Raw genomic sequence first — 56272 nt, 5'->3', positions numbered from 1 at the left:
GCACCGAGCGGTAGAGCTTGAGCTGCTCGTTGGTGCGCGGGAAGGCCGAGGCGATCATGAACTGCAATTCGGTGCGGAACAGGCCGATGCCGGTCGCGCCGGTCTCGGCGATGTGCGGCAGGTCGACCAGCAGGCCGGCGTTCAGGTGCAGCTCGATCTCGGTGCCGTCCTTGGTGACGGTCGGCACGTCGCGCAAAGCGGCGTAGCGCTCCAGCCGCTTCGCCCGGAAGCGCACCTTCTCGACATAGGCGGCCTCGACGTCGGCCGGCGGGCGCACATGCACCTCGCCCGAGACGCCGTCGACGATGATCGCGTCGCCCGCATCGCATTGGCCGACGATGTTCTCGACATGGCCGACCGCGGCGATGCCGAGCGCGCGGGCGACGATGGTGAGGTGGCTCGTCGCCGCGCCTTCCTCCAGCACCAGGCCGCGGATGCGCGAGCGGTCATAGTCGAGCAGCGCCGCCGGGCTCATGTTGCGGGCGACGATGATGGCGTTGTCGGGCAGGCCGCCCTTCTCCGGGCCGCCGGCGCGGCCGGTGAGCTGGCGCAGCAGGCGGTTCGCCAGATCGTCGAGGTCGTGCATGCGCTCGCGCAGATAAGGGTCGGTCATGCGCAGCATGCGGGCGCGGGTGTCCGACTGCACGCGCTCGACCGCGCCCTCGGCGGTGAGGCCGGTCATCACCGCCTCGCGCATGCGGCCGATCCAGCCGCGGTCGTGGGCGAACATGCGGTAGGCTTCGAGGATGTCGCGATGCTCGCCGACGCGCGCGACCCCTTCGTCCTCCAGCATGATGTCGATGGAGGCGCGCAGCGTCTCGACCGCCTCGTCGAGGCGCTTCAATTCGCCGGGCAGGTCGTCGGCGATGACCTTGGTGACCTCGATGCGCGGCTCGTGCAGCACGACATGGCCGAGGCCGATGCCTTCGGAGAGAGCGAGGCCCTTGAGGTGCAGCGGCCGGCGGGCGGCCGGCTCGGCGCCGGGCAGCGCCATGGCGGTGAGTTCGCCCGAGGCGATGATCTCCGCCAGCACCATGGCGGTGGTCTGCAGCGCCTCGATCTCCTCCTCGGTGTAGGAGCGGTGGGCGCGGTTCTGCACCACCAGCACGCCGAGCGTGTTGCCGGCGCGCAGGATCGGCACGCCGAGGAAGGAGTGGTAGATCTCCTCGCCCGTCTCCGGCCGGTAGGAGTAGGCCGGGTGCGCCTGCGCGTTGGACAGGCTGATCGGCTCGGCCTCGCGGGCGACGGTGCCGACGAGGCCTTCGTCGATGCGCATCACCGTCAAGTGGACGGCGGTGGGGTTGAGGCCTTCGGTGGCGTAGAGCTCGAGGGTGCCGTCGACGCGCAGCACATAGACCGAGCACACCTCGGCCACCATGTTGGCCGCGATGAGAACCACGATCTTGTCCAGGCGGTCCTGCGCGCTGACCGGCTCCGCCATGACCTCGCGGAGTCGCCTCAGAAGCACGCGCGGGCCGCCGAGCGCGCCACGCATTGGCCGTCCTCGGTTTCCGGGAGCCGCGTTCCCGGAGCGTCGATGTCAGGGCGCGACTCGCATCGCGCCCTTGCCTGAGTTCAGGCGTCGAGCCCGTATACCGAATGCAGCGTTCGCACGGCAAGTTCGGTATAGGCCGCGTCGATCAGCACCGAGATCTTGATCTCGGACGTCGAGATGGCGCGGATGTTGATGCCGCGCTCCGACAGGGCCTTGAAGGCGCGGGCCGCGACGCCGGCGTGCGAGCGCATGCCGATGCCGATGATCGAGATCTTCACCACGTCGGTGGCGCCCTCGACGGCCTGGAAGCCGATCTCCTCGCGCGCGCCGGCGAGCGCGGCCTTGGCGCGCTCGAAATCGGCGGTCGGGACGGTGAAGGTGATGTCGGTGAAGCCCTCGGCCGAGATGTTCTGCACGATCATGTCGACGTTGATGTGCGCATCGGCCAGCGGCACGAACACGCCCGCCGCGATGCCCGGCTTGTCCGGGACGTGACGGATGCTGATCTGGGCTTCGTCCCGGGCGAAGGCGATGCCGGTGACGACTTCACTCTCCACGATTTCCTCCTCGTCGCAAATCAGGGTGCCCGGCGGGTCGCCGGCGGTCTTGAGCTCCGGGGCGTCCGGATCGGTGAAGCTGGAGCGTACGAAGGTGCGCACATTATGCACCATGGCGAGCTCGACCGAGCGCACCTGCAGCACCTTGGCCCCGAGCGAGGCCATCTCCAGCATCTCCTCGAAGGCGATCTTCTCCAGCCGGCGCGCCTTCGGCACGATGCGCGGGTCGGTGGTGTAGACGCCGTCGACGTCGGTGTAGATGTCGCAGCGGTCGGCCTTGATGCCGGCGGCGACCGCCACCGCGCTGGTGTCCGAGCCGCCGCGGCCGAGCGTGGTGATACGCCCGCTCGGGACATGCATGCCCTGGAAGCCGGCGATCACCGCCACCTCGCCCTCGGCGAAGCGCTCGACGATCTGGTCGCCGTTGACCGAGAGGATGCGGGCCGAGCCGTGCGCGTCGTCGGTGGAGATCGGCAGCTGCCAGCCCTGCCAGGAGCGGGCGGGGATGCCCATGTCCTGCAGCGCGATGGCGAGGAGCCCCGACGTCACCTGCTCGCCGGAGGCGACGATGGCGTCATATTCGCGGGCGTCGTGCAGCACCGCCGTTTCGCGGCACCAGGCGACCAACTCGTTGGTCTTGCCCGACATGGCCGAGACCACGACGGCGACCTCGTGGCCGGCCTCGATCTCCCGTTTCACATGGCGTGCGACATTGCGAATGCGCTCGATGTTGGCGACCGATGTGCCGCCGAACTTCATCACCAGACGTGCCATTGCGGGAAACCGTAACCGTGTTCTTCTGTGGGGCCGGGTGGATGGGAGAGGCTCCCGGCCCGAAAGGCGCGTATACATATCCACCTCGCGCCCGCCCCGCAACGGCACCGCGCGAAGCTGGAATCGCTATTGGAAAGCTGCCCTTCCGTGAGTGCGCCGATGACCGAGACCGCCACAACCGTCGATCCCCGCGAGGTCGAGCGCTTCGCCGCGCTGGCCGCCGAATGGTGGAACCCGCGCGGCAAGATGAAGGTGCTGCACAAGTTCAACCCGGTGCGGCTCGCCTATCTGCGCGAGCGAATCGTCGCCCATTTCGGCCTCGACCCGAAGGCGATCCGGCCGCTGGAAGGGCTCTCGCTGCTGGATATCGGTTGCGGCGGCGGCCTTCTCAGCGAGCCGCTGGCGCGCATGGGCGCCTCGGTGACGGGTATCGACCCGGCGGAGAGGAACGTGCGCATCGCCTCGCTGCACGCCGAGGAGAGCAGCATCCCCGTTACCTACCGCGCGACCACGGCGGAGGCGCTGGCGAATGAGGGCGCGCGCTTCGACGTGGTGATGGCGATGGAGGTGGTGGAGCACGTCGCCGATGTCGGGTTGTTCCTCGCCCGCGCGAGCGAGATGGTGAAGCCGGGCGGGCTGCTCGTCGCGGCGACGCTGAACCGCACCAAGCGCTCCTTCGCCCTCGCCATCGTCGGGGCGGAATATGTGCTCGGCTGGCTGCCGCGCGGCACGCATGACTGGAACAGGTTCATCACGCCGGACGAGCTCCAGCTCGCGCTGGAAGCCGGCGGGCTGAAGGTGACCGACCGCGAGGGCGTGGTGTTCAACCCGCTCACTGACGAGTGGCGGCGCTCCAGCGACCTGTCGGTGAACTACATGATGGTGGCGGAGAAGGGGGCGTAAGCGTCTCCTCGCACGACGTCATGGCCGGACTTGTTCCGGCCATCCACGTCTTCCCGCCTTCGCTACCGTCCAAGTCGTGGATGCCCGGGCCAGGCCCGGGCATGACGGTGTTTCGGGTGGGGCCGGCGCGGCCGAGAAGAAATCCCGCCTTGACCCTCCTCAAGGCCCTTCCGTTGCCGATGGGCAACACTACATGAGGCTGAGCGGGTCGCCATGACGGGGCCTGCCGCGGCGGCCGGGATACGGGCGCCGCAATCCCGATAACCGCTCGTGCCTCTGAAGAGGGCGAGGGGAGGGGTCTGGAGGGACGACATGAATTTCGAAATCTATACCGAACGCGCGCGTGGATTCGTGCAGTCGGCGCAGTCGCTTGCGCTGCGCGAGGGCAACCAGCAGTTCACCCCCGAGCACCTGCTGAAGGTACTGCTCGACGACCCGGAAGGGCTTTGCGCCGGGCTGATCCAGCGCTCCGGCGGCGACCCGCGCATGGTGCTCGCCGACACCGAGGCGGCGCTGAAGAAGCTGCCCAAGGTGCAGGGTTCCGGCGCCGGGCAGGTCTATCTCGCGCCCGCCACCGCGCGCGTCTTCGACGCCGCCGAGCAGGCGGCCAAGAAGGCCGGCGACGGCTATGTCACGGTCGAGCGGCTGCTGCTCGCGCTGGCGCTGGAGAAGGACAGCGAGGCGGGCAAGATCCTCGCCAAGGCGGACGCGACTCCGCAGAAGATCAACGCCGCCATCGAGGCGCTGCGCAAGGGTCGTACCGCGGACAGCGCTACCGCCGAGAATGCCTATGACGCGCTCAAGAAGTACGCCCGCGACCTGACGAGCGCGGCGCGCGAGGGCAAGCTCGACCCGGTGATCGGCCGCGACGAAGAAATCCGCCGCACCATCCAGGTGCTGTCGCGGCGCACCAAGAACAATCCCGTCCTCATTGGCGAGCCCGGCGTCGGCAAGACCGCCATCGTCGAGGGCCTTGCCCTGCGCATCGTCGACGGCGACGTGCCCGAGAGCCTGAAGGACAAGAGCCTTCTCGCGCTCGACATGGGTTCGCTGATCGCCGGCGCGAAATATCGCGGCGAGTTCGAGGAGCGGCTGAAGAGCGTGCTCTCCGAGGTCGAGGCGGCCGAGGGCGGCATCATCCTGTTCATCGACGAGATGCACACCCTCGTCGGCGCAGGCAAGACCGACGGCGCGATGGACGCGTCCAACCTCTTGAAGCCCGCGCTGGCGCGCGGCGAGCTGCACTGCGTCGGCGCGACCACGCTCGACGAGTACCGCAAGCATGTCGAGAAGGACGCCGCGCTCGCCCGCCGCTTCCAGCCCGTCTTCGTCTCCGAGCCGACGGTGGAGGACACCATCTCCATCCTGCGCGGCATCAAGGAGAAGTACGAGCTGCACCACGGCGTGCGCATCACCGATTCGGCGCTGGTGGCGGCGGCCACCTTGTCGAACCGCTACATCACCGACCGCTTCCTGCCCGACAAGGCGATCGACCTCGTCGACGAGGCGGCCTCGCGGCTGCGCATGCAGGTCGATTCCAAGCCCGAGGAGCTGGATTCGATCGACCGCGAGATCGTGCGCCTGCGCATCGAGCAGGAGGCGCTGAAGAAGGAGAGCGACGCCGGCTCGAGGGACCGGCTGAAGCGGCTGGAGAAGGAGCTGGCCGATCTCGAGGAGCAGTCCGCCTCGCTGACCTCCCGCTGGAAGGCGGAGAAGGAGAAGCTGGGCGACGCCCAGAAGATCAAGAGCGACCTGGAGAAGGCGCGTGCCGAGCTCGCCAACGCCCAGCGCGCCGGCGAGTACCAGAAGGCGGGCGAGCTCGCCTATGGCACCATCCCCGCGCTGGAGAAGAAGCTCGCCGCCATCGAGACGCAGGAGCTCGCCGCCGAGGTGAAGGCCGGCGCCATGGTGGAAGAGGCGGTTACCCCGGACCATGTGGCGCAGGTTGTCTCGCGCTGGACCGGCGTGCCCGTCGACAAGATGCTGGAAGGCGAGAAGGAGAAGCTGCTGCGCATGGAGGACGTGCTGTCGAAGCGCGTCATCGGCCAGAAGGAGGCCGTGGAAGCTGTTTCCACGGCGGTCCGTCGTGCCCGCGCGGGTCTTCAGGACCCCAACCGGCCCATCGGCTCCTTCATGTTCCTCGGCCCGACGGGCGTGGGCAAGACCGAGCTGACCAAGGCGCTGGCCTCGTTCCTGTTCGACGACGACACCGCCCTCGTGCGCATCGACATGTCCGAGTACATGGAGAAGCACGCGGTGGCGCGGCTGATCGGCGCTCCTCCCGGCTATGTCGGCTATGAGGAGGGCGGCGCGCTGACCGAGGCCGTGCGGCGCCGGCCCTATCAGGTCGTGCTGTTCGACGAGGTCGAGAAGGCGCATCCGGACGTGTTCAACGTGCTCCTTCAGGTGCTCGACGACGGGCGCCTGACGGACGGGCAGGGCCGCACGGTCGACTTCCGCAACACGCTGATCATCATGACCTCGAACCTCGGTTCGGAGTATCTGGTGAACCAGCCGGATGGCGAGGACACCGAGGCCGTGCGCGACGAGGTGATGGGCGTGGTGCGTGCGCATTTCCGCCCGGAGTTCCTCAACCGCGTCGACGAGATCGTGCTGTTCCACCGGCTGCGGCGCGAGCAGATGGGCGCCATCGTCGATATCCAGGCCAAGCGGCTCGACAAGCTGCTGGAGGAGCGCAAGATCCGGCTGGAGATCACCTCCGAGGCGCGGGACTTCCTCGCCGAGAAGGGCTACGACCCGGCCTATGGCGCGCGTCCGCTCAAGCGGGTGATGCAGAAGCTGCTGCAGGACCCACTGGCTGGCCGCATCCTCGCCGGCACGGTGAAGGATGGCGACGTGGTCAAGGTCGAGCGCGGGGCGGGCGAACTCCTGTTCGACACCCGCGCCGGTGCGGTGGAGGAGGCGGCCTGACGGCTTGCTTCGCGAGAAGGATCGATGAAGGCCCGGCCCCGCGCCGGGCCTTTTTCATGACCGGCAGGTGTCCGGCTTTCGCCTTGCCGGGGCATCCGCGCCGGGCCACACTCCGCCGGCGTCACGCGGGGGAATGCCATGGTGCTCGGACTGAATGTCTTCGTTCTGGTATTCCTGGCGCTGGTGATCCTCACCATCGTCGCCGGGGTGAAGACGGTGCCGCAGGGCTATCAGGTCACCGTCGAGCGCTTCGGCCGCTATACGCGCAGCCTGTCGCCGGGCCTCAACCTCATCGTTCCCTTTCTCGACCGGATCGGGAAGCGGGTGAACGTGATGGAGCAGGTGCTGGACGTGCCGACGCAGGAGGTGATCACCCGCGACAACGCCACCGTCTCGGTGGACGGCATCGCCTTCTTCCAGGTGTTCGACGCGGCCCGCGCCAGCTACGAGGTCGCCCAGCTCGACCTCGCCATCCTCGCGCTGACCACCACCAATATCCGCACCGTGATGGGCGCGATGGACCTTGACCAACTCCTGTCGCATCGCGACGAGATCAATGAGCGGCTACTCAAGGTGGTCGACGCCGCGGCCGCGCCCTGGGGCGTGAAGATCACCCGCATCGAGATCAAGGACATCGTGCCGCCGGCCGACCTCGTCTCCGCCATGGCGCGGCAGATGAAGGCCGAGCGCGAGAAGCGCGCCGTGGTGCTGGAGGCCGAGGGCCAGCGCCAGTCGGAGATCCTGCGCGCGGAAGGCCAGAAGCAGTCGCAGATCCTGGAGGCCGAAGGACGGCGCGAGGCCGCCTTCCGCGACGCCGAGGCGCGCGAGCGTCTGGCGCAGGCGGACGCCAAGGCGACCGAGATGCTGTCCGGCGCGCTCGCCTCGGGCGATCCCGCTGCACTCAACTACTACATCGCCGAGAAATACATGAAGGCGCTGGAGGCCATGGCGAGCGCGCCGAACCAGAAGCTGATGGTGCTGCCCTATGAGGCGAGCGCCGTGCTGGGCTCGCTCGCCGGCGTCGCCGAGATCGCCCGCGGCGCCTTTGGGCCAGAGGCGGTGGCGGCGCGGCGGCCGGGCCCGACCGGGCCGCGCACGACGCCGGTCGAGAACCCCTTCGGTCCGGGTGCCTGAGGACGCATTATGGAGCAGATGGCCGCCCTGGCGGAGGCGCTGGCGGAATTCTGGCTCTGGCTGATCGCGGCCGGGCTCCTGATGATCGCCGAGCTGGTGGTGCCCGGCGCCTATCTGATCTGGTTCGGGGTCGCGGCGCTGGCCACAAGCATCGCCGTGGCTCTCGTGCCGATGGGCTGGCAGGCGCAGCTCGTGCTGTTCGCGGTCGCGGCGCTGTTCGCGGTCGTGATCGGGCGGATGCTGGCGCGCTCGAAGCATGCGGAGAGCGACCGGCCCTTCCTCAACCGCCGCACCGACGCGCTGGTCGGGCGGGACTTCGTGCTGCACGAGGCCATCAAGGACGGGGTGGGGCAGATCAGGGTCGACGACACGATCTGGCGGGTGACCGGCCCGGACTGCCCGGCCGGCACGCGCGTCGTCGTCGCCGGCGCGGAAGGCGCGACGCTGCGGGTGACGCCGGCGGGGACGCCTTAGCGCTCAGTGAGCAATCCCTGCACGGCCAGCTCCACCCGGCTGCGTTCCGCCGGGGGCAGGGGAAGCAGGGGCCGGGGCGGAATGGCCCCGCCCAGGTCCAGCACCTCGGCGATCGCATACATCACGCGAAGGCTGCCGAATGTCCTAAACTGTTCCCACAAGGGTTCGAAGCGCGCATTCCAGTGCTTGGCCGCAGCCGCGTCGCCGGACTGCGCGGCGCGGGTGAGCTTCAATGCCTCGCCGGGCAGAAGGCCGGCGACGACGCTGTACCAGGCGTTGCATCCCGCCAGCAGCGCGTCAGTGGCTCCCCAGTCGCCGCTATAGCCCACGGCAAAACCGGCCGGGGTCCGCGCGCGTATCCGCTCGATCTCGTCAGTGAAATCGCCCTTGGCGGGAAGCGGCATCTTGATGGCCGCGACATGCGGCAGTGCCGCCAGCCGCTCGATCAGCTCCAGGCTGAAGGTGAAGTGCGTCGTGGTCGGGTTGTTGTAGATGCAGAGCGGCAGCCCGCCCGCCTCGGCCACAGTGGCGAAGTGCTGGAAGACCTCCTCCTCCGTCAGCGGCGTATAGGACATGGGCGCCAGAAGCAGGCCGTCCGCGCCGGCGGCCCTCGCATCCTGCGCCAGCGCGACCGCCTCGTCGGTGCGCAGGGCGCCGACCCCGGCGATCAGCGGCACCCGGCCGCGGACATGGCCAACGGCGACGCGAAGAGCATGTTGCCGCTCGTCGCGCGAGAGATAGGCATAGGTGCCGGTGCTGCCGAGCAGCCCGATGCTGTCGACGCCCGCGGCGACTATGCGGTCGAGGAAGCGGGCGAGCAGCGCTTCCTGCACCTTGCCCGCCGCATCCGTCGGGGTGAGCGGAAAGGCCGACAATCCGTGGAACAGGGGCATGCTGGTGTCTCTTCCGACCACGGCGTCAGCGTGCGGGCTGAAGTCGGGCGCCGTGGCGGCGCCCGGCAGTTATGCGATCAGTTCTTTGCCAGCAGCGCGTCGAGCTCGGGCCGGAAGGTGTCGGCGATCTCCGGATTGTCGAGCGCATAGGCGACGTTCGCCATCAGGAAGCCGAGCTTCGAGCCGCAATCGTAGATCGCGCCGTCGAAGGTCACGCTGTAGAAATCCTGCTCCCGCGCCAGCTTGAGCATGGAATCGGTGAGCTGGATCTCGTTGCCGGCGCCGCGCTCCTGCGTGGCCAGCAATTCGAAGATCTCCGGCTGCAGGATGTAGCGGCCGGAAATGGCGAGGTTGGAGGGGGCGACGTCCTTCTTCGGCTTCTCCACCATGCCGGCGATCCTGTGCACGCCCTCGGCCACCTCGTCGCCGAGCCCGACGATGCCGTACTGGTCGGTCTGCTCCGGCGGCACCTCGTAGACCGCGATGTGGTTGCCGCCGCCGGTCTTGGCATAGGCCTCGGCCATCTGGGCGAGGCAGCCCTTGCCGTTGGTCGGCTTGTGCAGCATGTCCGGCAGCAGCAGCGCGAAGGGCTCGTTGCCGATGATGTCGCGCGCGCACCACACCGCATGGCCGAGGCCGAGGGGCAATTGCTGGCGGGTGAAGCTGGTGGCGCCCGGACCCATGGTCTCGTGGCGCAGCATTTCCAGCATCTGCGTCTTGCCGCGCTCGTTCAGCGTGTCCTCGAGCTCGTACTGCCGGTCGAAATGGTCTTCGATGACGCCCTTGTTGCGGCCGGTCACGAAGACGATGTGCTCGATGCCGGCGGCGCGCGCCTCGTCGACCACATGCTGCACGACGGGCCGGTCTACGACGGTGAGCATTTCCTTCGGCACGGCCTTGGTGGCCGGCAGGAAGCGCGTGCCGAGGCCGGCCACGGGAAGGATCGCCTTGCGAATGGGTTTTACCATGGGGGAGTTATGCCGCTCTTCTGGTCGCTGGGGTGGGCAAGCAAAACGAAAATCCGATGAAAGTCAGCTTAACGTCTCGCGTGCCGCAATGCACCGCCGGGATAACGCCGACGTGACGGATTCGGTCCCGGCAGTGGACGCGGAGCCGCCCTGCGCCTGGAAACGGCGCGCGGCGCCGCGCCGCATGTGACGTAACGGAAAACGAACGCTGCGTTAAGTCCGTGGAAACCATGTCGCCTGCCTAATCATGGCCCGGAATTGCGTTAGGGTAAGCGTCATGAGTTCTCGTCCGGTCCCCGGCCGGCACCCGGCCGGCCTCGCCGGCCTGGTGCTGGTCTGCCTCGGTCTTGCCGGCTGCGCCGGCGCCGACGACATCACCGGAGCGCTCGCGACGCCCGCGAGCGGACAGAGCGCCTATGCCGCGCCGCCGGCTCGCGCTGCGGCCGCCCGGCCCGCGGCCTCGGCGCCGTCGACCCATCCCGACATGACGCCGTCCGCGCTCGCCCGCGACGAGGCGAATTTCAGCCGCTGCGTCGCGAGCCTTGAGCCGAAGGCGCGCCAGGCCGGCGTCTCGGCCGCCGGCTTCCGCCGCTACACGGCGGGTCTGAAGCCCGACATGGGCATCATGGCGAAGCTGGAGACGCAGCCCGAGTTCAGCCGCACGGCGGGGGACTATGTGACGATGCTGGTCTCCGAGACCCGCATCCGCAAGGGCCGCGAGGCGATGGCCCAGAACGCCCAGGTGTTCGAGGCGGTGGGGCGCAGCTACAGCGTCGATCCCTATGTCGTCGCCGCCATCTGGGGCATCGAGACCAATTACGGCAGCGCCCGCGGCTCCTATCCGGTGCTGGAGGCGACCGCGACGCTCGCCTGCGTCGGCCGCCGGAAGGCCTATTTCCGCGACGAGTTCGTCGCCGCGCTGCGCATCGTCGACAAGGGCGACATCCCCGAGACTCATCTGCGCGGCTCCTGGGCCGGCGCCTTCGGCCTCACCCAGTTCATGCCGACCGCCTTCCAGCGCGACGCGGTGGACTTCGACGGCGACGGCCATCGCAACGTGGTGGATTCGGTCGCCGACGCCATGGGCTCGACCGCCAACAAGCTCAAGCGCGGTGGCTGGGTCGCCGGCCGGAGCTGGGGCTACGAGGTCGTCTTGCCGCGCAATTTCAACTACCTGCTCGCCGACAAGCATGTGCGCAAGCCGATGCGCGAATGGGCGGCGCTGGGCGTGCGCCGGCCCGAGGGCCGGCCGATGCCGGCGGCGGGCGAGACCGCCTATCTCCTGCTGCCGGCCGGCGCCAAGGGACCGGCCTTCCTGATGACCGACAATTTCAAGGCCATCCTCAGCTACAACCCGGCCGACGCCTATGCGCTCGCCATCGGCCATCTCGCCGACCGCATCCGCGGCGGCGGGCCGTTCGTGCAGCCCTGGCCGGAAGACCAGCGCGCCCTGTCGCGGCTGGAGCGCTCGGAACTGCAGAAGCGGCTGGCCTCGCGCGGCTACGACGTCGGCCCGCATGACGGCGCCATCGGCTCGAAGACCCGCGTCGCGGTGCGCGAATATCAGGTCAGCGCCGGCCTGCTGCCCGACGGCATGGCGAGCGGCGAGGTGCTGGAGAGCCTGCGCGCCCGCGACGGCTCGTGACCCGGCTCTTGACGCCCGGCCGACAGGGGTCTTGAAACAGCCGCGATAATGGTTCACCGCTCTGGTGAGATGTCGCCATCGGGGAACGGCTCATGCGCGTCACGCGGGCACGCGGATACCGGCTCGGACTGAAGGCGCTGGCGGTTGCCGGCGTGCTCGTCGCCGGCTGCTCGCTGGCGCAGGCGCAGAGCGACTGGTTCCGCCCGCCGGCCGATGTCGGCCAGCCGAGCTCGCGCCAGGCGCCGCAGCCGCGCTATCAGAGCCAGACCCGCCAGCAACGTCCGGCCGCGCGCCAGCAGCAGGCCCGCCCCTCGACGCAGGCGCGCCAGCCCCAGCAGCAGCCGCGCCGCGCCTGGTCGCCGTTCCAGCCCTTCATCGATCTGTTCAGCGGCGGAGGCGGCGGCGAACGCCGCGCGCCGCGGCTGAGGCAATATCCCGGCGATGGCACCGGGCCGGCCGCGGCGCCTCCCGTCGTCGTCCAGCAGGCGCCTGCGGTGCCGCGCGGCAAGGTCTACGCCACGGCAGCCGAGGCGCGCGGCGAGGTCGAGGACGTCAAGGACGTCGTGCTGGTGATCGGCGACGAGCAGGCGGCGACGCTGGCGCAGGGGCTGGCGGACGCCTTCGCCGCCGACCGCGAGGGCGCGGTCGTCGTCGGCAAGACGCAGGACGGCTCGGGGATCGCCCCGGCGAGCCCGTTCGACTGGATCGCCACCGCGCGGCAGCTGCCGTCCGGCGAGGAACAGCCCAACGTCATCGTGGTGCTGGCCGGCGCCAACGACCTCAAGCCGATCGACGACCCTGCCGGGCGCGCCGAGGTGCTCGACGAACGCTGGCGCGAGCTCTATGGCCGCCGCTTGGAGGAGTTCCTGCTGGCGCTCAAGCTGCACGGCCGCCCGGTGGTGGTGGCCGGCCTGCCGCCGGTGGAGGACGAGGCCCGCAACGAGCAGATCGCCCAGCTCAACGCGCTGCTGAAGGAGCAGGTCGAGCGCGCCGGCTTCATCTTCGTCGATGTCACCGACGGCTTCGTCGACGAGAACGGCAAGTTCATGACCTCGGGCCCCGCGGTCGATGGCCAGCGCCGGCGCCTGCGCAACGCCGACGGCGTCGGCTTCACCCGCGCCGGCGCGCGCAAGCTCGCCTTCTTCGTGGACCAGCAGCTCGACGACCTGATGCACCGCGAGGACGCGCCCACGGCGGCGACCGATCCCGCCGACACGCGGCCCTCGATCATCCAGCTGACCGGCGGCGCGGCGGGCAGCGCCCGCACGCTTGCCGGCGCGCCCACGGCTCCGGCCGGCCCGGCGGCGAAGGAAGCGCCGAAGGACATCGTGCAGGCCGCCCCCGCAACCCCGAAGCCCGAGCCGGCGAACGTGTTGGTCAGCGGCGCGACGCTGCCCGCGGTGCTGGGGCGCACGGACGATTTCCGCTGGCCGGCCGGGCAGCCGGCCGCCGCGACCGAGCCGCTCGTCCCGCCCATGCCGCAGACCGAGCTGCCGGCGGCGACCCCAGCCGCCGCGCAGGGCGTGTCGGCCGTTCCCGCGGATTCCGCGGCGGGCGCCGGCACCGGCACGGCGGCGACGCCCGCGGAACCGGCGGCGCCGTAGTCCGATTCACTCCAGATGAACGTCATCCTGAGGTGCTCGGCGAAGCCGAGCCTCGAAGGATGGATCTGACGTGTTACGACGAGCATCCTTCGAGGCCCGGCGAAACGCCGGGCACCTCAGGATGACGGTGTATTGGTGGAGGCGGGAATCCCCCCCGCCTCACCGCGGCAGGGCGGAAGCACCCATCAGGAAGGTGTCGATCGACTGCGCCGCCTGGCGGCCCTCGCGGATCGCCCAGACCACCAGCGACTGGCCGCGGCGCATGTCGCCGGCGGCGAACAGCTTCGGCACGCTGGTGGCGTAGTCGAGGTCGTTCGCCTGCACGTTGCCGCGCTTGTCGATCGACAGGCCCTGCTGCTCCAGCATGCCCTCGTGCACCGGATGCACGAAGCCGAGCGCGATGAAGACGAGGTCGGCCTTGATGTGGAACTCGGTGCCGGGGATCGGCTGGCGCTTGGGATCGACGCGGGCGCACTTCACCGAGATCACGCGGCCGTTCTTGCCCTCGATGCCCAGCGTGGCGGCGGCGAATTCGCGCTCGGCGCCCTCGGCCTGCGAGGAGGAGGTGCGGAACTTGGTCGGCCAGTAGGGCCACACCGCCAGCTTGTCCTCCTTCAGCGGCGGCACCGGGCGGATGTCGAGCTGGTGGACGGAGAGCGCGCCCTGGCGGAAGGCGGTGCCGACGCAGTCGGAGGCGGTGTCGCCGCCGCCGATCACCACCACATGCTTGCCGGCGGCAAGGATCGCCTGCTCGCCCGAGACGTCCTCGCGGCCGACGCGGCGGTTCTGCTGCACCAGATAGGGCATGGCGTAGTGCACGCCGTCGAGCTCCTGGCCGGGCAGGCCGGGATCGCGCGGGGCCTCGGAGCCGCCGCACATCAGTACCGCGTCGTGGTTCTCCAGCAGTTCTTCGAGCGGCAGAGTGACCCCGACATTAGCGCCGTAGTGGAAGACGACGCCTTCGCCTTCCATCTGCGCGACGCGGCGGTCGATGTAGTGCTTCTCCATCTTGAAGTCGGGGATGCCGTAGCGCAGCAGGCCGCCGGCCTTGGGCTCGCGCTCATAGACATGCACCTCGTGGCCGGCGCGGGCGAGCTGTTGGGCGGCAGCCATGCCGGCCGGGCCGGAGCCGACCACGGCGACCTTCCTGCCGGTCTTCACGGAGGCGGGCTCGGGCTTGATCCAGCCCATCTTCCACGACTTGTCGGCGATGGCCTGCTCGACCGTCTTGATGGTGACCGGCACGTCCTCGAGGTTCAGCGTACAGGCTTCCTCGCAAGGCGCGGGGCAGATGCGGCCGGTGAATTCGGGGAAGTTGTTGGTGGAGTGGAGGTTGCGCGATGCCTCCTCCCAGTTCCCGTTATAGACGAGGTCGTTCCAGTCCGGGATCTGGTTGTGGATCGGGCAGCCATTCGGCCCGTGGCAGAACGGGATGCCGCAATCCATGCAGCGCGACGCCTGGTTGGCGACCTCGGCGTCGGGCAGGGGCAGGGTGAACTCGCGGAAATGGCGAATGCGGTCGGACGCCGGCTGATACTTCGCCTCGCGCCGATCGATTTCGAGGAAACCCGTGACCTTACCCATTGCGCCCTCTTTCGCGGAGCACCGCCACCTTGGAGGCGTTCCACCCTCCGGTGCCAGATACATCAATCATGCCAGTTGGAAAATGACGGCGCGGCACACGGCCGCGCCACGGCTCGCGCCGCAGCCCGTCTTTTCGGGCCTTTCCCGCCGGTTCTCCCGGCGGGCGCAGGCGGCTATTCGGCCGCCTGCAGGCCGCGCATTTTCTCCATTTCGCGCAGCGCGCGCTGGTATTCGACCGGCATCACCTTGACGAACTTGCCGCGGTATTCGGCCCAGTTGTCGAGGATCATCTGTGCCCGGGTCGAACCCGTATGGTGCAGATGTTTGGCGATCAGCTGGTGCAGGCGCTCCTCGTCATGGTGGCCCATGTCCGCCATGATGTCGATGCGCCCCTTGAACTCCAGGTCGCCGCCGTGATGGTGCAGCCGCTCGAGGAGGTCTTCCTCCTCCTCGACCGGCTCAAGGTCGACCATGGAGAGGTTGCAGCGCTTCTTGAAGGTGCCGTCCTCGTCCAGCACATAGGCCACGCCGCCGGACATGCCGGCCGCGAAGTTGCGCCCGGTCTGGCCGATGACGACGACCACGCCGCCGGTCATGTACTCGCAGCCATGGTCGCCCGTGCCCTCGACCACAGCGATGGCGCCGGAGTTGCGCACGGCGAAGCGCTCGCCGGCCACGCCGCGGAAATACACCTCGCCCGACGTCGCGCCGTAGAGCACGGTGTTGCCGACGATGATCGAGTTCTCCGGCACGATGGCGGCATCTTCCGCCGGGCGCACGACGATGCGCCCGCCCGAGAGGCCCTTGCCGACATAGTCGTTGGCTTCGCCGACCAGCGTCATGGAGACGCCGGTGGCGAGGAAGGCGCCGAAGGCCTGGCCGGCGGTGCCGGTCAGGTGGATGTCGATCGTGTCGTCCGGCAGGCCGGCATCGCCGTAGCGCTTGGCCACCTCACCCGAGAGCATGGCGCCGACCGAGCGGTTGATGCTCCTGATCTCGGTGTGGATTGCCACCTTGTCGCCGCTCTCCAGCGCCGGCATGGCCTGGTGGATCAGCGTCCGGTCCAGCACGTGCTGGATCGGGTGGTTTTGCCGCTCGGTGTGGTAGATCGCGACCTCGGGGCCGACTTCGGGCTTCGCAAAGATGCGGCTGAAGTCGAGGCCCTTGGCCTTCCAGTGCTCGATCGCCTCGCGCTGGTCGAGCCAGTCGGAGCGGCCGATCAGCTCGTTGAAGGAGGCGACGCCCATCGAGGCCATCAGCTCGCGCACTTCCTCGGCAACGAAGAAGAAGTAGTTGATGACGTGCTCGGGCGTACCCTTGAAGCGCTTGCGCAGAACGGGGTCCTGCGTCGCCACGCCCACCGGGCAGGTGTTCAGGTGGCACTTGCGCATCATGATGCAGCCCGCCGCGATGAGCGGGGCGGTGGAGAAGGCGAAGTCGTCCGCGCCCAGCAGCGCGCCGATGATGACGTCGCGCCCGGTGCGCAGGCCGCCGTCGACCTGCAGGGCGATGCGCCCGCGCAGATTGTTCAGCACCAGCGTCTGGTGCGCTTCGGCGAGGCCGATCTCCCACGGCGAGCCGGCATGCTTGATGGCGGTGAGCGGCGAGGCGCCGGTGCCCCCGTCATAGCCTGACACGGTGATGTGGTCGGCGCGCGCCTTGGCGACGCCGGCCGCGACCGTGCCCACGCCGACCTCGGAGACGAGCTTCACCGAGATGTCGGCCTCGGGGTTGACGTTCTTCAGATCGTAGATGAGCTGCGCCAGATCCTCGATCGAGTAGATGTCGTGGTGCGGCGGCGGCGAGATCAGGCCGACGCCCGGGGTCGAGTGGCGCACCTTGGCGATCACCGCGTCGACCTTGTGGCCGGGCAGCTGGCCGCCTTCGCCGGGCTTGGCACCCTGCGCCATCTTGATCTGGATCATGTCGGCATTGACGAGGTAGTCCGCCGTCACGCCGAAGCGGCCGGACGCCACCTGCTTGATCGCCGAGCGCATGGAATCGCCGTTGGGCAGCGGCTTGAAGCGCGTCGCCTCCTCGCCGCCCTCGCCGGTGTTCGACTTGCCGCCGATGCGGTTCATGGCGATGGCGAGAGTGGTGTGCGCCTCGCGCGAGATCGAGCCGAACGACATGGCGCCGGTGACGAAGCGCTTGACGATGTCCACCGCCGACTCGACGTCATCGAGCGGGATCGGCGCATGGCCGATCTCGTCCGCATTGCGGATGCGGAACAGCGAGCGGATGTTGAGCGTCTTGGCGCCGGCCTCGTTCACCAGCCTGGCGAAGTGACGGTACTTGTCCTGCGCGTTGCCGCGCACGGCGTGCTGCAACGTGGCGACCGTCTCCGGGTCCCAGGCATGCTCCTCGCCGCGCAGGCGGAAGGCATAGTCGCCGCCGACGTCGAGCGAGGTGCGGTACACCGGCGCGTCGCCGAAGGCGTCGCGGTGGCGCATCGCCGTCTCCTCGGAGATCTCGGCGAGGCCGACGCCGCCGATGGAGGAGGCGGTGCCGAAGAAGTACTTGTCGATCAACTCGCGCGACAGGCCGACCGCGTCGAAGATCTGCGCGCCGCAATAGGACTGGTAGGTCGAGATGCCCATCTTGGACATGACCTTGAGCAGGCCCTTGTCGATCGACTTGATGTAGCGCTTGACGATCTCGTACTCGTCGACCTCCTCGGGGATGTCGACGCGCATGTCGATCATGGTCTCGAAGGCGAGGTAGGGGTTGATCGCCTCGGCGCCGTAGCCGGCCAGACACGCGAAATGGTGCACCTCGCGCGCCTCGCCCGTCTCCACCACGAGACCGACGGAGGTGCGCAGGCCCTTGCGGATCAGGTGATGATGCACGGCCGCGGTCGCCAACAGCGACGGGATCGGGATGCGGTCCGGACCGACCAGGCGGTCGGACAGGATGATGATGTTGTAGCCGCCATGCACCGCGGCTTCCGCGCGCTCGCACAGCCGCTCGACGGCATCGCCCATGCCCGCCGCGCCCTTGTCGGACGGGTAGGTGATGTCGAGCGTGCGGGTGTCGAAGCGCTCCTCCATGAAGCCGATGGAGCGGATCTTCTCCAGGTCCTCATTGGTGAGGATGGGCTGGCGCACTTCGAGTCGCTTGCGGCGCGAATTGCCTTCGAGGTCGAAGATGTTCGGCCGCGGCCCGATGAAGGAGACGAGGCTCATCACCAGCTCCTCGCGGATCGGGTCGATCGGCGGATTGGTGACCTGCGCGAAGTTCTGCTTGAAATAGGTGAAGAGCGACTTCGCCTTCTTCGACAGCGGCGAGATCGGCGTGTCGGTGCCCATGGAGCCGACCGCCTCCTGCCCGGTGGTCGCCATCGGCGCCATCAGCAGCTTGAGGTCTTCCTGGGTGTAGCCGAAGGCCTGCTGGCGATCGAGCAGCGACACGTCGGTGCGCACCTCGCGCGCCTCGACGGAGCGCAGCTCCTCCAGCACGAGCTGAGTGCGCTTCAGCCATTCCTTGTAGGGATGCGCCTTGGCGAGCGAGGTCTTCACCTCCTCGTCCGGCACGAGGCGGCCCTCTTCGAGGTCGACGAGCAGCATCCTGCCCGGCTGCAGGCGCCACTTGGTGACGATCTGGTCCTCGGGGAAGGTGAGCACGCCCATCTCGGAAGCAAGCACGATCTTGTCGTCCGCCGTCACCAGATAGCGGGCGGGGCGCAGGCCGTTGCGGTCGAGGGTGGCGACGATCTGCCGTCCGTCGGTGGCGACGATGGCGGCAGGCCCGTCCCACGGCTCCATCATGGCGGCGTGGTACTCGTAGAAGGCGCGCCGCTCCTCGTCCATCAGCGGGTTGCCGGCCCAGGCCTCGGGGACCAGCATCATCGCCGCATGCGGAAGCTCGTAGCCGCCCTGCATGAGGAATTCGAGCGCGTTGTCGAAGCACGCCGTGTCCGACTGGCCCTCATAGGAGATCGGCCAGAGCTTGGAGATGTCGTTGCCGAACAGTTCCGAGTCGACGGAAGCCTGCCGCGCCGCCATCCAGTTGACGTTGCCGCGCAGCGTGTTGATCTCGCCGTTATGCGCCACCATGCGGTAGGGGTGGGCGAGCGACCAGGCCGGGAAGGTATTGGTCGAGAAGCGCTGGTGCACGAGCGCGACCGCCGACTCGAAATCCGGGTCGTGGAAGTCGGCATAATAGGTGCCGAGCTGGTCGGCGTTGAACATGCCCTTGTAGACGATGGTCCGGCAGGACAGCGACACGACGTAATAGCCAGATGTGCGCGGGTCGGCCGCGTCGTAGATGGCGTTCGACACCACCTTGCGCAGGATGAACAGCCGGCGCTCGAAGGCGTCGTCGTCGGCGATGGCCTCGCCGCGGCCGATGAACACCTGGATGTGCTTCGGCTCGGTCGGCAGCACGGTGTGGCCGAGATGGGAATTGTCGGTCGGCACCTCGCGCCATCCGAGCAGCACCTGGCCTTCCTCGGCGACCACCCGCTCCATGGTGGCGCGGATGATCTCCTGGCCCTCGGCGTCGTGCGGCATGAAGATGTGGCCGACGGCGTAGTGGCCGGGCTCCGGCAGCTCGAAGCCGAGCTTGGCCGCTTCCTTGGCGAAGAACCGGTGCGGAATCTGCACCAACATGCCGGCGCCGTCGCCCGCGCGCGGGTCCGCGCCCACGGCGCCGCGGTGCTCGAGATTCAGCAGAATCTGCAGGCCGTCCTGCACGATCTGGTGCGACTTGCGGCCCTTGATGTCAGCGATGAAGCCGACGCCGCAGGAATCCTTCTCGTTGCGCGGGTCATACAGACCCGTCGCGGCCGGCAGGCCGGGATCGATGTGGGGAATGGTTTTGGTGGCCGCGCGATCCGTCGCGGCCGGACGAACCGAACCCTCGCCGATCATGCGCGCGGCAGCGCCGCCCATTTCCTCATTCATTCCCGTCACTCCCTAAAGGGTCGCTCTTGTCCGGCAGCCCGCACGCGTCGAGCCTCGCGGGGCGCTCTCCCGCAAGGCGTGCATGCTGCCGAAACACGCTAGCATCGACCGTGCCATGCATCGCACCCGCGTCGCACAGGCATCAGCCTATCGATGATAGGACAGTATAGCTGCCCTATCAATCGCGAAGATGCCAGAATTGGCGCCTGCGCACAAGCGCCGCGCGCGAGATCGGCGCGGCGATTTTTCCCGCTTGTTGCGAGGGCGGCACCGTCGGCGAAAGGAAAGGTAAGGTGCGCCATGCCCGGGCGCAATGCCGTTGCGGCCCAGCGAGCGGCGGCGGGAGGCGCCGGAGACGCTTCCGCAGAGGCCGGGCGAGGTCTTGCCGGTGCCGCAATTACGGGTTCCGCTAGGGCGTATGGCGAATGATGAATCGGAGGCTTCGATGCCGAAGCTGTGCGCACCGATGCGCCTGTCACCTGCACTCGCGCTGATGCTCGCGGGCCCTGCGCTCGCTGGGACGGCGTTGATGACGGCGGTGCCGGCGCAGGCCCAGTTCTATGTCCGGCCTTTCGGCGGTGTCTATGTCGAGCGCTATTACGAGCCGCTGCCGGCGCTGCCGCCGGGCGGCTATTATGCACCTCCGCCCGTCTACCGCGCGCCGGGGCGTTTCCCCTATGCCGACATCCAGCCGATGCTGCGCTCCATGGGCATGAGTGCCATCGGGCGGGCACGGGTCGACGGCGACACCTATGTGGTCGATGCCACCGATCGCGGCGGCATGCGGATGCGGGTGCGCATCGACGCCTTCAACGGCCGCGTCCTCGCCATGCACCCGATCGGCCAGGCGCCGGTGGCGCGGCAGTCGGTTCCGCCAGCGATGGCGCCGCTGCCGCCGAAGAAGCCGCCGGAGCTCGCCGCGGTGACGGCGCCGGCGCCGCCGCCGGTCGCGGCGCCGCAGGGCGCCGCCCCGCCGGTCACGGCTCCGGTAACGGCGCCCGACGGGTCGAATGCCGCCGTTCCGGCCGAACGACGGTCTGAGGTGCCGCCGGCCACCGAGCCGACCGAGAGCGCCAATGCCGATCCGGCGGTGCGGGTCATTCCCGGCATCGCCGTGCCGCCCGGCACCGAGCCGCAGCAATCGCCGGAAGAGGCGGCGAGCAAGCCGACCGATGAAACCCCTTCAGATGAAGCTCCCGCACCGGCTGCCGAAGCCGCACCTGCCGACGAGCCGGCCGACACCGGCACCGGGGTCGGCACCGGCAGCGACACGCCCGCCGGCACCGCCTCGGTGATGGCGCGCGGCACCAAGCCGGCGCCGCAGGAATAGGCCGCGCAAACGAAAAGCGCCCCGGTCTCCCGGGGCGCCCATTCGCTCTTTTCAGGCCTCAGGCCGGTTCCCGCGCGGGGAGCCGGATCATCGTCACGCTGCCTTGGCTTCGGTCGCCTTCGCCTCGATCGCGCGGGGCGCGGACGCGCCGCTGGTGATCGCGATGGTGCGGGGCTTCATCGCCTCCGGGATCTCGCGGACGAGATCGACGTGCAGCAGGCCGTTGGCAAGGCTGGCGCCGCGGACTTCGACATGGTCGGCGAGCTGGAAGCGGCGCTCGAAGGCGCGCGCGGCGATGCCCTGATAGAGCACCTCGCCGGACTTCTGCGACGTCTCGGGCTTGCGCTCGCCGCGGATGGAGAGGCCGCTCTCCTTCACCTCGATCTTGAGGTCGTCCTCGGTGAAGCCCGCTACCGCCACGGTGATGCGGTAGGCGTTCTCGCCGGTCCGCTCGATATTATAGGGCGGGTAGGTCGTGCTGGTATCGACGTTGCCTACCTGGTCGAGCAGGGAGAACAGTCGGTCGAAGCCGACGGTCGAACGGTGCAGGGGGGTAAGATCAAACGTACGCATGGCATATCCTCGTTTTAAGCGACATGCAGATGTCGGGTCCTCTCGACTGAGCCGGACCCGGTTCACGTACCGCCGTCTGGCCGGTACAACTTCGAGATAGGAAGGCGCATCGGGCGCGCAAGGGGTTTTGCCGCAGGAAAAGCCGGCCGCCGCTGCCACGAAGATGAACGGTGGATGAACGGCCGGCTCGGGCCATGTTCAGCGCTTGGCGCCTAGTGAATTTGGTTCGATAGTCGCGGGATCGGAGGTATTGCGGGCGCAATGGCACGGGCGGTGCTGGTGATCGTCATCGCGGGACTGCTGCTCGGGCAGCTGCCGGCGGGCCTTGCCGGCGGCACGGTCGCGCATGCGCAGGGCTATGGCCCGCCGCCCGGTGCCTACGCGCCCTATGACGCGCCGCCGGCCCGCGGGGCGGGCGGGCCCATCGACGCCGCCGCCGCCACCCGCCTGCTGGCCGGGCGCGGCTTCACCAACATCTCGGTGATCCGCCGGCGCGGCGCGACCATCCTGATGGAGGCCAACGGCCCGCGCGGCGAGCGGGTGCAGGTGGTGATGGACGGCGCCTCCGGCGCGATCAGCGGCATGAAGGTCATCGGCTTCGGCGACAAGCGGTACTGATCCGCGCGATCCGACCTTTCGCCGCTGACCTTTTTGTGAACGGATTATGACAGTCTTCTCACATTGTGGTGCGTCTTCGCTCAGGTATAAGCCTGAGTTCTTGTGCCGTCGTCTTGTCCGTTCACCAACAGAACCATGCCGTCCGAGATGATCCTTTACAGCACCTTCGAGAATCCCGTGCCGGAAGGCGCGCTGTGCGGCACCGTCACCGCCGTCGACGGCGTGCAGCTGCGCTTTGCCCGCTGGCCGGTGGCGGGCGAGTGCCGGGGCACGGTCTGCGTCTTCCCGGGCCGCACCGAGAAGATCGAGAAATACTTCGAGACGGTGCGCGACCTGCTGCGCCGGGGCTTCGCCGTGGCGGCGCTCGACTGGCGCGGGCAGGGCGGCTCGCAGCGGCTGCTGCGCAACCCGATGAAGGGGCATGTGCGCGATTTCGCCGAATACCAGCTCGACATCGACGCCTTCATGCAGCAGGCGGTGACGCCCGAGCTGCCCGGCCCCTATTTCGCGCTGGCCCATTCGATGGGCGCGACCATCCTGCTCGACCATGCGCGGCGCGGCGGCACGCTGTTCGAGCGCATGTTCCTGATCGCGCCGATGCTGGATATCTCGCTGGTCAAGCACGAGGCGACGGCGCGGCGCGCGGCGCGGCTGCTCGCCCGCCTCGGCTTCGGCAAGGCCTATGTGCCGCGCGGGCGGCGCCGGCTGCGCGAACTGCATTTCGACGGCAACCGGCTGACCTCCGACGCCGCGCGCTTCGCCCGCAACCTGACCATCACCATGGAGCAGCCGCAGCTCGATGTCGGCCCGCCGACCATCGGCTGGATCAAGGCGGCCTATGACGTGATGGAGACGCTCGCCGACCCGGCGACGGCTCGCAAGATCCGCCAGCCGCTGCTGATGGTGGCGGCGGGACAGGACAGCATCGTCTCGACCCCCACCATCGAGCATCTGGGCACGCGGCTGATCGCCGGCGCGCACATGGTGATCCCCGGGGCGCGGCACGAATTGCTGCAGGAGCGCGACATCTTCCGCGAGCCGCTGCTCGCCGCCTTCGACGCCTTCATTCCCGGCAGCCCGGCGCCGGCGGAGAGCAAGGCGGCCTGATCAGCCGGCCGCCAGCACCTTCAGCGCCGCCTCGTGGACGCGCCGGTCGCCGGCTACGACCACGCGGCCGCCGGCGAGGTCGCTGCCGCCTTCCCAATTAGTTACGATGCCGCCGGCGCCCTCGATGATCGGGATCAGCGGCAGGATGTCGAAGTCGTTGAGATTGGTCTCGATGACGAGATCGACATGGCCGGCGGCGACCATGCAATAGGCGTAGCAGTCGCCGCCATAGCGCGGCAGGCGCACGCGCTTCTCCACCTCGACATAGCGGGCGCGGTTCTCCTCGCTCATTAGCAGCGGGCTGGTGGTGAGCATCACCGCTTCCTCCAGCGCGGCGCAGGCGCGCACGGAGAGGCGCCGCTCGCCGGCCGGGCCGCGGTAGCGCGCCGTCGCGCCGTCGCCATAGAAGCGCTCGCGGATGAAGGGCTGGTGCATCATGCCGTAGACCGGCTGGCCGTTGTGGCACAGGCCGATCAGCGTACCCCAGGCGGGCAGGCCGCATATGAAGGACTTGGTGCCGTCGATGGGGTCCAGCACCCAGACATAGTCGGCGTCGGTGCCGTCGTCGGGGAATTCCTCGCCGCGCACGCCATGGCTCGGGAAGGTGCGGCGGATCAGTGCCCGCATGGCCTGCTCGGCGGCGCGGTCGGCGGCCGTGACCGGATCGAAGGCGGCGCCGCGGCTCTTGTCCTCGACGCCGAGCGCGGTGCGGAAGAAGGGCAGGATGGCCTGCCCGGAGACGCTGGCGAGCTCATGCACGAAATTCTCGAAGTCGACCGCGCCCATCGCCACGTCCCTCGCTGCCACGCCTAGCTCCACCGGCCGCCGGCGCCGGTCCGGCCAACGCATATCGGGCGGCGAGGGGCTCGGCAATCTCCGCGGCATAAACCGCGGTCGCTGCGGGGCTGCCTGCGGTGGCGGGCCGTCCGGCCCCTGCGCTGAGCGCATGGCTGCTATTCCGGCAAGATGAAGAAATGAGCAGCTTCGTCGTTGCTATCGGGAAGGCAAACTGCCATATTATTGCAGTGCGGCAGCGCGATTGGCGTCGCCTGCCGCCGCCCTCCTTGGGCGTTTCCTCCCTAGACTTGGGCCGCTGCCGAAAGGTCAGCGGCCTCTTTCTTTTCAGGGTCCAGGAATGGCGCGGCTTTGCGCCTCCCCCGTCGATTACCTCCAGCTGCGAAATGGGTGCGCCGGCGACGGAGCGGGGCGATGCCGGTGCGAGCCGGCGAGGACGCCGAAACAGCTCATGACGGGTTCGACGGCGCGGCGATCACGGGCGCGTGAGAGGCGCGTTTGTCGTCATTCGCGCCCCTGCGACCAAAAGTCGGTTTCGTTTCTTTCGTTTCCCGCTTGTCACGTTCATGTCGCATGGATATGGATATTGCATTGCGGCAGCGCGATTGGCGTCGCCTGCCGCTCGCCCTCCTTGGGCGTTTCCTCCCTAGACTTGGGCCGCTGCCGAAAGGCTAGCGGCCCCTTTCTTTTTCAGCGCCTTCTGGGCGCACCAGCCGCCACCCAGAGGGGCGGCCTTCGCCGGTCAGCCGGCTCTCCCCTTCGCTATGGCAATTTGCGCTCGTGCGCGGCCGATCGATCCCCCCACGCGAGGCGGCTTCGCGGGATGCATGAGAACTGTGCATAGGAGAGGGGAAGGTGGCGGGGGCGGACAAGGCCCGCGCCTAGGCAGAATCGGTTCCGCCAAATGCAAACGGGCGCCGGCGAGCCGTGACCCCCCTCGGCTCAACCAGCGCCCGCCGCAGCGGAAGTCGTCGCCCTCATAGGTGCTGCCGCACCTCTCGGAGCGACATTAATGCAACACTGAGTCTGATTTGTATTTGGTATGCCAGAAAATCCCAGTGCCTGCCTTGATTATTCCGCAATGCACCTACATCTTCCGCTTCGTACGCAGCGATTGGCGTCGCTCCGTACAGCCCTCCTTGGGCGTTTCCTCCCTAGACTTGGGCCGCTGCCGAAAGGTCAGCGGCCTCTTTCTTTTGTGCGCCGGACCGAAAATGCGCCCGCCGTGGCTTTGCCATCTTGCGTGGTCGTCTTCGCTGCCGTCTCAGCGCCCAGAAGGGCAGCTCGATCAAGAGGCCGACGTTTTCCCCCGCCGCGCCATTCGCGGTCAAACCCGAACAAGCGGTAGAGGATCAACGGCCCGGAACCGAGCGTGCAGAATTCGTATAGCTCTCATGTTCAAATTGCAAGGCTGTTGTGCGACCTTTCGCATCGCCCGATAAAATTTTTGCGAGCGTCGAACTAAATCGCTGACAAATCTGAATTATTCGGCCGCCGTCCGCACCGGCGCGAGCTCCAGATGGGCGATGCGGGACAGCGCCAGCGCTACATCGAGCAGGTCGCTGCGCACATTTTCGAAATTTTCTGACGCCTGGTAGCTCGGCTCGTGCATGTAGAGCGCACGGTTGATCTCGATCTGCACGGCGTGCATGCCGGAGGCCGGATTGCCGTAATGCTCGGTGATGAATCCGCCGGCATAGGGTTTGTTGCGCACCACGGCGTAGCCGCGCCGGCGCAGCTCCTCCTCCATGATGTCGGGGATGATTGGCGCGCAGCTGGTGCCGTAGCGGTCGCCGATGACGATGTCGACGCGCTGGTCGCGCTGGCAGCCGGACGGCATGGAGTGGCAGTCGACCAGTACGGCTAGGCCGAAGCTGCGCTGCATCTGCACCATCACCTGCCGGAGTGCCCGGTGATAGGGCTTGTAGAGCGTCTCGATGCGGGTGATGGCGTCGTCGATCGGGATGCGGCGGCCATAGATTTCCTGCGCCTCGCCGACGATGCGGGCGATGGTGCCGAGCCCGCCCGACACCCGCATGGAGCGGGTGTTGGCATAGGCCGGCAGCCGGCCCTCGAACATGCGGGGGTCGAGCTCGTAGGGCTCGCGGTTCACGTCGAGATAGCAGCGCGGGAAGTGCGCCCGCATGAAGCCCATGCCGAGCCGCGTGACATCGCCGAACAGCGTGTCGACCAGCGTGTCCTCGGAACGGCGCAGCACCGGCAGGTCGAGCCGCGACTGCTCGACGAAGGCACGCGGATAGATGACGCCGCTATGCGGCGAGTTGAAGAGGAACGGCGCGGTGAGCGAGGCCGGCTGCACGATCTCGAACGCCGGGTCGATCATCTCGGATATGACGGCCATCATCCTCTTCAGACCTGAACCCGCTCTTGTATCTGCTCGCCCACTGCCGGAGCCTGGCGCCCCGCACATCCGCCAACTCCTATCACGCGCCTTCCCGGCGCGGAATGCGGCCATGGGGGTGCGGGGGTGGAATCTGCGGACAACTGCGCGCGAGGCGATGCGCATCTGCAACGCCCGGCCGCCGGCCGGCCGAAGGTCTGTCCGCCGTTCACGATGTGCTAAGACGCGCCGAGGTACCCAAATGGGACGTGCCAGCGGCAGGTGCTTGGCGCCGATTCGCGTTTCCCTCGCGATTGGCGTCGCGCCGGCCGCTTCAAGAGAATCAGGATGCCCGGGATGCTCAAGATCCTGCTCGCCGAAGACGACCACGACATGCGCCGCTTCCTGGTCAAGGCGCTCCAGAATGCCGGCTACGAGGTCGTCGACTTCGACAATGGCCGCTCCGCCTATGACCGGCTGCGCGAGGAGCCGTTCGAGCTCCTGCTGACCGACATCGTCATGCCGGAGATGGATGGCATCGAGCTAGCGCGCCGCGCCACCGAGCTCGACCCGGACATCAAGGTCATGTTCATCACCGGCTTCGCCGCCGTGGCGCTCAATGCCGGCAGCCAGGCGCCCAAGGACGCCAAGGTGCTGTCCAAGCCGTTCCACTTGCGCGACCTCGTCAACGAAGTCGGCAAGATGCTGGCGGCCTGATGCTGGCGGCGTAAGACGCCGCCACACCGGCTGTGCAGGGCCGTTCGGACGGCTTGCGCGCCGGCGGGCTTCTCGATATAGGGGAGCCCCGCTCGTTTGAGAGCCTTGGAATGGGCGCGTAGCTCAGCGGGAGAGCACCTCGTTGACATCGAGGGGGTCACAGGTTCAATCCCTGTCGCGCCCACCATTCCATCCCAGCGGCCTGCAGCGAGCGGGGTCGTCAAAGACCCCTAGCTCTTCAGCTTCTGCAGCGCCTGGGCGCAGCCGACCGACATTTCCTTGCCATGAGCCTTCAGGCACTGGAGCAGGCGTCCGCCGCCGGGTGCGATGCCCTTGCACAGCCGGTCGATGTCGGCCTTGCAGTATTTGGCCATGTCGCCCTCCTGGGCGTGGCCGGCGCCGATGGACAGCGGCGCTGCGGCGAGCGCCAGGGCAATGAGGATCATGCGCATTCTTCATCTCCAGAGCACGGCGGCAGGGATGCCGCATCCTCTGGATAGCAAGGCGCGCCGCTGCCTCGGATGTCGAAGGTTGGTCGGATCATGCCGCGTCGCCGCGGTTGGGACGAGTGCCGCAGGGGCACTCAGGAACGGGATGCCGCCTGCCGCTCCAACGGGTTACCACATTGGAAAGTCATGGAAATTTCCGGGAACCCAATGCAGCGCGCGATGTTGGCTCTGAGGGGGCGACATCACGGAATGGAGGTCTTTATGGCCAACCAGAACGAACAGCATCGCGGTGGTTCCGGCAATTTCGCCGAGGACCGCGAACGCGCCCGCGAAGCCGGCCGCAAGGGTGGCGAGCACAGCCACCAGCAGAGCCAGTCGAGCAGCGGCACGCGCCAGCAGGGCGGCCAGCACGAGCAAGGCGGCCAGCATCGCGGCGGCTCGGGCAACTTCGCCGAGGATCGCCAGCGCGCCAGCGACGCCGGCCGCAAGGGCGGCCAGCACTGACCTGCGGTCAGGACGGCTTCAGAGCCCCCGTGCCGTTCGCGGCGCGGGGGTTCGTTTTTTGGGGGCGACGAGCGGCCGGCTCTATTCCGGCAGGCCGGGCTCGACCACCAGCGCGTTCGATTCCGCCCACCAGCGGAAGGCGTTGCCGGCCTCGATGATATCCTCGGTCTCGTGCGCGCCCTGCAGCCGCCGGATCATACCCTCATAATCACCCTTCGGATGCGGGTTCTCCTCGGCGAAGAGCAGGGCCTCGTCGAGCGTGGCGATGTCGACAAGCCCGTTCCCGACGCGCAGCCGCAGCGGCGGGATCAGGGCAGGGGGGATTTGGGTCGTTTCCATGCCCGCTAACCGCGTTCGGCGGGCCTGAGTTCCTGCCGTTCCGTCCGGCGCCGCCGGTAAAAGGCCGCCGCAGCGCCGTGGTCCGGGAACCCGAGGCCGCCCTGCGCCGTTATTCCGGCAACCACCGACCACGGGAGGCAGACATGATCGTGAGGAAATTGGGCATCACGGCCCTTGCCGCCGCCGCCGTCGTGACCATGGCGGTTCCGGCCAGTGCCATCTCGTCGGGCCCGCGCAACGAGGCGCGGTTCGGCGACAGCGTCGAGACCATGCAGCGCCGCGAACATGAGCGCGTGCGTCGCCAGCAGGTCCGCCAGACTCAGGGCGTGCCGAAGCAGCAGATGTTCTTCGGGCCGCTCTATCAGGGCTACAATTCGCCCTGGCAGCGGACGAAGCGCTTCTTCGACTGAGCCGCGAGACTCCGGTTGGACCAAAACTTGGGCGCTCCCAAAAGGGGCGCCTTTTGTTTGTCAGGTACAGCCGCTTGCCGCCGGCAGCGGCTCGGGCGCGCCCCAGTCGTTCGAGGGCAGGTTGGCGTAGGGTTCGGCGAAATACTGCCGGATCACCTTGAACGAGGCCGGCACGGTGTCGGTCGGGTTCTTGTAGGTGAGAATCCAGAAGAAATTATAGTTCGGGCCCGGCCAGGTGTCGGGCACCTTCGCGCCGTTGATGCGGTCGAGATGCATGAGCTGGCGCAGCGTCACCTGCTGGCCGGCAAACTCCTTCTCCAGCGCCGCACTGGCGATGTGGAAATGCTCCCACACCATCACCACCGTCGTGCCGTGCCAGCGCGGATTGGTGAGCAGGTCGGCCACCACCTTGCGGTTCTGCACGTTGATCAGGCCGTTGAAATAGGGCGTGTTGCGGATCGGCGTGAGCATCAGCGGATTGGTGGCGATCTTCATGCCCCAGGCCTTGGCGATCGGCCGCGCCGTCTCCAGCGTGTGCAGGGTGATCGCCATGATCGCCGCCGGCGTCTCGCCCTTGAGCAGGCTCATCGGGCTCGACGGGCTGAGATATTGCGCCGCCAGCGCCTGCGCCCGCTCCTTGCCGACGCTGCACAGCGTCAGCGGCGCCTGCTTCTCGCCGTGGCGGACGATGATGATCCGCTTCGGCGCCGCCTCGGCGGCGGTGAGACTGACGAGAAGCGCCGCGATGCCGGCGAGCACGCGCAAGGAGGCCATGGCCGTTCTCCGGAAACCGCCGGCACCATGCCGGCCCGCCTGCCGGGCGGCAAGGCGGACGCCGCAGGGAACGCGAGCCCGGCATGCGCATTGAACGCGGTGGCGGTTGATAGCCGGCCCGCACGCACGATATCAGTGCGGCTACTTTGAGAGCGACATATCCCTGCCGCGACGCCCCTTCCTCCCGGAGTGACCATGCTGCGCCGCCTTGACCGTCCCGTCTTCTCGCCCGGAACCCCGGACGCCACCGCCTTCGCCCTCGACAACCTCCCGCAATGGGATCTCTCGGATCTCTATCCGGCGATCGACTCGCCCGAGCTGCAGGCCGACCTCGCGGAGGTCGCGTCCGACTGCGCCACCTTCGAGGAGGCCTATAAGGGCAAGCTCGCCGGCATCCTCGATGCCGCCGACGCCGGCAGCCAGATGGCGCTGATCGTCTCCCGCTACGAGAAAATAGAGGACCGTCTGGGCCGGCTCTATTCCTATGCCGGGCTCGTCTATTCCGGCGACACCACCGACCCGGTGCGCGCCAAGTTCTATGGCGACGTGCAGGAGAAGCTGACGGATGCCTCCACCCACCTCCTGTTCTTCACGCTGGAACTGAACCGGCTCGACGACGCGAAGATGGAGGCGGCGCTCGCCGCGCCGGAATTCGGCAAGTACCGGCCGTGGATCGACGACGTCCGCGCCGAGAAGCCCTACCAGCTCGAGGACCGCATCGAGCAGCTCTTCCACGAGAAGGGCGTCACCAGCCGCTCCGCCTGGAACCGCCTGTTCGACGAGACCATCGCCGGCCTGCGCTTCGACATAGATGGCCAGAACCTTCCGCTTGAGCAGGCGCTGAACCTGCTACAGGAGCCGCAGGAGGAAAAGCGCAGGGCCGCGGCCGAGGCGCTGGCCAAGGTGTTCGGCGAGAATCTGCGGCTCTTCACCCTGGTCACCAACACGCTGGCCAAGGACAAGGAGATCTCCGACCGCTGGCGCGGCTTCGACGACATCGCCGATTCACGCCATCTGGCCAACCGCGTGGAGCGCGAGGTGGTGGACGCGCTGGTCTCCTCCGTCCATGCCGCCTATCCGCGCCTCGCGCACCGCTACTACAAGCTCAAGGCCAAGTGGTTCGGCAAGGACAAGCTGGAATACTGGGACCGCAACGCGCCGCTGCCGAAGGTCGAGACCCGCACCATCGGCTGGGACGAGGCGCGCGACACCGTGCTCGGCGCCTATTCCACCTTCTCCCCGCGCATGGCCGACATCGCCCGCACTTTCTTCGACAAGAGCTGGATCGATGCCGGCGTGCGGCCGGGCAAGGCGACGGGCGCCTTCGCCCACCCGACCGTGCCCTCCGCGCATCCCTATGTGCTCTTGAACTATCTCGGCAAGCCGCGCGACGTGATGACGCTCGCCCATGAACTCGGCCATGGCGTGCATCAGGTGCTGGCCGCACCGAACGGGGCGCTAATGGCGCCGACACCGCTGACGCTGGCCGAGACGGCTTCCGTGTTCGGCGAGATGCTGACCTTCCGCCGCCTGCTCGCCACCGCGCCGGACGCGCGCACCCGCAAGGCGATGCTGGCGGCGAAGGTCGAGGACATGATCAACACGGTGGTGCGCCAGATCGCCTTCTATACCTTCGAGCGGCGCATCCACACCGAGCGCAAGAATGGCGAACTGACCGCCGAGCAGATCTGCAAGATCTGGATGGAGGTGCAGGCCGAGAGCCTGGGCGAGGCCATCCATCTCGGCCCGGGCTATGAGGCCTATTGGGTCTATATCGGCCACTTCATCCACTCGCCCTTCTATGTCTATGCCTATGCCTTCGGCGACTGCCTGGTGAACTCGCTCTACGCGGTCTACGAGAACGCCTCGGAAGGCTTCGCCGAGCGCTATCTCGCCATGCTGGCGGCGGGCGGCACCAAGCATCACTCCGAGCTCCTGAAGCCGTTCGGGCTCGACGCGCGCGACCCGGCCTTCTGGCAGACCGGCCTCAACCTGATCGAGCGGATGATCGCCGAGCTAGAGGCGATGGAGGAGGCGTGAGCCTCTCTCTCAGTTCGTGACGATGCGGCGGCGTGCGGCGTTCTTCGAGAGCCGCACGCCGTCGAGGCTCCAGGAGGGCGGAGCGCCGAAGGTGCGGCGGAAGTCGTGGCCGAAATGCGCCTGGTCGAAGAAGCCGGCTTCATGGGCAGCGTGGGTGAAGCTCGCCCCGTCCGCCACCGCCGCGATGGCGGCGCGCATGCGCATCCATGCCCGGTAGCGGCGGAAGGGCACGCCGACCTCCTGTGTGAACAGATGCTGGAAGCGGCTCGGCGACAGTCCGGCCTGCGCGCAGGCGGCGGTGACGCCCGCCGGGCCGTCCGCGGTTTCCAGCGCCGCGAGCGCAAGGGCGATGCGCGGGTCCATGTGCCGCCGCGCATGCCTTGTCGCGAAGCCGAGCAGGTCGTCCAGCGCCGCGCCGGCGAAGTCGACGCTGCCGGCGGTCTCCCATAATTCGCGCATCACCGCGATCTCCCCGCCCGTGCCGACGAGGGCGCCGTCCGTCTCCTCGGTAGAGACGGTGAGGGCGGCGAGGGTGGAGGCGCCTTCGAGCGTCGGCTCGATATAGAGCACGGCGATGGGGTTGCCGCCGACATCGAGCTCATGCACCACGCCGGCGGGGATGACCGCCGTGCGGCAGGACCGCCATGCGCCGCCGGCGATCCTCAGCCCGAAGGCGCCGTAGATTCCGGCGAGGAACACCGGCGCGCCATGCTGGTGCGGGGCGTTGTAGGTGAGTGGGCCGATGAAGCAGGTGCGCTCGCCGTCGAGATGCCACAGCGGGCCCAGCGCAGCAGGCGCGGGCGGGCGGTCAGCACGTTCATACAAGCGGCCCGGCGGGGCCATGGCTAGCCTCCAGACGCTGCGTCCCCCGACGCGACGCAGTGGAACATGAAAGAGGCCCGCCTTGAAGCGGGTTCCGGAGGAAGCGATGTCCCAGACCTTTTCGCGCAGCGCCCGCGCGCCCCTCACACGTCGCCGGGCGCTCTTGCTCGCTGGGGCGGCGGTCGCCGCGCCTGCGATCCTGCGCGGCTCGTTGGCTGAAGCCGCCGCGCCGGCGCTCGGCGCCTCGCCGCAGAGCTTCCAGCGCTTCAAGCTCGGCGCCTTCGAGGTCACCAGCCTGCTCGACGCCAGCGCCATGATCGACGGCCCCTGGCCCATCGTCGGCGAGGACCGCCCGGCGGGCGAGGTCGAGCAGCTGATGCAGGCGAACCTGCTGCCGGAGAAGCGCTTCCGGCCGGGCTTCTCGCCGCTGCTCGTCAACACGGGGAGCGAGCTCATCCTGTTCGACACCGGCAACGGTGCGGAAGGCTTCGTGCCGCCGCCCGCCGGTGGCTGGCTGGCCAAGTCGCTCGCGACAGCGGGCTATGCGCCCGAGCAGATCGACGTGGTGGTGCTCACCCATTGCCACCCCGACCACATCGGCGGGCTGCTCACTGACGGCAAGCCGACCTTCCCGAAGGCGCGCTACGTCGTCGGGGCGAAGGAGTTCGATTTCTGGAAGAGCGATGCCCCGCTCGGTGCACCGAAGGAGAGCAACGAATACCGCACCGCGGTGATGTTCCGCTCCTATCTCCAGCCGCTGGCCGACCGCGCCCGCTTCGTCGATCCGGATGGCGAGGTGGCGGCGGGCATCCGCGCCGTGGAGGCCTATGGCCACACGCCCGGCCATCTCGCCTTCCACATCGAGAGCGAGGGCAAGCGGCTGCTGGCCTGGGGCGACTGCGCCCATCACGAGGTCGCCTCGCTGGCGCATCCCGAGTGGCACGCCCTGTTCGACCAGGACAAGGCCGGCGGCGTCGCGGCGCGCAAGAAGATCTACGACATGGCCGCGACCGACCGCGTGGCGGTGGCCGGCTATCACACCTCGTTCCCGTCGATCGGCTATGTCGAGCGGCGCGGGGATGGCTACCGCTGGCTGCCGGTGACGTACCAGCTGGATTTCTAGGGGGCTTCCAGGGAGCACCTCATCCTGAGGTGCGAGCGCAGCGAGCCTCGAAGGATGGTCAGTACAGTGCGCCCGGAGGACCATCCTTCGAGGCCCGGCTTTGCCGGGCACCTCAGGATGAGGTCTGCCCCAGGGCTGCGAAGGCCGCTGGCGAAAAGTTGGGCTGACGCAGAGGCTGCACACGTTCTAAGCTAGGTCATGCTGCGGGCGAATGCCCGGACCCTCGAGCCGCATGAAGCCATGAACCTCGCCGCCCCGACGCTTGCCGAAGCCGATTCCGCTCCCTTCGCCCACACACCCTTCGATGGCTCGCGCAAGGCGTTCTCCATCGGCCTCGCGCCGCTGGACCTCGCCGAGTGGATCGAGCCGGACGCCAAGCTCGCCGCCAGCCTCGCCCAGCGCGAGGCGCTGATCCGCGACAAGCGCGATCTCGTCCTGCGCGAGGAGCCGGGCACCCGCGCCTCCCAGCGCGAGGCGCTGGAACTGGTCGTCGATCACATCACGACGCGCTACCCCGACCTCTACAGGCTGGAGGGCCGGCGCCTCACCGTGCTGCCGACCGGGCGCAGCTTCGATCTCGACGACGAGAGCGAATCGCCGCTCGCCATTGCCGGCCATCTCATCTCCGACGACCTGCTGATCCTGACGCGTACCGACGCCGGCTACCGCCTCGTCGCCGCGGTGCTGTGCTTCCCCTCCGCCTGGTCGCTTGCCGACCGTTTCGGCCAGACGCTGAACGGGCTGCACGAGGCGGTGCCGGGCTATCAGTCCAAGCTCGCCAAGGTGATGAACCGGATCTTCGAGAACCTGAAAGTCGACCAGCCGGTGTGGCGGCTGAACTGGTCGATCTATCCGGATGACGAGCTGCATCACCCCGAATCCAAGGAGCGCCCGCGCGACTGGTTCGACGATCCGGCCAATCTCGCGCCCGAGGCCTTCGTGCGCTGCGAGCGGCAGACGCTGCGGCGCATGCCGGTCTCCGGCGACATGCTGTTCACCGTGCGCATCCATGTCGATCCGTTCGACGCCTTCCGCCGCCACCCGGAGGGCCGGGCGCTCGCCGCCTCGCTGCGCGAGCAGATCCTCGGCCTCGACGCCGACCAGCTCGCCTACAAGGCGCTGACCGAGCATCGCGACGCCGTCGCCAGCGCGCTGGAGCGCATCGCCGAGGGCCGGTAGCGAACCGTGCCGGCCTCTCATGGGTTGTCCGGCACGGTGCCGACAGAGCGGAGAAGGCGGTGAACGTCCTCGAAATATTCCTGCCGCTCGACAAGGGAGGCGGCGGCACGGCCGAGTCCGAGGAGATCGAGCGCATCGTCCATGAGCTCGCCGACCGCTTCGGCGGCGCCACGGCCTTCATCCGCGAGCCGGCGCAGGGGCTGTGGAAGCGGGAGGCCACCATCGAGCGCGACCGCATCGTCATCGTCGAGGTGGTGGTGCGCGAGCTCGACGAGGCCTGGTGGCGCGACTACCGCCGGCAGCTCGAACGCGACTTCGAGCAGAGCGAGATCATGATCCGCGTCATGCCCTGCCGGCTCATCTAGCCGCCGGCGAGGCTTCTCACGCGGGGAGATTTTCACCTGATCGCAAAGGGCTTTAAGCTCCCTGAATCTTCTGGGGAGGTTGCCGTGGTCTTCTGGTTCCCGCTGCTGGCATGGCTCGCTGCCATCATCGTCGCAATTGTCATGCTCATGCGCGGCCCGCGGCCCATCACCTTCCGCAAGGTGGTCGGCCAGCTCCTGCGCTACATCCTTTTGTTTCCGGTCGGAATCATGGGGCTGTGGGGCTTCATGGGGCATGTCTTCTTCGCGGATCAGGCGGCCGCCTCCATCGGCTGGGCGCCGAGCCCGTTCCAGTTCGAGGTCGGCATGGCCAATCTCGGCATCGGGCTGGCCGGCATCATCGGCGCCTTCGTGCCCTCGCCGGGTTTCCGGGCGGCGGTGGGCGTGGTGATGCTCGGCTTCCTCGGCGGGGCGGGGATCGGCCACCTCATCCAGATCAGCCAGACCGGCGACATGGCGGCCGGCAATGCCGGGCCGATCCTCTACACCGACTTCATCACCCCGCTCTCGGTGCTCGGCCTCCTGCTGCTGCAGCGCCTGTTCCGCCGCCCGCCCGTGCCGGAGCCGACGGCTGCGGTGTGAGGGCTGCGGCGTGATGGCCCTGCGGGTTGCACGGCGGCCGGCCGGGCTTAAGTAGAAGGCAACAGCCCGAGGCCGCCTTGTCCGATCCCGAGAAACCCGATCTTCGCGATCGCGAAGCCAACCGCCTGACCGCCCGCGCCGCACGCTATGCCCGCGTCGGCACCAGCGTCGGCGGCGTTGCCGCGCGCATCGCCGGCGCGCGCCTGTTCGGCCTGGAAGGCCGTCGCCCCAGCAATGCGGCGGCCCTCGCCGCGGCATTGGGCGGGCTGAAGGGCCCGATCATGAAGGTCGCCCAGCTGATGGCGACCATCCCCGACGCGCTGCCGCCCGAATATGCCGCCGAGCTCGCCACCTTGCAGAACCAGGCGCCGCCCATGGGCTGGGCCTTCGTCAAGCGCCGCATGATGGCCGAGCTCGGGCCGGACTGGATGTCGCGCTTCGCCTCCTTCGACAAGGAGCCGTCCGCCGCCGCTTCTCTCGGCCAGGTGCACCGCGCCCGCGCGCTTGATGGCACCGAACTCGCAGCCAAGCTTCAGTACCCGGACATGCAGTCCGCCGTGGAGGCGGACCTCAGCCAGCTCGACGTGCTGCTCGCCATCCACCGGCGCATGGAGCCGGCGATCGACACCACCGAGATCGCGCAGGAGATCGGCGCGCGGGTGCGCGAGGAGCTGGATTACCGGCGCGAGGCCGGCCATGCCGCGCTCTACGCCTTCATGCTGGCGGACGAGCCGGAGGTGCGGGTGCCGCGCGTGCATGCCGACCTCTCCACCGGCCGGCTGCTCACCCTCGACTGGCTGGAGGGGAGGCGCCTGCTCGACTTCACCGGCGAGCCGCTGGAGGTGCGCAACCGCATCGCCCGCGCCATGTTCGCCGCCTGGTGGCTGCCCTTCTCGCGCTTCGGCGTCATCCATGGCGACCCGCATCTCGGCAACTACACCGTGTTCGAGGAGATGGGCGAGGCGGCCGGCATCAACCTGCTCGATTACGGTTGCATCCGCATCTTCCCGCCGAGCTTCGTCGGCGGCGTGGTCGACCTCTATCGCGGCCTGCAACAGGGCGACGAGGCGCGCATCGTCCACGCCTACGAGACCTGGGGATTCCGCGGGCTGAAGCGCGAGCTGATCGATATCCTCAACATCTGGGCGCGCTTCATCTACGGCCCGCTGCTCGATAATCGCACTCGCACGATTGCCGATGGGATCGCGCCGGGCGAATACGGGCGGCGCGAGGCGTTCCGTGTGCACCAGGCGCTGAAGGAGAAGGGGCCGGTGCGGGTGCCGCGCGAATTCGTCTTCATGGACCGCGCCGCCATCGGTCTCGGCGGCGTCTTCCTGCATCTGAAGGCGGCGCTGAACTTCCACGGGCTGTTCGAGCAGGCCATCGCCGATTTCGCGGTGGACGAGGTCGCGGCGCGTCAAGGAGCCGCGCTCGAACGGGCCGGACTCCGCTGAGTTGCGCCTGTAACCTGCCGTTGCCGCATCGGGAGTCTTCCGCTAAAGCGGAGGCTCGCTTGTATTATCCCTTTGGAGGGGGTCTCGTATGGCTGACCATGGAGCGCCGGAATACGCCACGGCTGAAGGCAACGACTACGCCGAGCACCAGGGCACGTATCATTTCTTCGCCAAACTGACGCTGGTCAGCACGGTCGCTCTCGCCTGCTTCATGGTGGCGTTCGGCATTGGCGGCGCGAACGGTCACTGGGGCCTGTTCACCCTTGGCACGCTCGCCTCGGTGGCGGTGGCCGCCATCGGCCTCGCCTCGAAGGATGGCCAGCCGAAGCTGCTGTTCGGCCTGCTCGGCATCCTCGTCGTCCTCCTCATCGTCACTTCCTGAGACCCACCATGCGTATTGCAGTCGTCAAGGAGAGCTCTGGTTTGGAGCCACGGGTCGCCGCGTCGCCTGACACGGTGAAGCGCTATGTCGGGTTGGGTGCGGAGGTCGTCGTTGCGTCGGGCGCGGGTTTGGCGTCGGGTGTTGGCGACGGGGATTATGAGGGCGCGGGTGCGAAGGTCGTTGCGGACAACGCTGCCGCCGTCGCAAACGCGGACATTGTGCTGAGCGTTCGTCGTCCGGAGGCTTCGGCTCTGAAGGGGGCGAACCGCGGGGCGCTGGCGATCGCGATCATGGACCCGTACGGGCATGAGAAGGATCTGGAGGCGCTGGCCAAGGCGGGCGTGTCGGCCTTCGCGATGGAGCTGATGCCGCGCATCACGCGGGCGCAGGTGATGGACGTCTTGTCCAGCCAGGCGAACCTTGCGGGCTATCGGGCGGTGGTGGATGCGGCCGGCGAGTTCGGCCGGGCCTTCCCGATGATGATGACGGCGGCGGGCACGGTGCCGGCGGCGCGGGTCTTCGTCATGGGCGCCGGCGTGGCGGGGCTGCAGGCGGTGGCGACGGCGCGGCGCCTCGGCGCGGTGGTCTCGGCGACCGACGTGCGGCCGGCGGCGAAGGAGCAGGTGGAGTCCCTCGGCGGCAAGTTCATCGCCGTGGAGGACGAGGAGTTCAAGCAGGCGGAGACGGCGGGCGGCTACGCCAAGCAGATGTCGGCGGAGTACCAGGCCAAGCAGGCGGCCTTGGTCGCCTCGCACATCGCCAAGCAGGATGTCGTCATCACCACGGCGCTGATCCCCGGCCGTCCGGCGCCCAAGCTCGTCTCGGGCGAGATGGTGGCGTCGATGAAGCCGGGCTCGGTGGTCATCGACCTCGCGGTCGAGCGCGGCGGCAATGTCGAGGGCGCCGTGCCGGGCGAGGTGGTCACCACCGCCAACGGGGTGAAGATCGTCGGGCACCTCAACGTGCCGGGACGCCTCGCAGCGACGGCCTCGCAGCTCTACGCCAAGAACCTCTACGCCTTCGTGGAGACGCTGATCGACAAGGGGACGAAGAGCCTTGCCGTGAAGTGGGAGGACGAGCTGGTGAAGGCGACGCTGCTGACCCGCGACGGGGCGGTGGTGCATCCCGGCTTCAAGCCGCAAGGGGCCGGCGACGCCGCCTCGGCGGCGTGAGCGCTGCTTCGTCATGATCGACAGGGCGGGCCGGTCGCGCCGGGGAGGGCGCGGCAGGGCTCGGACAACAGACTTCCAGGGGATTTAGGGAAATGGCCAATCCGGCAGCGGGCGATCCGGTCGCCCAGAACGCGGTTGAGGGGGCGCGGGTGGCGGCCGAAGTGGCGCGCCAGGCCGCCGAGGCGGCGCAGGCCTATGCCGACGCCGCCGCGCAGCATTATGCGGAAGTCGCCGGGCAGGTGGCGCATGCGGTCTCAGGCGGGGCGATCGACCCCTTCGTGTTCCGCCTCGCCATCTTCGTGCTTGCGGTGTTCGTCGGCTATTACGTGGTGTGGTCGGTGACGCCGGCGCTGCACACGCCGCTGATGAGCGTCACCAACGCCATCTCCTCGGTGATCGTGGTCGGCGCGCTGCTGGCGGTCGGCGTCGACGCGATGAGCGCGGAAGGCACGGAATGGGCCAAGGGCTTCGGCTTCATCGGCCTGATCCTCGCCAGCGTGAACATCTTCGGCGGCTTCCTGGTGACCAGCCGGATGCTGGCCATGTACTCGAAGAAGAAGTGAGACGGGGCCCATGAACGCCAATCTCGTCGCACTGCTCTACCTCGTCTCGGGCGTCCTGTTCATCCTGGCGCTGCGCGGGCTCTCCAGCCCCGTCACCTCGCGCCGGGGCAATCTGTTCGGCATGGTCGGCATGGCCATCGCCATCCTGACCACGCTCGCCGCGAGCCCGCCCTCGGGCGCGCTGGGCTGGGGGCTGGTGATCGGCGGCCTCGCCATCGGCGGCGGCGCCGGCGCGGTCATCGCCCGCAAGATCGCCATGACGCAGATGCCGCAGCTGGTAGCGGCCTTCCACTCGCTGGTCGGCCTTGCCGCAGTGATGGTGGCGGCGGCCGCGCTCTATGCGCCGGAAGCCTTCGGCATCGGCGAGGTCGGCGCCATCCACGGCCAGGCGCTGATCGAGATGAGCCTCGGCGTCGCCATCGGCGCCATCACCTTTACAGGTTCCGTCATCGCCTTCGCCAAGCTGAACGGCAATATGAGCGGCAAGCCGATCATGCTGCCGGGCCGGCACGTCATCAATGCCGGCCTCGCTCTGCTGCTCGTCGTGCTGATCGGCGTTCTCGTCGCCACCGAGAGCCATACCGTGTTCTGGGCGATCGTGATCGTCAGCCTCGTGCTGGGCGGCCTCATCATCATCCCGATCGGCGGCGCCGACATGCCGGTGGTCGTCTCGATGCTGAACTCCTACTCCGGCTGGGCGGCGGCGGGCATCGGCTTCACGCTGGGCAACACCGCGCTGATCATCACCGGCGCGCTGGTCGGCTCGTCGGGCGCGATCCTGTCCTACATCATGTGCAAGGGCATGAACCGGAGCTTCATCTCCGTCATCCTCGGCGGCTTCGGCGGCGACACCTCTGCCGCGGCCGGCGGGGCGGTGGAGACCCGTCCGGTGAAGCAGGGCTCGGCCGAGGACGCCGCCTTCATCATGAAGAACGCGTCGAAGGTGATCATCGTGCCCGGCTACGGCATGGCGGTGGCGCAGGCCCAGCATGCCCTCAGAGAGATGGCCGACAAGCTGAAGGAGGAGGGCGTCGAGGTGAAGTACGCCATCCATCCCGTCGCCGGCCGCATGCCCGGCCACATGAACGTGCTGCTGGCCGAGGCCAACGTGCCCTATGACGAGGTGTTCGAGCTCGAGGACATCAATAGCGAGTTCGCGCAGGCGGACGTCGCCTTCGTCATCGGCGCCAACGACGTGACCAACCCGGCGGCCAAGACCGACCCGCAGTCGCCGATCTTCGGCATGCCGATCCTCGACGTCGAGAAGGCCAAGACCGTGCTGTTCATCAAGCGCGGCATGGCCGCCGGCTATGCCGGCGTCGAGAACGAGCTGTTCTTCCGCGACAACACCATGATGCTCTTCGCCGACGCAAAGAAAATGGTCGAAGATATCGTCAAGAACCTCGCTCACTAAAGGCGCCACTTGGACGACGAAAGGCCGGGCGAGAGCCCGGCCTTTCTGCTTTTGGGCACCCGCTCCAGCCCCGCTGCGCATGCTGCGGCGCCGCGACTCTTTTCGTTGACGTCAGGTGTATTGCATACCAGACTTAGAACACGACTAAAGAACAAGACGACGTGACGGCCAACGCCCGCAACCAGAGGGATACGCCAATGCTTGTCGCCGATCTCATGAAGCTGAAGAACGCCCGCGTGCCGACCATCCGCATGTCGGAAACGGTCGAGATGGCCGCGACCCTGCTCAACCGCGAGCGCATCGGCGCCGTGGTGGTGAAGGACGCCTGCGGCTCCGAGGGCGACACCGTCGTCGGCATCTTCTCCGAGCGCGACGTGGTGCGCGCGGTCGCCGAGCGCGGCGCGCTCGCGCTGCGCCTCACCGTCGGCGATCTGATGTCGCGCAACATGATCTCCTGCACCATGGACGACAGCGTCGACCATGTGCGGGCGCTGATGGACCAGCACCATGTGCGGCATCTGCCGGTGCTGGAGGATCATCAGCTAGTCGGGGTGCTCAGCATCCGCGACGTGCTCTCGCACGACGTGCGCGCCGCCGCCTCGCTCGCGGCGTCGGCGCGGCCGGCCGGCGTGTCCGGCGTGCCGCTCTCGGCCTGAGCGCCGTAGCCAAAAGAAATCCCCGGGCGGGAAGCCCGGGGATCATGGTCTTCACCTCATATAAGCCGCCCGGATCGTCTCCGGGCGGGCGAGGCGTCAGAGCGCGGGCGAGGCCTCGCGGCGCATCGGCGCGGTCTCCATCGCGTGCACGCGATCGATGACCGCCTTCTGCACCTTCTCGAAGGCCCGCACCTCGATCTGCCGCACGCGCTCGCGCGACACGCCGAACTCGGAGGCGAGGTCCTCCAGCGTCATCGGATCGTCCGACAGGCGCCGCGCCTCGAAGATGCGGCGCTCGCGCTCGTTGAGCACGGAGAGTGCCCCCGCCAGCGCGCTGCGCCGGTTGTCGGTCTCCTCGAGATCGGCGAGCGTCGTCTCCTGGTCGTCGCGATCGTCGGCGAGCCAGTCCTGCCACTCGCCGCCGCCCTCGACGTCGCCGCGCAGCGGCGCGTTGAGCGAAGCGTCGCCCGACAGGCGACGGTTCATGTCGACGACTTCCTGCTCGGTGACGCCGAGCTTGGTGGCGATCTGCTGCACCTGGTCGGGGCGCAAATCGCCGTCCTCAAGCGCCGAGATCTGGCTCTTGGCCTTGCGCAGGTTGAAGAACAGCTTCTTCTGCGCCGCCGTGGTGCCCATCTTCACCAGGCTCCACGAACGCAGGATGTATTCCTGGATCGAGGCCTTGATCCACCACATGGCATAGGTGGCCAGGCGGAAACCCTTGTCCGGCTCGAAGCGCTTCACCGCCTGCATCAGGCCGACATTGCCCTCCGAGATCACCTCGGAGATCGGCAGGCCATAGCCGCGATAGCCCATGGCGATCTTGGCCACGAGACGCAGATGGCTGGTGACGAGCTTGTGCGCGGCTTCCGGGTCCTCGTGCTCGCGCCAGCGCTTGGCGAGCATATATTCTTCCTGCGGCTCCAGCATCGGGAACCGGCGGATTTCCGCGAGGTAGCGGCTCAGGCCGCCCTCAGCGGACGGTAGGCTCATAGCGGAACGGGCCATGAATGCACCCTCCTTATTAACGCGGTCCCCTTGATTGGGCGACCGGCGTGCGGCCGCTTGTCGCCAGCCGCAACACTATAATAGCAGGAGCGGCGTCTTTTTGCGAAAGCGCAAGCCAATCCCCGGTCACGAAGCGTTGACCGGGCGATGGTGCTGTTTAATCGCGTTATTCAGGTCGCCTCACCTTCGCGGGAGCGACCCTGGAGCGCCTCCTGCAAACGCATGAGATCGGCCGGAAGTTCGCTTTCGAACGACATGAATTCCCCGGTCGACGGATGCTCGAAGCCGAGCCGGGCGGCGTGCAGCGCCTGCCTGCCCAGCGTTTCCAGCATGGTGCGCGCCTCCTCGCTGAGCCGGTTGGCCTTGGTCCGCTGGCCGCCGCCATAGACCGCATCGCCGAGCAGCGGATGGCCGATATGGGCCATGTGCACGCGGATCTGGTGGGTGCGGCCGGTCTCCAACTGGCACTCGACCAGCGAAGCGACGGGGCGGCCCTGCGTGTCCTCATAGGCCTCGACGCGCTGCCAATGAGTGATGGCGAAGCGCCCGTTCGCGCGCACGGCGATGCGCTCGCGCGACACCGGATGGCGGGCGAGGGGGGCATCGACCGTGCCGCTCGGCAGCTCCGGCACGCCCCAGACGAAGGCGAGATAGGCGCGCTCCAGCGGCCCGGTGCGGCCATGGTCGGCGAACTGCGCCGCGAGCTTCTGATGCGCGCGGTCGTTCTTGGCGACGACCATCAGGCCGGACGTGTCCTTGTCGAGCCGGTGGACGATGCCCGGCCGGCGCACGCCGCCTATGCCCGACAGGCTCGCGCCGCAATGGAACAGCAGCGCGTTGACCAGCGTGCCGTCGGGATTGCCGGGGGCGGGATGCACCACGAGCCCGGCCGGCTTGTCGATGACGATGAGGTCGTCATCCTCGAAGACGATGTCGAGCGGGATGTCCTGCGGCTCCGGCTCGGCGGGCTCGGGCGGCGGCACCTCGACGGTGAAGACCTCGCCGGGGGCGACCTTGGCCGAACCGCCGGCGACCGGACGGCCGGCGCGCAGCACGCGCCCTTCCGCGATCAGCGCCTGAAGCCGCGTGCGGCTGAGCTCGGGCAGGTGGTTTGCCAGCACGCGATCGAGCCGCAGCCCTTCATCCTGCGGCCCGGCGGTGATATCGACGCGCGTCGCGGCCGGCTCGGGCGCGACGTCATCGATATCGTCATTCATTTCGTCCGGTGCCGGCATGACCTCTCCCGATTCAGACGACGACAAGCTCGACCCGGCGGCCGAGCGGGTGCTGCGCAAGCTGCGCGGCTTCGCCGCCTTCTCCGGCCTGCTCATGGGCTTCGGCTTCCTCGCACTGTTCGGTGCCATCGGATACAGGGTCGTGGTCGGCTGGAAAAGCACGCCGGTGGAGATAACCGGCACGATCCAGCTCCCCAAGGGCGCGAATGTGCGCTCGGCGATCGTTTCGGGCGACATGATCGCGGTGACGCTGGAGCGCGGCGGCATCGTCGAGACGCGCTTCTTCGACGCGGCCACCCATGCGCCCCGCGGATCGCTCACCTTCGCCAGCGAGCCGTGAGGCGGGGAGGGCGGCTGCGATCCAAATATTCCACGCCGTGGAGAGCACCCTTCGCGCGGCGATGAATTTCGCTGGGAATGCACACGGCACGGCCTTGATCCGGCTGCCGAATGGCTTTATGAGACCCGCCTGCCTAGATGCGCCCATCGTCTAGCGGTCAGGACGTCGCCCTCTCACGGCGAAAACCGGGGTTCGATTCCCCGTGGGCGCGCCACTTCCGTACAAAACCGCGAACACCCGGCTGGGCGGCTCGGTCGGCGAGTACGGCTCTCTCCAGCACCGTCCTTGATCCGTGGATGCGCACGACGTGCTGGTCGACTTCGACTGCGTCGATAAGCGACCGCAGATAGGCTTTGCGGAACGGCACCTCGCCCTCGGTGATGTTTGAGCGCATGAGTTGCCCGAAGCGGGCGAGCTTGTCCGGATCAAGCTGGCTGGCGGCGGCACCCTGATTCTCGATCCGCTCCAGCGCCGAATGTGCACGGTCCCGATCTGCCTTGAGCTTGGCAATCTGCTCCTTGAGCATCTCGTCGGGTTCGGCGATGCCGTCGGTGACAAGCTGGTAGAGCCGCCGCAGCTTGTCTTCCGCCGTCGTCTTTTCGCGAGAGAGTTCATCGATCCGCACCTGAACCTCAGCGTCGGCTTTCACCCGCCGATCGACCACGGACTGCAGCAGCGCCTCCAGCCGTTCGGGCATCAGCACACGTTCGGCAACGTGGCGGGTGACCAGATGGTCGAGCTTTTCCATCGGCACCGTCCGCCCCTTGCAGGCGGACTTGCCCACCCGGCCGGCGGTAGAGCAGCTGTAGTAGCGATAGACCCTGCCGCTTTTCGATGTGCCGGTGCGCAACGTCATGGCGCTGCCGCAACAGGCGCAGTAGGCCAGTCCGGTCAGAAGGATCGGACCTGAGATGACCCGTGGCGGGCTGTTGTGCGGGCTCTTGGCCCTGAGAGCCTTCTGCACCCTGTCGAAGGTGCGGCGATCGAGGATGGCCGGCACCGAGATCGGGATAACCTCGTGCTGGGGCTTCACCTGACCGGTCTTGGAACTGCGCTTGTTGAAGCTCCATTCGCCGACATAAACGGGATTGGTCAGAATGCCGTGGATGGTGCCAACGCCGTAACGGGCACCGAGGCGGGTGCGGTATCCCTTGGCGTTGAGATGCTTGGTTATCTCCTTGATGCCCATGGGACCCGATGTGCCATCTCCCTGCAGGTAAAGATCGAACATCAGCCGCACGAGCTCGGCCTCCACGGGGTCGACGACGATCCGTTTTTTGATGCGATGGCCGCGCTTCTCGACCTCCTCGAGGGTAAAGCCGAGCGGCAGGCGGGAGCCGTTATAGAAACCCTGCCGGGCATTCTCCTTCATGGCCCGCAGCACATGCTTGGCATTCTCGCGGGACTGGTACTCGTCGAATAGGGCGATGACCTGCCGCATCATGACCTGAGCCGGATCATCCCCGAGCTCCTGGGTGATGGAGACGAGCCGCACGCCGTGCTTCGCGAGGCGGCGGATGTACATCTCCAGCCCAAAGGCATCGCGGAAGAACCGGCTGAAGCTATGGACGACGATGACATCGAATGGGCGATCGTCATCGGATGCCCGTTCGATCATCCGCTGGAATTCGTGCCGGCTGTCGTCCATCGCCGACGCACCCGGCTCCACATACTCCGCCACAACGGACCAGCCCTGCCGCTCGCAATAGGCAGCGGTCTGGAGGCGCTGGTCTGGGATGGACAGGTCAACGTCGGCCTGCCGCGTGGTGGAAACGCGGAGATAGAGGGCGGCCCGGCTGGTGATCGGCAAGGTTACGTTCATGGCCCAATCGCCTCCCTCAGGTCCCTTCGGCAGCACCGTCACCTCAGCAGCGCATCAATCTCCCGCCTGAGGAAGGCCTCGATCACATCGACTTCGTCAGAGCTGATCGGAACGTTCGACGGCCAGTCGTCGGTGACATGCACGACGTTGGAATCATGCTCGACGGAATTAGCAGACGCAAGGTTTTGCTCAGCATCCCGAATGACGCGCGCATCACAGTGCGGGATCTTTGAGAGTGGTGCGCCAGCCAAGCTCGCAGCTGGCGATGGAGCATCGCTGCCCACACTGGATATTTTCTTCGGACGAAACGGACGCGAGTGGCGCATGCGCGGAGGATCAAGGGCATCCCCCCACTGGCCAAGGGGCCGATTCTACGCCGCAGAACAACCGCGTGCAGCAGCGCAGAAATACTTGTCAGATGCGGCGCGGGAGTCTTTCCCGGGATACGCTTGGTGGAGCGGTATGGCGGCAACGACCCATACTTGGCGTTCGCCTGCCCTTGCAGCGAAGTCTGCTTTGCGCCCTCATGTCGGCCGTTGAACTGACAACGGTCGGGACCCAAAAGCGGACTTCAGAGTGAAGGGGCACGTCGGTACTTTTGCGCCAACAGCCGACATTCGCATCGATGCTGGAGCGGTCGTGCGTTCTGACGACCTATTGCTACACAAGCCCTTTGACGCCAGTGATCATGATCTGGACGCCGACGCACAAAAGGACGAAGGCCGAAAGCCTCATCACGATATTCGCGCCAGTCTGTCCTAGCTGTGCCACGGCTAGGTCGGCATAACGATCGGAAATCCATACCATGGCCGCGATCAGCGCTGCCGCCACCGTCAAGCCGACCACAAAGCTGATCCCACCTGTACCGTCGACCGGCCCCGCGGCCGCAAGCGCGATCGCGACCGATATCGTTCCCGGACCCGTGGTAATCGGCACCGTCAAAGGGAAGAAGGTGACGTCGCGCGCTCCGCGTTTAGGCAGTGAATTGCCATCCGACATGTCGCCGCTATCAGGTGCATTCAGCAGCAACCATGCCTGATGAATAACAACCAGGCCGCCGGCAATTCGCAATGCCGGCAGGCTTACTCCGAAGAAGCTGAGCACCGAATTACCGATCCAGAACGACGTGATCAAGATGACGAAGGCATAGGTCGCCACACGTCGCGCAATTGCCGTTCGTTCAATGTGGGAGCGGTCGGCAAGCATTTGACTGAAGACCAGAGCGCTCCCCACGGGATTCACGATAGCGAATAGTGCCGGCGTCGCGAGCAGGAAGCCCGCGACAAGCTGGCTGGAAGAAAGGGCATCGGTAGACATTGCCGTTACCTCGGCGGGAAAGGATGGATTGGCTATCGTTCACGCAGCGCGTCGCTGGGGAGCGAACCACTGGTTCAGGCTGGTCGTTCCGATGCGGAACTCCCGACGAGGCACCAGCGACATGTCGTTGACGGGCTGGCCGAAATAGCTGGCGCCGGCTGGGGTGACGACGGGGCGACCGTCGCCGGTAAGCCGCAGATACTGGCGAAGAAGCGTTTCGAACGGTGCAAGATGTGGACCGGCCGCATCGACAACGGCGTTTCGCGGCCTGTGGAGCGCGATATCCGCAAGGATCTGGGCGACATCGCTCGCGGCGATCGGCTGGAACAGCGCATCCGGGGCCTGCACGACGCCGTTCACTGTGTGACCCTCGACGATAGTGGGCAGGAATTCGAAGAACTGCGTGGCGCGCACGATCGTGTGCGGCACATCAGAGGCGGCGGCGATATGCTCCTGCGCTGTCTTGGCGCGGAAGTAGGCCTGTTCCTTGAGTTCATTGACGCCAACGATCGACAGCGTGACGTGATGCCCGACACCGGCACGGATTTCCGCAGCCACCAGGTTGGCGCCAGCCTGCTGGAAGAACGGAAATGCGATATCGGCAGCAGGAGACGGGGCATCCGAGACGTCAATGACGACGTCCGTTCCAGCCATGATCCCGTCGAGCCCTTCGCCCGAATAGATATCCACGCCCATGCGGCGAGACGCAGCGACTACCAAGTGGCCGGAAGCGCGCAGCAGTGCGACAGTCTGCGCGCCGATGCGTCCGGAGCCGCCAATGACAACGATCTTCTTGCGAATGGACATCGATCCTGTTCCCTCGATAAGGCTTGTCGGCCGGTGCGAGGTCACACTAGGCAGTAGAGGGTCGAGCTGATTTCGCGCCGTTGCGGCGACTATCGCGATCTTGCGGGAATGACCGAAATGGCAGAACGGTCAGACGGCAACGGAGCTGCGACGGTAAGCACTCGGGGTGGCGTTCGTCGTCTTGCGGAAGCTCGCCGAAAACGCAGACGGCGTGGCGTAGCCGACCTCCAAGGCAATGTTGATTATCGGCCAGTCGGTTTGGGAGAGCAGTTCACAGGCCCGACGCATCCTTATCGCTGTCAGCCACTCATGTGGCGTCATACCGGTCGCCAACTTGAAAGACGCACAGAAATGAAAGCGACTGAGCTGGACCAGGCCGGCAAGTTCATCAAGGCCGATCTCGCGGTCCATGAACTCTACCATGTAGTCGTTGACCCGCTTTATCTGCCAGTCAGCAAGGCCTCGTCGCGGCGTGGTCGCAGTCATAGCTGCATGCGAGGAATGCGAGCGCAGCAGTTGGGTGCACAGAAGATCGACCGCTTGTTCTACAAAGAGCGTCGCCGACGTGTCGCCGGTCTCGGCCTCCTTGCTGAGGATTTCGAGTATCTGCGCGGAGGTAGGGTCGTCAAAGCAGTTGCGGCCGACCAGTTCAATCGAGCCGCGCAGTGACATTGCCTCAGCTGCGCTCTCAAGCCGCCAGCCCGGCAGATAAACATGCGAGACTTCAATGGGGCCGTCCACGTCCCATCGTCCGTCCTGACCTTCCGGGATGAGCGTGATCGAGCCGCGGCGCGTGCGCGATTCCACCCGCTGCTTGCCCTGGCGCCACAGCGCTTTCTGCGCCGTCCCGTAATAGGTCATCACCACATGGGTATCAAGCGGCGGTAGCGCGGCATGCAACTCGCCATGCGACCAGCGCCGCGTCAGCCGTGTGCCACCCTTCAAGGTCTGTTCCGTCAGTGCCGGCGGCGTGTCCAGCACCTGTTCCATCTCAGTGCTGGTTGAACGCCGGGATCCGGCGGCATCGAAGCGTGCGTCGGATCTTGCTTCGAACTCCAGAGACGGCTTCACCACGAACTCCCCAACCACCGCGGCGATGGTATCGCGCTTTTGCGGCGAAGCTATCGCAATCCCACGACAGCGGTCACAACCGCGCGACAGAAGCCGATCATCCCTCCCAGTACACCTTCCTCATCAACGGCGCGGGACGCCAAACCAAGAGGAAGAAGCAGATGAACGCGAAGAAAGCCGTCATCATTGGCGGAACCGGGCTGATCGGCTCGAAGCTGGCCAGACTGCTGGCGCTCAAGGGGCTCGACGTGGTCGCGGCCGCACCGAATACGGGCGTGAACAGTGTCACCGGACAGGGCGTCGCCGAAACGCTCAAGGGCGCAGACATCCTCGTCGATGTCAGCAACGCCATGTCCTTCGACCCGTCCGAGGTTCGCGCCTTCTTCGAGACTTCCGGGCGCAATCTGACGACGGCCGCCGCCGTGGCGGGCGTCTCGCATTACGTCGTTCTGTCGATAGTCGGCACCGATCGCATGCCGGACAACGGCTACTTTCAGGGCAAGCTGGTGCAGGAGGAGATCGTCGCCGCTTCTGGTCTGCCCTACACGATCGTCCGCTCGACTCAGTTCTTCGAGTTTCTTGGGCCCATCGCCGACTCCTACACCAAGGAGGGCGAGGTCAAACTTTCAGGCGGTCAGTTCCAGCCGATTGCCGCGGACAACGTCGCCGGCTTCCTCGCCGATGTCGCGCTGGAAGCGCCGCATAATGGCCGCGTCGAGATCGGCGGTCCGGTGCGTGCGCCGTTCGACCGGGTCGTCGATCACTATCTGCGCGGGCGTGGCGACGTGCGCTCGGTGAAGCGCGACGCGGATACCGACTATTTCGGCGGCCATGTCGAGCCGCTGTCACTGGTGCCGCTCGGAGAGTATCGCGTCGGCGCGCTCGATCTCGACAGCTGGCTCGCTGCCCAGACCACCAGCCACTGAACATCCCCTCAGATCAGATCAAGGAATGCTGCGATGAAATCGCTTCTCGCCACCCTCGCACTCGCCACTACGCTTGCTCTGTCCGCCGTGCCGGCGCTCGCCCATGGCGACGACGCTCCTGCCGCGAAGGGCGCCAAGGTCACGCTGGTCTATCAGCATGAACTGCCCAACGTGCCCGGCAAGAGCCTCAAGGGAGTGCTGGTCGAATATGAACCGGGCGGCTTCAACCCTTCGCATACCCACGCCCGCTCGGCGGTGATCTACGCAACCGTGCTGGAAGGCGAAGTCACCAGTCAGGTGAATGGCGGTGAGATCCGCACCTTCAAGGCCGGTGAGAATTTCACCGAGCTGCCGGGTGACTTCCACAACATCAGCGCCAACGGCAGCCAGACCAAACCCGCCAAGCTACTCGCGGTCTTCGTCGTCGACACCAATGACACCGAACTGACAACCCCAGCCAAATCGCGCTGAGCCGGTTCTCACCAAAATAAGGAGGGGAAGATGTCGACTGTCGTGTCCATTACGACACCACCTGCTGAGCTGGCGACAGCCAAACCCGCTGTCAGTTCCCCGGCGATATCTGCAGCCGGCGCGCGGCGCTGGCTCATCCCCTGCCTTTCCATCTCTGTAGTGGCCGTATTCATCGCGGTCGCGACCGGGCAGTGGGACCGCTGGATCGGCAATGCCACCGTGCAGGTGACGAACGACGCGACGATAAGGGCCGAACTCTCCGGCTTGTCGGCCCGGGTATCCGGGAACGTCGTCGCCATTCCCGTGCAGGATTATCAGCCCGTACGGGCCGGCGAACTGCTGCTGCAGATCGACCCGTCCGACTATCAGGTCGCGGTCGATCAGGCGGAGGCTGGTGTCGCCGGTGCCACTGCAACCCTACGCAATCTCGACAACCAGATCGCGCTTCAGCAGGCCACCATCGCCCAGGCGGAAGCGCAACTGGCCTCGGCTCAGGCCAAGGCTCTGCAGGCAACGCAGGAGCAGCAGCGCCAGCAGGAACTGCTGCAATCGACCTTCGGAACGCGGCAGCGCCTGGAACAGGCCGATGCCGAACTCGCCAGCAACCGCGCGGCGGTGCAGGCAGCGGAGGCCGGCGTTCGGGCGCAACAGGCGCAGCTCGACGTGCTGACGGGTACCCGCCCGCAGCGCGAGGCGGACCTGCGCGTCACTGAGGCCGCACTCGCAGGGGCGAAGCTGCGACTTGGCTACACTCATATCGTCGCGCCCTTCGACGGGGTAGTCGGCCAGAGGCAGGTCCAGCTCGGCGACTACGTAACGACGGGCGGCAATCTGATCAGCGTGGTGCCGCTGCCGCAGGTCTATGTGATCGCGAACTACAAGGAGACGCAGCTCACCCATGTCGAGGCGGGCCAGCCCGTCGAGGTGACGGTCGACACCTTCCCGGATGAAGTGCTGAAGGGACGCGTCGAGCGCATTTCGCCGGCTTCCGGCTCGCAGTTCGCCCTGCTGCCGCCCGACAATGCCACCGGCAATTTCACCAAGGTCGTGCAGCGCATCCCGGTGCGGGTGGCCCTCGATCCGGGCCAGCCCCTGCTGGACCATCTTCGCCCCGGCATGTCGGTTGTCACCCGCATCGACACAAGCGCGGAGGATCGGCCGTGATCGCCACCTTAACCGGAGCGGCCGCCACTGTCGGGTCGCGAAAGGCAAATCCTTATGCGGCGGTCGCGGCGGCACTCGCCGGCTGCTTTCTCGCCAGCTATCACACACGCTTTCTCGGCATGGGAATGCCGGACCTTCGCGGTGCGTTTGGACTGTCGGTCGATGAAGCCTCCTGGCTGTCGACCGTCGCAAATGCGCCACAGATCCTGACGGCGCCTGCGGTACCGTGGCTGGTCATGGTGTTCGGCATCCGGCCGATCCTGCTCTGGCCGGGCCTCGCCTATGCCGCTCTGCTGGCGCTGATCCCGCTGGTCCGCGATCCGGCGACCCTGTTCACCCTGCACGCTGCGACGGCGCTGCTGCTCGGCCTGTTCGTGCCGGCAACACTATTGGTCATCGTGCGCAACCTTGCGCCGGTGCTGTGGCTGCCGGCCTTTGCCATCTACACGTTCCGCCTCGCCTTCACCCTGAACTCCGGCCCGGGCCTGACCGGCTATTTTGTGCAGGAGCTGGGATGGGAGTGGCTCTACTGGGCCGACGTGCCGCTCGCGGTGCTCATGGTGGTGCTGGCCTGGCTCGGATCGACGCCTCAGGCCCCCAACCGCGACCTGCTGGGTCGCGCCGACTGGGGCGGCATGGTGCTGTTCGGCCTCGGCCTCATGCTGATCTATGTCGGGATTGATCAGGGCAACCGTCTTGACTGGCACAATTCCGGGATCGTCGTCGCCACGCTGGCCGGTGGTCTGGCGCTGATGGCGTGCTTCTTCGTTCAGGAAGCGATCGCGCCGCATGCCTGGGCCCGACCGGGCATCCTTTGGAGCCGGAACACCGTGCTCGGCATTACATCAGGGGCGATCTTCAGCTTCATCGCGGTGTCCAACAGCGTGCTGGTGCCGAACTTTTTGCTGAACGTCGCGCAGCTGCGGCCTGAACAGTTCGGCTGGTTCCTCACCTTCTGGATCGCCGGCCCGCTCATCGTGACATCTTGGCTCGGTGTGTATCTGCTGCGCCGAGTGGATTTCCGCTTGGTGCTCATCGTCGGCTTCTCCAGCTTCGCGGCCGCGAGCCTGTGGGCGACCAGCCTGAGTGCAGACTGGCGGATGGACGACTTCGTCCCGGTCGCACTGCTGCAGTCCGTTGGCCTCGGCATGACGCTCACAGCCGTCATCGTCTGTAACTTCACCAGCATCCGGCCGGATGTGGCGGCGGCTTTCGCCGCCTATCTGCAAATCCTGCGGCTGATCGCCGTGGCCTTCGGCGTTGCTTTCATGACGACGCTGCTGCGGGTGCGCGAGCAGATCCACTCGAACCTGATCGGCCTGCATCTCGGCCGCGGCGACGCGGATGTCATTCGCCACCTCGCCGAGCGCGCCGCGGCGTTTGTCGGTGACGATGCCGCTCTGGCGCGCGCTCGGGCGGTCGCATCATTGGCGGGATCGGTGCAGCGCGAGGCCAATGTGCTGGCCTTTATCGATGGCTTCACCCTGACCTTCATCGTCGCACTGTGCGGGATTGCCATCGTAGCGCTGATGCGACCGGCCCCGCCCGGGCCGCTGACCGGTAAGGCCTGATGCGGCTGGCCTGACGCGGCCGGCCGTCCATCCATCATCTCAATTTTTCACAAGGAGACGGGCCATGGCCCTGTTCACCACGCCTTTCGGCTTTTCCAGCACCGCCCGCGACGTGCTCGATCAGCTGGACCTTACCGGCCGCACCATGATTGTCACTGGCGGCGCCAGCGGCATTGGCATCGAGACCGTGCGGGCGCTGGCGGCAGCGGGTGCCGACGTCACTATCGCCGCCCGTCGGGTGGAAGCCGCTGAGCCGGTTGCCGCAACGCTGCGCAATGCGACCGGCAACCCGGTTATTTCGGTGCGGCCGCTGGATGTCGCGGACCTCGCCTCCGTCCGCACCTTCGTGCGGGACTGGGACCGACCGGTGCATGCGCTCATCAACAATGCCGGCGTCATGTGCATCCCCACGCTTGAGCGAACCCGCGAGGGGCATGAGATGCAATTCGCCACCAACTATCTCGGCCATTTCGCGCTGACACTTGGCCTGCATCGCTGGCTCAAGGAGGCCGGAAATGCCCGGGTGGTGTCGGTCAGCTCGGTCGGCAGCCTGTTCGGACCTATACTGTGGGACGACATCGATTTCCGCTTTACCGGCTATGATCCGCTGCTCGCTTACGCCCAGTCGAAGACGGCCTGCATTCTCATGTCGGCAGGCATCGCCGCCCGGTGGGGCGGCGACGGGATCACGTCCAACGCACTGAATCCCGGAGCGATTGCCACCAACCTGCAACGGCACACGGGTGGACTGCGGACGCCCGAGCATCTGCGCAAAACACCCGAACAGGGCGCTGCAACGACGGTGCTTCTGGCCGCATCGCCGCTGCTCGAGGGTTTGTCCGGCCGCTATTTCGACGACTGCAACGAGGCGGTCACCGTCACCGAGCGTGGAACCTCCCGCCTCTCCGGTGTCGCGCCCTATGCGATCGACAAGGACAACGCCGAGCGTCTCTGGACGAGGGCGTCGAGAATGATCGACGAACGATCCTGAACGCCAATCCGGCACGTCGTGGCGTCAACCAACAGCCGCCGAAAGCAAAGCCCAAGCGCAAGAGGGCGATGCTTTCGGCGGCTTTCCATTTTTTCGCCCGCGCGAAGCCTTCGCTAGGGAGTGCCCTCGAATGACACCATTGATCTTAGCAACGGCACGCCGCAGCCACCACTAACCGCAATCCTGCGATAGTCCGCCTAATCCAGCGACAGATTTCATCTGCCCCAACGCCCATTGTCAGCCTCGCCGGATCGAATTCGAACCGGCATCGAACACAGGCTCAACATTCGGGGTCGCTAGATGACACGAAACATTTTCGACGTAGCGGCGGCCCCAACCCGCCGTGACCTTCTCACGCTGGGAGCGGGCGCAGCACTCATCGGGGTGCTGCATTTCTCGCAGGCTTTCGCTCAGACCACTCACACAACTCAAACTCTAGAAAGCAAGACCATGGGCTACGTTACAACCAAAGACGGCGTTGAGATCTTCTACAAGGATTGGGGCCCGAAGAGTGCCCAGCCGATCATGTTCCATCATGGCTGGCCGCTCTCGTCCGACGACTGGGATGCGCAGATGCTGTTCTTCCTCGCCAATGGCTACCGCGTCGTCGCCCATGACCGTCGCGGCCATGGCCGCTCCTCGCAGGTCAGCGACGGCCACGACATGGACCATTATGCCGCCGATGCCTCGGCCGTGGTCGAGCATCTCGACCTGAGGAACATCGTGCATGTCGGCCACTCCACCGGCGGCGGCGAGGCGACGCACTACGTCGCCAAATATGGTCAGCCGCAGGGACGCACCGCCAAGCTGATCATCGTCGGTGCGGTGCCCCCGATCATGGTCAAAACCGCGACCAATCCCGGCGGCCTGCCGATCGAGGTATTCGACGGCCTGCGCAAGGCGCTCGCCGCCAATCGCTCGCAGTTCTACATCGATCTGCCGGCCGGCCCGTTCTACGGCTTCAACCGCGAAGGTGTGACCCCGATCCAGCCGGTGATCCAGAACTGGTGGCGGCAGGGCATGATGGGCGGCGCCAAGGCGCACTATGACGGCATCAAGGCGTTCTCGGAGACCGATTTCACTGACGACCTGAAGTCGATCACCGTGCCGACCTTCGTGGTTCATGGCGACGACGACCAGATCGTGCCGATTGCCGATTCCGCGCTGCTCTCGGTCAAGCTGGTCAAGAACGGTACTTTGAAAGTCTACAAGGGCTATCCGCACGGCATGCTGACCACCCATGCCGATGTGCTGAACCCTGACCTGCTCGCCTTCATCAAAGGCTAATGGGATTGGCCGGCATCTGACCGATGCCGGCCAATCCAACGCCAGCTGGCGGAATACGTCGGGGCCTTGCCGGGATCACCGCAAGGTGCAGCAGCTATCCCGCCGCCTACGGTTTCGCATACCGCTCATCCGGTCGCCGCGCCGGAGCTACTTCCGCATTGATCATAATTGTCCTTGTTCCAACAGATAAATAGGTAAAATAAGATGACCCGCGTGAATTGGTACGACGCTTCTCCTGACGGCGCGAAGGCACTGTTTGGCGTACACACTTATGTAACGAAGAACACCTCACTGCCGGAAGATCTTATTCATCTGGTCTTTCTTCGTGTTTCGCAGATAAACGGGTGCGCCCATTGCATAGACATGCACAGCCGTGATCTGCGAAAGACGATGTCAGTCGACAAGGTTACGTTAGTGCCAGTATGGGACGAGGTTCGGCAGCTTTTTTCGGAGCAGGAGCAGGCGGCGCTGGCTTGGGCTGAGGAAGTGACCCGTATCGAGCAAACGCACGCATCAGACGAAGCCTATGAAGCCGCATCAAGGGTTTTCGCGCCGAAGGATCTGGTCGACCTTACGATTGCCATCGCTGCGATGAATGCGTTCAATCGGCTGGGAGCACCCTTCCGCATGCCAGTGGCAGCCAAGGCCTAGATCGAATTACCGAATGAA

At 67.1% G+C, this 56272-nt stretch carries 50 protein-coding genes, 2 tRNA genes and 1 pseudogene (1 of these 53 running past the window's edge); 33 read left to right on the top strand and 20 right to left on the bottom strand.

The genetic code is table 11. The annotated features are described in order from the left end of the window. A protein-coding gene (gene ptsP / locus SNOV_RS13565) for a phosphoenolpyruvate--protein phosphotransferase (protein ID WP_013167517.1) crosses the window boundary here: on the bottom strand, positions 1 to 1495 show its 5' portion. The gene continues 773 nt to the left of window position 1, outside the view; 1495 of the gene's 2268 nt are visible here — the first part of the coding sequence; its start codon is at positions 1493 to 1495; its stop codon lies beyond the left edge, outside the window. Between the two features lie 80 nt (positions 1496 to 1575). Continuing rightward, the gene (locus tag SNOV_RS13560; RefSeq protein ID WP_013167516.1) at positions 1576 to 2826 is read right to left on the bottom strand and encodes an aspartate kinase; all 1251 of its coding nucleotides are present in this window, start codon (positions 2824 to 2826) and stop codon (positions 1576 to 1578) included. A 159-nt stretch (positions 2827 to 2985) separates the two neighbouring features. Here SNOV_RS13560 and ubiG point away from each other — a divergent pair, with 159 nt between their 5' ends. From ubiG to SNOV_RS13540, 4 genes are all read left to right on the top strand, one after another. Further along, on the top strand, positions 2986 to 3729 hold the full coding sequence (gene ubiG / locus SNOV_RS13555; RefSeq protein ID WP_013167515.1) for a bifunctional 2-polyprenyl-6-hydroxyphenol methylase/3-demethylubiquinol 3-O-methyltransferase UbiG: 744 nt from the start codon (positions 2986 to 2988) through the stop codon (positions 3727 to 3729). A gap of 312 nt (positions 3730 to 4041) precedes the next feature. Continuing rightward, complete coding sequence (gene clpB, locus SNOV_RS13550) at positions 4042 to 6660, top strand: ATP-dependent chaperone ClpB (RefSeq protein WP_013167514.1); 2619 nt, start codon at positions 4042 to 4044, stop codon at positions 6658 to 6660. A gap of 138 nt (positions 6661 to 6798) precedes the next feature. Then, positions 6799 to 7794 (top strand): SPFH domain-containing protein, encoded by a 996-nt coding sequence (locus tag SNOV_RS13545; protein WP_013167513.1) that lies wholly within the window; start codon positions 6799 to 6801, stop codon positions 7792 to 7794. 18 nt (positions 7795 to 7812) lie between these two features. After that, positions 7813 to 8268, top strand: a complete 456-nt coding sequence (locus SNOV_RS13540; protein WP_041783367.1) for an NfeD family protein — start codon at positions 7813 to 7815, stop codon at positions 8266 to 8268. On the opposite strand, the gene SNOV_RS13535 is transcribed toward SNOV_RS13540, so the two are convergent. Together SNOV_RS13535 and SNOV_RS13530 are read right to left on the bottom strand one after the other, a co-directional pair. After that, positions 8265 to 9161, bottom strand: a complete 897-nt coding sequence (locus SNOV_RS13535; protein WP_013167511.1) for a dihydrodipicolinate synthase family protein — start codon at positions 9159 to 9161, stop codon at positions 8265 to 8267. The genes SNOV_RS13540 and SNOV_RS13535 overlap by 4 nt on opposite strands. Before the next feature lie 77 nt (positions 9162 to 9238). Further along, a complete protein-coding gene (locus SNOV_RS13530) occupies positions 9239 to 10129 on the bottom strand; it encodes a UTP--glucose-1-phosphate uridylyltransferase (RefSeq protein ID WP_013167510.1) in 891 nt (296 codons plus the stop codon). 277 nt (positions 10130 to 10406) lie between these two features. Here SNOV_RS13530 and SNOV_RS13525 point away from each other — a divergent pair, with 277 nt between their 5' ends. After that, the gene (locus tag SNOV_RS13525; protein WP_013167509.1) at positions 10407 to 11774 is read left to right on the top strand and encodes a lytic murein transglycosylase; all 1368 of its coding nucleotides are present in this window, start codon (positions 10407 to 10409) and stop codon (positions 11772 to 11774) included. Positions 11775 to 11866: 92 nt separating this feature from the next. Next, a complete protein-coding gene (locus SNOV_RS13520) occupies positions 11867 to 13378 on the top strand; it encodes an SGNH/GDSL hydrolase family protein (protein WP_013167508.1) in 1512 nt (503 codons plus the stop codon). Between the two features lie 159 nt (positions 13379 to 13537). Here the strand turns inward: SNOV_RS13520 and SNOV_RS13515 are convergent, their stop codons facing one another. Together SNOV_RS13515 and gltB are read right to left on the bottom strand one after the other, a co-directional pair. Beyond that, on the bottom strand, positions 13538 to 14962 hold the full coding sequence (locus tag SNOV_RS13515; protein ID WP_013167507.1) for a glutamate synthase subunit beta: 1425 nt from the start codon (positions 14960 to 14962) through the stop codon (positions 13538 to 13540). 173 nt (positions 14963 to 15135) lie between these two features. After that, positions 15136 to 19875 (bottom strand): glutamate synthase large subunit, encoded by a 4740-nt coding sequence (gene gltB, locus SNOV_RS13510; RefSeq protein WP_417871500.1) that lies wholly within the window; start codon positions 19873 to 19875, stop codon positions 15136 to 15138. Between the two features lie 436 nt (positions 19876 to 20311). On the opposite strand from gltB, the gene SNOV_RS13505 reads away from it, so the two are divergent. Next, the gene (locus tag SNOV_RS13505) at positions 20312 to 21196 is read left to right on the top strand and encodes a hypothetical protein (RefSeq protein WP_013167505.1); all 885 of its coding nucleotides are present in this window, start codon (positions 20312 to 20314) and stop codon (positions 21194 to 21196) included. A gap of 93 nt (positions 21197 to 21289) precedes the next feature. On the opposite strand, the gene SNOV_RS13500 is transcribed toward SNOV_RS13505, so the two are convergent. Next, positions 21290 to 21769 carry an Hsp20 family protein gene (locus SNOV_RS13500; protein WP_013167504.1) on the bottom strand — a complete coding sequence of 160 codons (480 nt, stop codon included), beginning with the start codon at positions 21767 to 21769 and terminating at the stop codon, positions 21290 to 21292. 261 nt (positions 21770 to 22030) lie between these two features. On the opposite strand from SNOV_RS13500, the gene SNOV_RS13495 reads away from it, so the two are divergent. Both SNOV_RS13495 and SNOV_RS13490 read left to right on the top strand, forming a co-directional pair. Then, positions 22031 to 22387 carry a hypothetical protein gene (locus SNOV_RS13495; protein ID WP_013167503.1) on the top strand — a complete coding sequence of 119 codons (357 nt, stop codon included), beginning with the start codon at positions 22031 to 22033 and terminating at the stop codon, positions 22385 to 22387. A gap of 135 nt (positions 22388 to 22522) precedes the next feature. After that, positions 22523 to 23494: an alpha/beta fold hydrolase gene (locus SNOV_RS13490; RefSeq protein ID WP_013167502.1), complete on the top strand. Its 972-nt coding sequence runs from the start codon at positions 22523 to 22525 to the stop codon at positions 23492 to 23494. On the opposite strand, the gene hisN is transcribed toward SNOV_RS13490, so the two are convergent. Together hisN and SNOV_RS13480 are read right to left on the bottom strand one after the other, a co-directional pair. Continuing rightward, positions 23495 to 24280: a histidinol-phosphatase gene (gene hisN / locus SNOV_RS13485; RefSeq protein WP_013167501.1), complete on the bottom strand. Its 786-nt coding sequence runs from the start codon at positions 24278 to 24280 to the stop codon at positions 23495 to 23497. Between the two features lie 1492 nt (positions 24281 to 25772). Continuing rightward, positions 25773 to 26654 carry an N-formylglutamate amidohydrolase gene (locus tag SNOV_RS13480; protein WP_013167500.1) on the bottom strand — a complete coding sequence of 294 codons (882 nt, stop codon included), beginning with the start codon at positions 26652 to 26654 and terminating at the stop codon, positions 25773 to 25775. A gap of 333 nt (positions 26655 to 26987) precedes the next feature. Between SNOV_RS13480 and cpdR the strand changes: the two genes are divergently transcribed. Together cpdR and SNOV_RS13470 are read left to right on the top strand one after the other, a co-directional pair. Beyond that, positions 26988 to 27347, top strand: a complete 360-nt coding sequence (cpdR, locus tag SNOV_RS13475) for a cell cycle two-component system response regulator CpdR (protein ID WP_013167499.1) — start codon at positions 26988 to 26990, stop codon at positions 27345 to 27347. A 112-nt stretch (positions 27348 to 27459) separates the two neighbouring features. Then, a tRNA-Val gene (locus tag SNOV_RS13470) sits at positions 27460 to 27534 on the top strand. 43 nt (positions 27535 to 27577) lie between these two features. On the opposite strand, the gene SNOV_RS13465 is transcribed toward SNOV_RS13470, so the two are convergent. After that, a complete protein-coding gene (locus SNOV_RS13465; protein WP_244412757.1) occupies positions 27578 to 27793 on the bottom strand; it encodes a cysteine rich repeat-containing protein in 216 nt (71 codons plus the stop codon). Between the two features lie 264 nt (positions 27794 to 28057). Between SNOV_RS13465 and SNOV_RS24405 the strand changes: the two genes are divergently transcribed. Then, positions 28058 to 28300 carry a con-10 family general stress protein gene (locus SNOV_RS24405; RefSeq protein WP_013167497.1) on the top strand — a complete coding sequence of 81 codons (243 nt, stop codon included), beginning with the start codon at positions 28058 to 28060 and terminating at the stop codon, positions 28298 to 28300. A gap of 81 nt (positions 28301 to 28381) precedes the next feature. Here the strand turns inward: SNOV_RS24405 and SNOV_RS13455 are convergent, their stop codons facing one another. Further along, positions 28382 to 28639, bottom strand: coding sequence for a hypothetical protein (locus tag SNOV_RS13455; RefSeq protein ID WP_013167496.1), 258 nt, complete (start codon positions 28637 to 28639; stop codon positions 28382 to 28384). A 143-nt stretch (positions 28640 to 28782) separates the two neighbouring features. Between SNOV_RS13455 and SNOV_RS13450 the strand changes: the two genes are divergently transcribed. Continuing rightward, positions 28783 to 29049 carry a hypothetical protein gene (locus tag SNOV_RS13450; RefSeq protein ID WP_013167495.1) on the top strand — a complete coding sequence of 89 codons (267 nt, stop codon included), beginning with the start codon at positions 28783 to 28785 and terminating at the stop codon, positions 29047 to 29049. A gap of 60 nt (positions 29050 to 29109) precedes the next feature. On the opposite strand, the gene SNOV_RS13445 is transcribed toward SNOV_RS13450, so the two are convergent. Further along, positions 29110 to 29823: a histidine phosphatase family protein gene (locus SNOV_RS13445; protein WP_013167494.1), complete on the bottom strand. Its 714-nt coding sequence runs from the start codon at positions 29821 to 29823 to the stop codon at positions 29110 to 29112. Positions 29824 to 30018: 195 nt separating this feature from the next. Between SNOV_RS13445 and SNOV_RS13440 the strand changes: the two genes are divergently transcribed. Beyond that, positions 30019 to 31863, top strand: coding sequence for a M3 family oligoendopeptidase (locus SNOV_RS13440; protein ID WP_013167493.1), 1845 nt, complete (start codon positions 30019 to 30021; stop codon positions 31861 to 31863). 9 nt (positions 31864 to 31872) lie between these two features. Here SNOV_RS13440 and SNOV_RS13435 read toward each other — a convergent pair whose 3' ends face one another. After that, positions 31873 to 32706: an AraC family transcriptional regulator gene (locus tag SNOV_RS13435; RefSeq protein WP_013167492.1), complete on the bottom strand. Its 834-nt coding sequence runs from the start codon at positions 32704 to 32706 to the stop codon at positions 31873 to 31875. An 85-nt stretch (positions 32707 to 32791) separates the two neighbouring features. Here SNOV_RS13435 and SNOV_RS13430 point away from each other — a divergent pair, with 85 nt between their 5' ends. The 10 genes from SNOV_RS13430 (at position 32792) to SNOV_RS13385 (ending at position 41593) form a co-directional block, all read left to right on the top strand. Next, a complete protein-coding gene (locus SNOV_RS13430; protein WP_013167491.1) occupies positions 32792 to 33808 on the top strand; it encodes an MBL fold metallo-hydrolase in 1017 nt (338 codons plus the stop codon). Between the two features lie 240 nt (positions 33809 to 34048). Next, positions 34049 to 34987 (top strand): heme-dependent oxidative N-demethylase family protein, encoded by a 939-nt coding sequence (locus SNOV_RS13425; RefSeq protein WP_041783360.1) that lies wholly within the window; start codon positions 34049 to 34051, stop codon positions 34985 to 34987. Between the two features lie 59 nt (positions 34988 to 35046). Further along, the gene (locus tag SNOV_RS13420) at positions 35047 to 35352 is read left to right on the top strand and encodes a hypothetical protein (RefSeq protein WP_013167489.1); all 306 of its coding nucleotides are present in this window, start codon (positions 35047 to 35049) and stop codon (positions 35350 to 35352) included. A gap of 84 nt (positions 35353 to 35436) precedes the next feature. Continuing rightward, a complete protein-coding gene (locus SNOV_RS13415) occupies positions 35437 to 35952 on the top strand; it encodes a DUF6790 family protein (protein ID WP_013167488.1) in 516 nt (171 codons plus the stop codon). Between the two features lie 77 nt (positions 35953 to 36029). Next, the gene (locus SNOV_RS13410) at positions 36030 to 37406 is read left to right on the top strand and encodes an ABC1 kinase family protein (protein ID WP_013167487.1); all 1377 of its coding nucleotides are present in this window, start codon (positions 36030 to 36032) and stop codon (positions 37404 to 37406) included. Between the two features lie 88 nt (positions 37407 to 37494). After that, entirely contained in the window at positions 37495 to 37788 is a 294-nt protein-coding gene (locus SNOV_RS13405) for an aa3-type cytochrome c oxidase subunit IV (RefSeq protein ID WP_013167486.1), read from the top strand. 8 nt (positions 37789 to 37796) lie between these two features. After that, positions 37797 to 38960: a Re/Si-specific NAD(P)(+) transhydrogenase subunit alpha gene (locus tag SNOV_RS13400; RefSeq protein ID WP_013167485.1), complete on the top strand. Its 1164-nt coding sequence runs from the start codon at positions 37797 to 37799 to the stop codon at positions 38958 to 38960. A gap of 92 nt (positions 38961 to 39052) precedes the next feature. After that, on the top strand, positions 39053 to 39523 hold the full coding sequence (locus SNOV_RS13395) for an NAD(P) transhydrogenase subunit alpha part 2 (protein WP_013167484.1): 471 nt from the start codon (positions 39053 to 39055) through the stop codon (positions 39521 to 39523). A 10-nt stretch (positions 39524 to 39533) separates the two neighbouring features. Next, the gene (locus SNOV_RS13390; RefSeq protein WP_013167483.1) at positions 39534 to 40937 is read left to right on the top strand and encodes an NAD(P)(+) transhydrogenase (Re/Si-specific) subunit beta; all 1404 of its coding nucleotides are present in this window, start codon (positions 39534 to 39536) and stop codon (positions 40935 to 40937) included. 197 nt (positions 40938 to 41134) lie between these two features. Continuing rightward, entirely contained in the window at positions 41135 to 41593 is a 459-nt protein-coding gene (locus SNOV_RS13385) for a CBS domain-containing protein (protein WP_013167482.1), read from the top strand. A 96-nt stretch (positions 41594 to 41689) separates the two neighbouring features. Here the strand turns inward: SNOV_RS13385 and rpoH are convergent, their stop codons facing one another. Both rpoH and SNOV_RS13375 read right to left on the bottom strand, forming a co-directional pair. Then, a complete protein-coding gene (rpoH, locus tag SNOV_RS13380) occupies positions 41690 to 42601 on the bottom strand; it encodes an RNA polymerase sigma factor RpoH (RefSeq protein WP_013167481.1) in 912 nt (303 codons plus the stop codon). Between the two features lie 170 nt (positions 42602 to 42771). Continuing rightward, positions 42772 to 43836, bottom strand: coding sequence for an RluA family pseudouridine synthase (locus tag SNOV_RS13375; protein ID WP_041782272.1), 1065 nt, complete (start codon positions 43834 to 43836; stop codon positions 42772 to 42774). Here SNOV_RS13375 and SNOV_RS13370 point away from each other — a divergent pair. Beyond that, positions 43835 to 44176: a hypothetical protein gene (locus tag SNOV_RS13370; RefSeq protein ID WP_013167479.1), complete on the top strand. Its 342-nt coding sequence runs from the start codon at positions 43835 to 43837 to the stop codon at positions 44174 to 44176. The genes SNOV_RS13375 and SNOV_RS13370 overlap by 2 nt on opposite strands. A 139-nt stretch (positions 44177 to 44315) precedes the next feature. Continuing rightward, positions 44316 to 44390 (top strand) — tRNA-Glu (locus SNOV_RS13365). 558 nt (positions 44391 to 44948) lie between these two features. On the opposite strand, the pseudogene SNOV_RS24325 reads toward SNOV_RS13365, so the two are convergent. The 5 genes and pseudogenes from SNOV_RS24325 to SNOV_RS13340 form a co-directional block, all read right to left on the bottom strand. Continuing rightward, positions 44949 to 45998 (bottom strand): annotated as a pseudogene (locus tag SNOV_RS24325) (recombinase family protein); the annotation flags it as partial. A 38-nt stretch (positions 45999 to 46036) separates the two neighbouring features. Next, positions 46037 to 46324, bottom strand: coding sequence for a hypothetical protein (locus tag SNOV_RS23835; protein ID WP_187291169.1), 288 nt, complete (start codon positions 46322 to 46324; stop codon positions 46037 to 46039). Between the two features lie 334 nt (positions 46325 to 46658). Continuing rightward, complete coding sequence (locus SNOV_RS13350; RefSeq protein WP_013167477.1) at positions 46659 to 47315, bottom strand: MarC family protein; 657 nt, start codon at positions 47313 to 47315, stop codon at positions 46659 to 46661. Between the two features lie 39 nt (positions 47316 to 47354). Beyond that, positions 47355 to 48122: an SDR family oxidoreductase gene (locus tag SNOV_RS13345; protein ID WP_013167476.1), complete on the bottom strand. Its 768-nt coding sequence runs from the start codon at positions 48120 to 48122 to the stop codon at positions 47355 to 47357. A 129-nt stretch (positions 48123 to 48251) separates the two neighbouring features. Beyond that, a complete protein-coding gene (locus SNOV_RS13340) occupies positions 48252 to 49193 on the bottom strand; it encodes a helix-turn-helix domain-containing protein (RefSeq protein ID WP_244412755.1) in 942 nt (313 codons plus the stop codon). Positions 49194 to 49354: 161 nt separating this feature from the next. Here SNOV_RS13340 and SNOV_RS13335 point away from each other — a divergent pair, with 161 nt between their 5' ends. From SNOV_RS13335 to SNOV_RS13305, 7 genes are all read left to right on the top strand, one after another. After that, positions 49355 to 50119: an SDR family oxidoreductase gene (locus SNOV_RS13335; protein WP_013167474.1), complete on the top strand. Its 765-nt coding sequence runs from the start codon at positions 49355 to 49357 to the stop codon at positions 50117 to 50119. A gap of 33 nt (positions 50120 to 50152) precedes the next feature. Continuing rightward, positions 50153 to 50590, top strand: coding sequence for a cupin domain-containing protein (locus SNOV_RS13330; RefSeq protein WP_013167473.1), 438 nt, complete (start codon positions 50153 to 50155; stop codon positions 50588 to 50590). A gap of 30 nt (positions 50591 to 50620) precedes the next feature. Continuing rightward, positions 50621 to 51754, top strand: a complete 1134-nt coding sequence (locus tag SNOV_RS13325) for an HlyD family secretion protein (RefSeq protein ID WP_013167472.1) — start codon at positions 50621 to 50623, stop codon at positions 51752 to 51754. Further along, positions 51751 to 53325, top strand: a complete 1575-nt coding sequence (locus SNOV_RS13320; protein WP_013167471.1) for an MFS transporter — start codon at positions 51751 to 51753, stop codon at positions 53323 to 53325. Before SNOV_RS13325 ends, SNOV_RS13320 begins: the two co-directional genes overlap by 4 nt. Positions 53326 to 53389: 64 nt before the next feature. After that, on the top strand, positions 53390 to 54316 hold the full coding sequence (locus SNOV_RS13315; protein ID WP_013167470.1) for an SDR family NAD(P)-dependent oxidoreductase: 927 nt from the start codon (positions 53390 to 53392) through the stop codon (positions 54314 to 54316). Between the two features lie 450 nt (positions 54317 to 54766). Beyond that, positions 54767 to 55603 carry an alpha/beta fold hydrolase gene (locus SNOV_RS13310; RefSeq protein WP_013167469.1) on the top strand — a complete coding sequence of 279 codons (837 nt, stop codon included), beginning with the start codon at positions 54767 to 54769 and terminating at the stop codon, positions 55601 to 55603. A gap of 204 nt (positions 55604 to 55807) precedes the next feature. After that, positions 55808 to 56254 carry a carboxymuconolactone decarboxylase family protein gene (locus SNOV_RS13305; protein ID WP_013167468.1) on the top strand — a complete coding sequence of 149 codons (447 nt, stop codon included), beginning with the start codon at positions 55808 to 55810 and terminating at the stop codon, positions 56252 to 56254. Positions 56255 to 56272: the final 18 nt, after the last annotated feature.

This window comes from Ancylobacter novellus DSM 506 (genome assembly GCF_000092925.1).
In the GTDB taxonomy this organism is placed as follows: Bacteria; Pseudomonadota; Alphaproteobacteria; order Rhizobiales; family Xanthobacteraceae; genus Ancylobacter; species Ancylobacter novellus.
This window is presented reverse-complemented; position numbering and strand designations above follow the sequence as displayed.

Excerpts from the sequence above, each read along its gene's own strand:
- SNOV_RS13390 (WP_013167483.1), top strand. The coding sequence starts at position 39,534 with ATGAACGCCAATCTCGTCGCACTGCTCTACCTCGTCTCGGGCGTCCTG.
- SNOV_RS13445 (WP_013167494.1), bottom strand. The coding sequence starts at position 29,823 with ATGGCCTCCTTGCGCGTGCTCGCCGGCATCGCGGCGCTTCTCGTCAGT.
- SNOV_RS13535 (WP_013167511.1), bottom strand. The coding sequence starts at position 9,161 with ATGCCCCTGTTCCACGGATTGTCGGCCTTTCCGCTCACCCCGACGGAT.
- SNOV_RS13345 (WP_013167476.1), bottom strand. The coding sequence starts at position 48,122 with ATGTCCATTCGCAAGAAGATCGTTGTCATTGGCGGCTCCGGACGCATC.
- SNOV_RS13425 (WP_041783360.1), top strand. The coding sequence starts at position 34,049 with ATGAACCTCGCCGCCCCGACGCTTGCCGAAGCCGATTCCGCTCCCTTC.
- SNOV_RS24405 (WP_013167497.1), top strand. The coding sequence starts at position 28,058 with ATGGCCAACCAGAACGAACAGCATCGCGGTGGTTCCGGCAATTTCGCC.
- SNOV_RS13370 (WP_013167479.1), top strand. The coding sequence starts at position 43,835 with ATGACCTCTCCCGATTCAGACGACGACAAGCTCGACCCGGCGGCCGAG.
- SNOV_RS13560 (WP_013167516.1), bottom strand. The coding sequence starts at position 2,826 with ATGGCACGTCTGGTGATGAAGTTCGGCGGCACATCGGTCGCCAACATC.
- SNOV_RS13495 (WP_013167503.1), top strand. The coding sequence starts at position 22,031 with ATGGCACGGGCGGTGCTGGTGATCGTCATCGCGGGACTGCTGCTCGGG.
- SNOV_RS13405 (WP_013167486.1), top strand. The coding sequence starts at position 37,495 with ATGGCTGACCATGGAGCGCCGGAATACGCCACGGCTGAAGGCAACGAC.
- SNOV_RS13305 (WP_013167468.1), top strand. The coding sequence starts at position 55,808 with ATGACCCGCGTGAATTGGTACGACGCTTCTCCTGACGGCGCGAAGGCA.
- SNOV_RS13400 (WP_013167485.1), top strand. The coding sequence starts at position 37,797 with ATGCGTATTGCAGTCGTCAAGGAGAGCTCTGGTTTGGAGCCACGGGTC.
- clpB (WP_013167514.1), top strand. The coding sequence starts at position 4,042 with ATGAATTTCGAAATCTATACCGAACGCGCGCGTGGATTCGTGCAGTCG.
- SNOV_RS13515 (WP_013167507.1), bottom strand. The coding sequence starts at position 14,962 with ATGGGTAAGGTCACGGGTTTCCTCGAAATCGATCGGCGCGAGGCGAAG.
- SNOV_RS13375 (WP_041782272.1), bottom strand. The coding sequence starts at position 43,836 with ATGCCGGCACCGGACGAAATGAATGACGATATCGATGACGTCGCGCCC.
- SNOV_RS13525 (WP_013167509.1), top strand. The coding sequence starts at position 10,407 with ATGAGTTCTCGTCCGGTCCCCGGCCGGCACCCGGCCGGCCTCGCCGGC.
- SNOV_RS13325 (WP_013167472.1), top strand. The coding sequence starts at position 50,621 with ATGTCGACTGTCGTGTCCATTACGACACCACCTGCTGAGCTGGCGACA.
- SNOV_RS13435 (WP_013167492.1), bottom strand. The coding sequence starts at position 32,706 with ATGGCCCCGCCGGGCCGCTTGTATGAACGTGCTGACCGCCCGCCCGCG.
- ubiG (WP_013167515.1), top strand. The coding sequence starts at position 2,986 with ATGACCGAGACCGCCACAACCGTCGATCCCCGCGAGGTCGAGCGCTTC.
- SNOV_RS13385 (WP_013167482.1), top strand. The coding sequence starts at position 41,135 with ATGCTTGTCGCCGATCTCATGAAGCTGAAGAACGCCCGCGTGCCGACC.
- SNOV_RS23835 (WP_187291169.1), bottom strand. The coding sequence starts at position 46,324 with ATGCGCCACTCGCGTCCGTTTCGTCCGAAGAAAATATCCAGTGTGGGC.
- SNOV_RS13540 (WP_041783367.1), top strand. The coding sequence starts at position 7,813 with ATGGCCGCCCTGGCGGAGGCGCTGGCGGAATTCTGGCTCTGGCTGATC.
- rpoH (WP_013167481.1), bottom strand. The coding sequence starts at position 42,601 with ATGGCCCGTTCCGCTATGAGCCTACCGTCCGCTGAGGGCGGCCTGAGC.
- SNOV_RS13530 (WP_013167510.1), bottom strand. The coding sequence starts at position 10,129 with ATGGTAAAACCCATTCGCAAGGCGATCCTTCCCGTGGCCGGCCTCGGC.
- SNOV_RS13330 (WP_013167473.1), top strand. The coding sequence starts at position 50,153 with ATGAAATCGCTTCTCGCCACCCTCGCACTCGCCACTACGCTTGCTCTG.
- hisN (WP_013167501.1), bottom strand. The coding sequence starts at position 24,280 with ATGGGCGCGGTCGACTTCGAGAATTTCGTGCATGAGCTCGCCAGCGTC.
- cpdR (WP_013167499.1), top strand. The coding sequence starts at position 26,988 with ATGCTCAAGATCCTGCTCGCCGAAGACGACCACGACATGCGCCGCTTC.
- SNOV_RS13450 (WP_013167495.1), top strand. The coding sequence starts at position 28,783 with ATGATCGTGAGGAAATTGGGCATCACGGCCCTTGCCGCCGCCGCCGTC.
- SNOV_RS13315 (WP_013167470.1), top strand. The coding sequence starts at position 53,390 with ATGGCCCTGTTCACCACGCCTTTCGGCTTTTCCAGCACCGCCCGCGAC.
- SNOV_RS13350 (WP_013167477.1), bottom strand. The coding sequence starts at position 47,315 with ATGTCTACCGATGCCCTTTCTTCCAGCCAGCTTGTCGCGGGCTTCCTG.
- SNOV_RS13440 (WP_013167493.1), top strand. The coding sequence starts at position 30,019 with ATGCTGCGCCGCCTTGACCGTCCCGTCTTCTCGCCCGGAACCCCGGAC.
- SNOV_RS13520 (WP_013167508.1), top strand. The coding sequence starts at position 11,867 with ATGCGCGTCACGCGGGCACGCGGATACCGGCTCGGACTGAAGGCGCTG.
- SNOV_RS13395 (WP_013167484.1), top strand. The coding sequence starts at position 39,053 with ATGGCCAATCCGGCAGCGGGCGATCCGGTCGCCCAGAACGCGGTTGAG.
- SNOV_RS13430 (WP_013167491.1), top strand. The coding sequence starts at position 32,792 with ATGTCCCAGACCTTTTCGCGCAGCGCCCGCGCGCCCCTCACACGTCGC.
- SNOV_RS13500 (WP_013167504.1), bottom strand. The coding sequence starts at position 21,769 with ATGCGTACGTTTGATCTTACCCCCCTGCACCGTTCGACCGTCGGCTTC.
- SNOV_RS13505 (WP_013167505.1), top strand. The coding sequence starts at position 20,312 with ATGCCGAAGCTGTGCGCACCGATGCGCCTGTCACCTGCACTCGCGCTG.
- SNOV_RS13455 (WP_013167496.1), bottom strand. The coding sequence starts at position 28,639 with ATGGAAACGACCCAAATCCCCCCTGCCCTGATCCCGCCGCTGCGGCTG.
- SNOV_RS13490 (WP_013167502.1), top strand. The coding sequence starts at position 22,523 with ATGCCGTCCGAGATGATCCTTTACAGCACCTTCGAGAATCCCGTGCCG.
- SNOV_RS13545 (WP_013167513.1), top strand. The coding sequence starts at position 6,799 with ATGGTGCTCGGACTGAATGTCTTCGTTCTGGTATTCCTGGCGCTGGTG.
- SNOV_RS13335 (WP_013167474.1), top strand. The coding sequence starts at position 49,355 with ATGAACGCGAAGAAAGCCGTCATCATTGGCGGAACCGGGCTGATCGGC.
- SNOV_RS13310 (WP_013167469.1), top strand. The coding sequence starts at position 54,767 with ATGGGCTACGTTACAACCAAAGACGGCGTTGAGATCTTCTACAAGGAT.
- SNOV_RS13465 (WP_244412757.1), bottom strand. The coding sequence starts at position 27,793 with ATGATCCTCATTGCCCTGGCGCTCGCCGCAGCGCCGCTGTCCATCGGC.
- SNOV_RS13480 (WP_013167500.1), bottom strand. The coding sequence starts at position 26,654 with ATGATGGCCGTCATATCCGAGATGATCGACCCGGCGTTCGAGATCGTG.